Origin of the sequence: Alteraurantiacibacter buctensis, from assembly GCF_009827655.1 — a bacterium.
GTDB lineage: Bacteria > Pseudomonadota > Alphaproteobacteria > Sphingomonadales > Sphingomonadaceae > Alteraurantiacibacter > Alteraurantiacibacter buctensis.
This window is the reverse complement of the sequence record NZ_WTYV01000001.1, coordinates 1-56,336: the sequence shown is the minus strand read 5'-3', so window position 1 is coordinate 56,336 and position 56,336 is coordinate 1. Positions and strand designations below refer to the sequence as shown.

Below are 56,336 nucleotides of genomic sequence, written 5' to 3'. Positions count from 1 at the left end.
CAGCACGCGGAACTCGTTGGGCCGCAGCGGGATCAGACGGCCCTGCCAGCGCGCCTGCTCGCCTGCCAGGTTGATCGTCAGGCCACCAGCCTCCACCACCTGCCGCACGATCGGGCGGGTGGCGGCTGAGCACAGCGCCAGCACCCGGTCCAACATCCCCTGCCGGTCCAGCGGGCCAACGGCATAGTCATCCGCCCCCGCCTTCAGCGCGCGGCGGCGGTAATCCGGATCGTCCTCCTCCAGCACCATGGTCACATGGGCCTCGGCCGTGCGCGGATCGGCGCGCAGGCGGCGGCACATTTCCAGGCCGGAGAGATCGGGCATCACCCAGTCGACAAAGGCCCACACCTGGCCTTCCACCAGCCGCTGCGGCCCGTCGGGCGTCAGCAGGCCGAAGGCGAACTCGGTCTCGCCGTTGTGGAACCGGTCGAAGGTCGCCACACGCTCACTGGTGCCCAAAATGGAAACGCGCTGCATTACTGGCCGAAGTCCCCTGGCTGGAGCAGGCGGACTGCCACGGGGATGTGACTCTCATATGACGGAGACCGGTCCTTGAGGATGGACTTTGGGCCAGCACCGGAACCCGTGGCCCGTCCGCACGGTTGTGGCAGGACATGACCACTCCCCAATGGCTTTCGATCGCAACCCTGGCGGGGATGATGATCCTCTTCGTCTGGGGCCGCTTCCGGTATGACGTTACAGCGCTGATCGCCCTGCTGGCGGCGCTGGCGCTGGGCATCGTGGCGCCGGAGGATGCCTTCACCGGCTTTGCCGACGATATCGTGATCATCGTCGGCTCGGCCCTGGTGGTTTCCGCCGCCATCCAGCGATCGGGCGTGGTGGAATCCATGCTGGCCAGCGTGGCCCAGTTCACCCGCCGGCTGCCATCGCAACTGCTGCTGCTGACCACCACGGTGGGGGTGTTGTCGGGCATGATCAAGAACGTGGGCGCGCTGGCCATGCTGATGCCGGCCGCCTTCCAGATGGCCAAGCGAAGCGGCAACAGCCCGTCCCGCTACCTGATGCCGATGTCGTTCGCCTCGCTGCTGGGGGGCCTCACCACGCTGGTCGGCACATCGCCCAACATCATCGTCAGCCGCGTGCGCGAAGACATGACCGGCCAGCCGTTCGGCATGTTCGATTACCTTCCCACCGGCCTTGGCCTGCTGGTGGTGGGCCTGATTTTCCTTCGCTTCGGCTATCGCCTGCTGCCCTCCGATCGCGCGGCTGCCCCGCAACTGGGCGATGCGCTGGATATCTCAGCCTATGTCACCGAGGTGACGATCGCGGCGGGTTCCCCCGCCATCGGCGAGACGGTGGACGAGTTTTCCGCCCGGCACGAGGAAGAGGTGGCCATCACCGGCCTGCTGCGGGGCAACCTGCCGGGCCAGATCGGCCCCCACGTGCGCCTGCGGGAAGGCGACCGGCTGATCCTGGCGGGCGAGCCAGATGCGCTGGAGCGGGCCATCGCCTCCGGCCGCCTGGTGCTGGAAGGCGAGGGCAAGGATGGCGTGGACAGCGGTGACGGGGTGGGCGTGCTGGAAGCCGTGGTGAAGGCCGATTCTGCGCTGGTTGGCCGCACCGCCGGCCGCCTGCTGCTGCGCGACCGCTTCGGCATCAACCTGATTGCCGTGTCCCGCGCCGGCGAGCACCTGACCCGGCGCATCGGCCAGACAGTGCTGCAGGCGGGCGACGTGATCGTGCTGCAGGGGCCGATGAAGCTGTTGCCCGACCGGTTGACGAAGCTGGGCGCGCTGCCGCTGGCGCAGCGCCAGATCAGGCTGGGCTCGCCGCGCCACCGCTATCTGCCGGTGATCATCCTGGCCACGGCCATTGCGGCCACAGCCACGGGGCTGGTGCCGGTGGCTGTCGCCTTCTTTGCCGCCGCCGCGCTGATGCTGGCGAGCGGCGTGCTGCCGGTGGACGAGGCTTACGAGGCGGTCGACTGGCCGATTCTGATCATGCTGGGAGCGTTGATTCCGGTGAGCGCCTCGCTGGAATCGACCGGCGCGGCAGCGGTGATCGCCGATCTGCTCTCCACCTTCGCGGCCACGCTGCCGGCGTGGGGCGCGGTGGCGTTGATCCTGGTAGCGGCGATGGCGGTGACCCCGTTCCTGAACAATGCCGCCACGGTGCTGGTGATGGCCCCCATCGCCGTGGTCTTCGCGCAGGAGCTGGGCTATCGCCCCGAACCCTTCCTGATCGCCATTGCCGTGGGCGCGGGGTGCGATTTCCTGACCCCCATAGGCCACCAGTGCAACACGCTGGTGTTCGGTGCCGGTGGCTATCGCTTTTCCGACTACGCCCGCCTGGGCGCCCCGCTGTCGTTGCTGGTGATCGTGCTCGGCACGCCGCTGATCCTGTGGGTCTGGCCGCTGTAAGGGGCGGGGTGCGCGGCCGGCCGGCCTGTCAGAACGGGAGGAAGACCGGTATCGCCCCCGCCCCGGTCGCCCGCCTGCCTCTCGGCCATGCAACTCCTCAAATTGGGGCTCAACCCTCCTGGATGTTGGCAACTTCGCCTCGCAGCAGCTCAAGCAGCCAGCTTAACCCAGCATCCTTGCGCCGCAGCGGATGCCATTGCGCCATCTCGCTGATATGCGCACCCGGAACGGGCAAGGGGTGGACCACCAGCGGATAGAGGCGCTGGAAGAAGAGCGCATGGCGACGGTGCATCACGGCGAGGCGATCGGTGCCGCATACCGCACCCGGCAAGGCCGAAAAGCTGGGCACATGCACTGCCGCGTTGAGCGCCAGGCCTGCTTCAGCAAAATGCATGTCCGAGAGGGCGGTCCGCCGTGCCTCGCCGAACAGGGCCATGGCAAACTCGGCCTGGGCGAAGGCTGCCTCGTCCACCCCCTGGGCATAGCGGCCGCCAGACCAGCAGACCACGACATCGCAATCCGCGAACAGCTCCTCCGACGGATAGCCCGCCAGCATGAATTTCGGCACCGTGATCATCAGATCGATATCGCCGCGCTCGAACGACCTGGTGCCTTGCGGACCAATATTGCCGATTTCGAAAGTGATATGCGGTGCAACCTGTGCCGCCCGTGCCAGAGCATTGGCAAGCAGCACATCGAACAGGTAGTCTGACGCGAGGACACGGAACTTCCGGCGCGAGGTGCGGGGATCGAAGGCCTCGGCGTGAACGATACGGAAGCGGGCAATGTTCAGCAGTTCGGCGATGGCCGGGCCCAGTTCCTCGGCCAGCGGCGTTGGCACCATTTCCCGCCCCACGTTCACCAGCAGGTCATCGCCGAAATAGTCGCGCAGCCGGCCCAGTGCCGAACTGATTGTCGGCTGGCTGAGGTTCAGGCGCCGTGCTGTTTCGGTGGTGCTGCGACACTCAAGCAGGACATCCAGCGCCGCGAGAAGATTGAGATCCAGGCCTTTGAAACGCATATGCGCCCTCAATTGAGATTTCCAATGTGTGAAATTTGCTGAATTGATTTTTGAAATCAACTGGAGGCGCTCAAAAAGCTTCGCAGAACAGTTTTGCGAGAGGCTTATCAATGCGTCTGGATTCGCTTCATCACGTTATCTTCGGTGCCCGCGACCTGGATCTACAGGAGGCATTCTGCACCGACTTTGGTCTGTTGACTGCGGAGCGTACGGACGATCGCCTGGTCATGCGCACCCGGGGCGGGGATGAAGCCTGCTATGTGGCGATCAAGGCGGCTGCCGATGGCTTCATCGGCTTTGCCTTCGCGGTGGAAGACGCGGCCATGCTGGATGAAGCCGTGGTCGAGCTTGGTGCCGAGCGCCAGCCGGACCTTGATCTGCCGGGTGGCGGCCAATGCGTGGCGCTGACCGATCCCGATGGCAACCGTGTGCTGCTGGTCCACGGATCTGCGCGGCGCGAAGCTGGCGAGCGGTACGAGGACCTGCTGATCAACACCCCTTTTGAAAAGCACAGGTTCGGCCGCCAGCAGAGTGGCCGCGAGGTAGGCCCGGCGCGCCTGTGGCGGCTGGGACACCTGGGGCTTTTCGTCAGGAATTATGCCGCATCCGCAGCCTGGTACGGCCAGCACCTGGGGCTGATCGGCAGCGACGTGTACCACGTTCCGGGTGTCCCACAGGCGAAGATTGTCGGGTTCCACCGGCTGGATCGCGGGGAAGAATGGGTTGACCACCACACGCTGGCCCTGATGCAGGACGAGCGTGGCGGATGCCATCACGTCAGCTTCGAAGCGCACGACTACGAAGCCCAGCTGCGCACGCATCGCTACCTTGGTGGCAAGGATTACGAGCCGATCTGGGGCGTTGGTCGCCACCCGCACGGCAGCCACGTGTTCGATGTCTGGCGCAGTCCCGACGGCGCGCGCTTCGAGACATTTTCCGATACCGACCTGTTGCGCAAGTCTGATGGCACCAATGTTCACGACATCTCCGCCGTGGTGATGGACGTGTGGTCCGATGACGAGCCGAGCCGCTATTTCATCTAATCCGGAGATTTCACGATGACGACTTACAACGTGGCGACCGGCCTGGCGGAAGGTTCCTTCGGGATCGGCACCTATTGCGCGAATGGCGGCAAGCCGTTCCCCGGCCTGGTGCTGCCGGACGGCACTGTGCTGGACCTTTCGGCACACTGGTACGATACCCACGCCATCTTCGACGAGTGGGAGCGCGCCTTCGAGGCGCTGGTGGATCTCGCCGCGCGTCGTGAAGGGCCGCAGCACCAGTTTGCCGCTCTCCATTGCCTGCCCTGCGTCGCCCATCCCAACATGCTGTTTGCCGGGTCGAATTACCGCCAGCACGTGGCCGAGATGATGACCCACAACAAGTTCAACCAGGTCAACCGCAAGCCGGGCGAGAGCGATGAAGACTTCTTCCAGCGCAACCTGGCCGAAGTGGACCGTCGCGCAACCGAAGGGATGCCCTTTATCTGGACCGGCCTGCACTCGGCCCTGTGCGGCGCGAACGATGACGTGCCGCTGCCGCTGATCGGCGAACATCCCGACTGGGAGATGGAACTGGGTGTGATCGTGGGCAAGACCGGCCGCTACGTGAAGCCCGAGGAGGCAGGCGATCTGATCGCCGGCTATGTCGCTATCAACGACCTTGGTACCGTCGACGAGTTCCGTCGCACCGACGTGCGCTTTCAGTACGACTGGATGAGCAAGCACCAGCCCAATTTCAAGGTGCTGGGACCATTCATCGTCCCCAAGGAGTTCGTGAACCTTGCCGACCTGCGCATCGGGCTGAAGGTCAGTGGCCAGCAGATGCAGGACTGGCCGGTGACCGACATGATCTTCGGTCCCGAACAGATCCTGTCCTATGCCTCCGAGCGCGTCCGGCTGGTGCCGGGCGATCTGCTGGCCACCGGTTCACCGCCGGGCAATGGCGCTTTCCACGGCAACCGCTGGTTGCGCCCCGGCGATGTGATGGAGGGCGAGATCACCGGTCTTGGCCGCCAGACCAACACGATCGTGGCCGAGGAAACCGGCGGGCGGAACTGGACCTGGGGCCCGTTCCCGCTCAACGATCCCGCCTGACGAACGGAGGTTGACCGTGTATCCCTTCACCACCCCCACCGGCATCGTCCGCAACCGCTGGTACATTGCCGCTTTTTCGGACGAGATCACCCGCGATCCGATCGAGCGGACCCTGCTGGGCAAGCCGGTTGCGCTTTATCGCCGCGAAAACGGCGATCCGGTGGCGATGTACGGACTGTGCCCGCATCGTTACTATCCGCTGGCCAGGGGCAAGGTTCGCGGCGATGCGCTGGTTTGCGGCTACCATGGCTTCGCCTTCGAGGCCGATGGCAAGTGCAGCAGCGTGCCTTCCCAGGGCACGGGCGCAGGTTTCTGTCAGCCGACCTATCCGGTAATCGAGAAGGGCCCGCTGTGCTGGATCTGGATGGGGGATGCGGACAAGTGCGATCCGGCACTGATCCCGCCCTATGCGGACTTCGAACTGGGCACGCCGGGCTGGCGCTATTCGTCGCCCAACTATTTCCGTGTGCAGGGCCGCGCGCAGCTTCTGGTCGATAACCTGATGGACCTGACGCATCTGCCTTACGTCCACCATCACATTTCCGGCGGCGAGGCGATGGCCGATCCCAAAATGCGTGAGGAACGGCGCCCAAGCAGTTACCGCGTGGTGCGCATGGGCAAGCTGCCGTGGACGCACTTCAACGCCCTCGTCTGGCTGCCGGAGAATGCCTACGAGGGGCTGGCGGACTTCGACCAGTTGACCGATTTCTATGGTCCCGAATTCATCCGCACCGGCTTTCCGATCTACACCAGGGTACCGGGGCACGAAACCGTGCCGCCAGCCTTGGGCGCGATGCACATCATGCACGGCATCACCCCGGAAACGGAGACGAGCTGCCACTACTTCGGCTTCTCAACCCGCAACTTCCGGACGGAGAGCGAGGAACTTGATGCCTTCCAGCTCGCTTCGGACATCAGGATTCGCCAGCAGGATGCCGACGCTATCGAGGCTGTAGAGGCGCGACTGGAGGAAGGGGCCGCTCGCCAGCGGGAGCTGCTGGTCAAGGCCGATGGCCCGGCGGTCAAAGTGCGCCGCATGATCCAGTCAATGCTCGACGCCGAAAGGGTCTGAGCGCCGTGCCGTTCCTCTTTAATGCCTGGTATGCGGCAGGGTGGAGCAAGGACATTGCCGACAAGGCCGTCGCCCGGACCATCTTGGGCGAGCCCGTGGTGTTGTTCCGTCAGGCAGACGGCAGCACATCGGCATTGCGCGATGCCTGCCCCCACCGGTTTGCTCCGCTAAGCCTTGGCCGGCTGACCGGTAGCGGAGTGATCTGCCCCTATCACGGGCTTGTGTTCGACGGCTCCGGCAAGTGTGTGCGCAACCCCCACGGAGCGATCACCGGCACCCTTGCGGTGAAGAGTTTCCCCACCTGCGAACGCTATGGCATGGTATGGATCTGGATGGGCGATACCGCCCAGGCCGATCCTGCCAGCTTGCCGCCGCTGCACCGCATGGAACGCGAGGACCTGTCATGGATCCACGGGCAGCTTCACGTCGATGCCAACTATGAGCTGGTGATCGACAACCTGCTCGATCTGTCGCACGTGGAATTTCTTCACCCACTGCTGGCATCGCCGGGGAATTCCGCGCGCACCACTTTCCGGGCAGAGCAGAAGGATGGTGTGGTCAGCGCCTATTACGATGTGCGCGACGAGCCGATCACCGGCCTGTTCCAGATCCTGTGGACCGATCCGGCCCCGACCGCGACGCTGCACGCCTATATGCACTGGCACGCCCCGGCCAACCTTGACCTGGATACCGGGATGATCAGCGGAGAGGCCGATGGCGGGCCGAAAATCCCCACGGTCCACTTGCTGACCCCGGAGACGGAGCACTCCACCCATTATTTCTGGGCGGCAGGCCGCAATCGCGAGCACGACAACCGGCAGGTCTCCGGCATGCTGCAATTCGGTACGCAGAATGCCTTCGAGAATGAGGACGAGCCGATGATCCGGGCGGTTCGCTCGCGAATGACGTCCAACGACCTTTTCTCCCACAAGCCCGCGCTGTTACCGATCGACAAGGCGGCGGTCATGGCGCGCCGCATCCTGCAAGCGCGCATTCGGGCAGAAAACCGATGCTGAAACCGAAAAGAGAAGAAGCGGTGACCGCACAGGCTTCAGCAGCTTCGAGAGGAAAATAGGCGATGACCAGATCCGCTGGCGCGCGCCACGGTATCGTGTTGCTGCTTGCATCCGTCTTGCCGGTGATGGCGATCAATTCGCTGGTTCCGGTGTTGCCAATGCTGCTTCAGGAATTCGGCGATGTGCCGGGCAGCAGCCTCCTCGTGCCGATGGCCCTGACCATTCCGGCCCTGTGCGTTGCGCTGTTTTCGCCTTTGGCCGGCTGGTTGAGCGACCGGATCGGGCGCAAGAGGCTGCTGGTTGCAGCCTTGCTGTTGTATGCGCTGGCCGGTGTCGTTCCGTTGCTGCTGGCCGATCTTGTGGAAATCATGGTCGCGCGCGTCTTTCTGGGAATTGCCGAAGCCGCCATCATGACGGTCGCCACCGCCCTCATTGCCGACTATTTCCTGGGCGAGCAGCGCGACAAGTGGTTCGCCCTGCAGGTCGGCTTCGTCAGCATTGCCGCCATTGTCCTGGTTGCCCTGGGAGGGCTGCTGGGCGAGGGATTTGGTTCACGCGGTCCTTTTCTGATGTATTTCGTGGCAATTCCGATCGCCGTCGCCGCCGCACTGATCCTGTTCGAACCCGGGGAACTGTCGCATCAGGCCGATACCGATACCGGCGGGTTTCCCGTCGGCAAAGTCCTACCCCTCATCGCTGTAACCTTTGGCGTGGGCCTGTTGTTCTATACCATCATCGTGCAACTGGGTCAGATCCTGCAGCTGGCCGGTCCCGCATCGCCCGCCCGGATCGGCATGGCCGGTGCTGGTGCCAACCTGGGCATGGTACTGGGAAGCTATCTGTTCCGGCGAGCGAACGCCACGGCTGGGGCAGCTCTGTTGGCGACAGGGCTCGCCCTGTGCGCGATCGGTTACGCTGGCCTGTGGCTTGCGCCCGGCTTCTGGTCCCTGGCAGTCGCAGCCTTCGTCGCGTGTGCAGGGTGCGGCCTACTGCTGCCGAACATGCTCACCTGGACCGTCAGCCTGCTGCCTGGCCGTCAGTCCTCACAAAGCCCCGTTCTCTCGCGCCGCATTCCAAGCGTGGATTAAATCGATGCAGCGGTCCGTTTCCCTTTCGAGATCGCGCAGCAGCGATCCGGTTCATGAAGGGAGTTACGACGATGAAGATGCTGCTTGCTTGTGCCTTGGGACTGGCCTGCCTGACAACCGCAGCCGGTGCCGTCGATACATTGCCTGAGGAAACGGCGGCCCGCGCCGAAGAGGCATTGATCCTTGCCAGCCCCATCGCCGGCATCGAGAACCGCCTGTGGTTCGACTACCGCATCAACGTGACGGAGGCGCAGAAAGAGCTGACGTCGGATCTGCGGCGCGCCAGCGATATCGAGGATCGTCGCGACGCCTGGGAGGAATACGCGGTGGAACTGCGCCACGAGCGCCGCCACTATATCAAGGAAATGGCTGAGCGCGGCTATCGCGGGACCGTGACGATCGAGGGCTGACGCGAACCTTCCCGTGCGCAATCAGGAATTCAGGGGGTCGGTATCCGTCGGCCCCCTTTCCTCGTAAGGCACGCGAGCACGGCGCTAGTCGTGCCAGCCGCGCTCCTGCGCCGCCCGTTCGGCTTCGGCATCCAGCGCGCCCCCGACTGCCATGTCCTGCGCACGGGCAAGGACATCGGCCACCGACGATCCGGCCTGCTGGTATTCGCCCTGGCTGCCGGTCGCGCCGCCTGCCTGCTCGACCAGGGCCCAGCCGGACCCGTCGTTGCAGGCGATGCCGCTCTGTCGGTCCGAAGCGTAAGCACGGCAATAGTCACCATCGTCGCGGACGAACGACAGCAGCACGCGGGTCTGCGCGTCAGGGTTCTGGTTAGCGACGAGCTGGCTGGTGAGCACGGTGGCCAGTTGGGTGTCGGCATAGACTGCGGACGAATTGCCGCCGCTGCCGGGGACCAGCACCGCAATCAGCAGCGATGCGGCGAGCGCGGGACCGGCAACCCAAGTCCAGCGCGGCAGGCGTGTCCGCTGGCTGCGCTCCTCGCGCGCGGCGGCAAGGTCCGCCACCGCGGGTCGTGGACGTAGCAGGGCGGTCAGCCGCTCTGGCGGGTCCTCGGCCATGATCGGCGCAAAATGCCCGGCCAGCCGGTCCTTCACCAGCCGATGGGCGGCCAGCCGGCGCGCCAGTTCTGGGTCGGCCGCCACCGCCTGCTCGACCCGGGCGGCGTCGGCAGAAGTAAGCTCACCGTCGGCAAAAGCGGCCAGCTCGTTTTCGCTGATGGTCATGCTGATTGCTCCAGTATGGCGAGCAGCGCATCGCGCCCGCGCACCAGTCGGGAATTGAGGGTGCCGACCGGACAGTTCACGATCTCCGCCGCCTCGCGATAGGAAAAGCCCTCGACCATCACCAACAGCACGGCCTCGCGCTGTTCGGGCGGCAGCATAGCCAGCGCCCGATCGACATTGGCCAATTCCACCTGAGCTTCCTGTGCGCCGTCGGTCCCGACTAGCAGGCCCGCCTCGTCCACCACGAAGGTCTGATTGCGCCGGTTGCGCGCCCTTTGCTCGTCAATCCAGATATTGCGCATGATCCGGTACATCCAGCTATCGATCCGCGTGCCCGCCTGGAACTTGTCCCGGTTGGCCAGCGCCCGTTCAATCGTCATCTGGCACAGGTCATCGCCATCCGCCGGGTGACCGGCCAACCCTGCGGCAAAGCGCCGCAGCCGGGGCAATGCATCGAGTGCCTGCTGTTCGAAAGTGGGGTGCAGAGTTCGGTCCTTTCCCGGCTTTCAGGGATTAAACGACTGGCCAGCTTCGTTCCATCCATGTCTAATGCAAAAAGATCGGATCCCACGAAGAATGCGCGTCCTTCTAGCCATTGTCCTCTCGGCAGCCTTGGGTTCGGCGGCAGGGCCAGCCGGGGCGCAGCTGGCCTTGCCGCGTGTTGACTTGCCGGGCGCGGGCCACGTGCTCGATCCACTGGAAGGCGTGACAGGCGCGATTGATGAGGTGACGGCGGACAGCGTCCGCGATCTGCTGCGCCTGCAGCAGCGGACCCTTGCCCGGTTCGTTCGCCAGAACCGGCAGAGCGTGGAACTCGACCGCTCCGGCCAGCCTGCCCGGCGGGGGGAACTGCTGCTGATGGACCTGGACGATGCTTCGGCGGCGGCGCTGGCATCGGAAGGATTGCGGCTTCTCGGCCGGGAAGAAATCGAGGGGCTGGACATCGCGGTCACGCGGTTGGCCCTGCCATCCGGCATGAGCCTGCCTGATGCGCAGGAGCTTGCCGCGCGGTTGGCTCCCGCAGCCGTGGTGGCACCCGATAACCTGCACTTCCAGAGCGGGTCCGCGCCCATCGCCGTCCTGCAGCGCGCCGCCGCCGCACGGGCGCAGCCCGGACCGGCCGTGGGCATGATCGATGGTGCGCCGGCCGACAGCCAAGGCACCTTCGTTTCGCGCGGCTTCGCCACTGGCGCGCCGACTCCCAGCAACCATGGCTCGGCAATCGTCCACCTGCTGCAACAGGCAGGCGTGCGCGATATTCGCGTGGCCGATGTCTACGGCACCGACCCGGCAGGGGGCGGGGCGCTCGCGATCGCACGCGCGCTCGGCTGGCTGGTCGCCGGCGGCAGCCGGGTAGTCACGATCAGCCTGGTGGGCCCGCGCAACCCGGTGCTGGAGCGGGCTGTCACAGCAGCGGGAAGGCGCGGCGTGGTAGTGGTGGCAGCCGTGGGCAACAATGGCCCGGCGGCACCCCCGGCCTATCCGGCATCCTATCCGGGAGTGGTCGCCGTGACGGGGGTCGATGGGCGCAACCGCGCGCTGCTGGAGGCAGGCCGGGCCCTACACCTCGACTATGCTGCGCCCGGTGCAGACCTTTTCGGGCGCGATGCGCGGGGCCGGCGGGTGCGGTTGCGCGGCACCTCCTATGCGACCCCGCTCGTGGCTGCGCGGATCGCGGCGGCGCTGCGCCAGTCGGCCAACTGGCGCCGCACTGTGGACGAAGAGGCCCGCGACCTTGGCGCTCCGGGCCCTGACGCAAGCTTCGGGCGGGGGCTGGTATGCGGGACCTGCGGCCGCTCCTGACAAAAAATTGCCGGGCGATGAATTAAGCAGACGAGCCGATCCGTTTTCCTGATGTGCGGTCCAACGATGGCCGTTCAGTCAGGAAAGGATCACGAGATGAAAAAGCTTCTTATCGCCGCATCGGCCATAGCCCTGTTCGCGGTTCCTGCGCAGGCCCAGTTGCTCGGCGGCTCGGGCGGTCTTGGCGGCATGGTTGGCGGAACGCTGGGCGGCGGGTTCGGTTCGATGGGCGGCACGCTCGACAGCGTGAGCAGCAGCATCGGTAGCACGCTGGATGCCAGCGGCTCGACCTCGGGTGACCAGCAGGTCGATCGCCGTTCGGGCCGGGTGCAGGCCAACCGCCGGGCCGATGCCAACACCTCGGCCAGCGTGGCCCCGCTGGTTGACAACCCGGTCGCTCCGCTGAGCGGCGAGGCGAGCGGATCCGGCAGCGCCGCTGGCCAAGGCAGCGCCGATGCGCAGCTAATCGGCACCGATGCGGTGGCGGGCTTGGCAGGCCAGACCAATGGACAGGTGCTGGACGCAGCTTCGAGCGGGCAGGCGGTTGCTGCCGGTCTGGTCGCGAGCGCGCAGGGAACTGCTGGCCAGGCAACCGGGACGGCGGTTCCGCTCGCCGGTTCGGCAACGGGTTCAGCTACCGGCACGGGTAATGCGGCCGGCTCGATCGGCACTGGCTTGGGCAATTCCGCGCTGGCGGTGGCTGGCAGCGGTGCGGCAAACGGCACCGGCGCCTTTGCCGTAGCACCTGGCATGGACGTGTTCGGGGCCGGTGGCGAAAAGATAGGCGAAGTCCGGCAGGTGGTTGCCAACTCCCAGGGAACGGTGAGCGAGGTCGTGGTGCGGCAGGATGGTCAGAACGTCACCTATCCTGCCGCCGCGCTGCACGGCAGCGGCTCGGCGTTGTACGCTGGCGAAGGCGATGCCGCGGTGAACTAGACGAAAGCGTTGCGGGGGGTGCGAGCAAGCGCCTCCCGCGATTTCGGAACGTCCGGATTTCCGGACCTTGAATTTGAAAGCAGAAGGTCGGCAACCCTCCCAATTGCAGACTTAGCTCGGGGAGCACGGCAGCGACTGCTTTCAGGATATCACTGGAAGACGGTTAACGTCTGCAGTTAGGGTGGAAAGCGAAAGCCGTGGTGCCTAACCTGCAGGGATTTCTGATCAGCCGCCCTATCGCATCGGGCGAATTGATCCGGTTTTTGGTCCGCTCCGATCAGATGGAAAACGCGTAACCATGGCGGTGGACGAAACGAGACCGTGCCGCCTGCTTTATACTAGTAAGGCCGCAGGGCGCGCTACTGTCGGCAGTCAGGCCGATCCGGCGGTAATTGCTGCACAATCTGCCAACAAAAACTCAATACAGGGCATTACCGGCAGTTTGCTCCTGATAGTTCGGTGTTACATCCAGATCTTGGAGGGGCCAACGGCCAATGTCGAAGAAACGTTCGAGAGAATTTGCCGAGACTTCCGGCATCGCGAACTTCAACTGGTCGACATGGTGAATGTGAAGGAGCGACTCTTCCCGGAGTGGAGCATGGCCTGTATCGGAGGAAGCGAGCAAGCTCGACTGGCGATGCGCGAGGAGCTTGAGGAAATCAGATTTTTGACCGGGGTGAATGCGACTCATGCTGCCGAACAAATGAGGACGTTGCTTGATCGCGGGGTTAGCTAGCCTTGGTTAGTCACCCTTACCGTGAACCTAACAGGTCTTTCCATCAGACTGGACAGGTATCTGCAGCTAGATATCTAGGATAAGCGATAGTGGTGAGGCAGGATGCGGCTTTAGGAACTATCGTGAGACGGATTTAGGTTATCCCATCTGTCGGCCTGCCGCAATGTCGAGAGAGATGGAATTATCGGGCTACAGCGCTAACCAACCCGGCGGCGGGGGTAGACGCCGCTTGGCGGAATTGGGCAGGGACGCCCAGATGTCCCGACACTTGCGAAGCGCGTCCTGCTCCATCGCGGCTTCGCGGCTGCGAGTCTCGAAGTCGGCCCCCACCGACGGCCTGAAGGAAATATATTGATGCAGCGCATCCAGATAATCGGTTACAGAAGTCATGGCTTCGTTCGACCGAAGCTACCCGATTGCGACACGACATCGTCGATCAAGATGTCGCACTCCAAACCGAGTGGTAGGTAACGGAGATCGACTCCCTTGATGCCTTCCTGTTTAGTTAGCAGCCGCGTGCCCATCCCCACCCGGGAGGGGGCATGGACCGGCGGCCCCTCATGCTCTTGCCAGGTAATCTTCAAAGTGCCGTTCCGGGCGAGCGTCCAAGATATTGAAACACGTCCAGATGGCGTCGAGAGCGCGCCATGCTTAGTCGCGTTGGTGCACAACTCGTGCAGGCACAGCGTCAATGGTACGCAACTCTCTGGAGGCACGAGCACTCCCGGCCCATACAGTGTAAGATTACCCCCATCGAAGAACGGTGCACAGGCTTCGGATACCAGATCGCGCAGGTTGCAGCGATTTTCAGACGAAAGGCCCATCAGCCTGTTGGCCCGCCCCAGTGCCCGAAGCCGACCACCGAAAGCGACCGGGAAATCGTTTGCCCCCGCATGCCGCAACGTCTGCGAAGCGATAGCCTGGACCACGGCGAGCGTATTACCCACCCGGTGCTGGAGTTCCTGGTTCAAGTAATCTGCTGAGGTCTTGGCAACTTCGAGATCCCGAACAGTCCGGCGCAGGGTGTCCGCCGTTGCCACCACGATCACGGCGGAGAAATAGAACGCCAGCAGCCCGGCAAGGCTGCGCGGGCTTGTCAGTGGCTGGGGGGGTTCGGGTAGGAAATAGGCTCCGATCACTCCCGCCATAATTGTCGCCGGCAAACCCCACCGCCAGCCCAGCAACAGGGAGATGATGAGCACGGCAGGGAAATATCCGACAAAGACCAGATGCGGGATCACCTGCCAGGTGAGCCAGCGGAATAGCGTCGCGGCTCCGATCATGCCGGCGGCTATGGCGATGGATGTCTGGGCGTTCCTGTCAGCGATGATCGCACGGCGGATGGCGGGAAACCGAGTCAATGCGACCCCTCTCAGGTTGTCCCGACCATTCCCCGGTGCAATTTATAAGAACCCCAATTTGCATTTGTCCAGCAGCACGGGCGGGGCCTGATACCGTGTCATACTCGACGATGCCCCTTCGGGTTGCTGTGCTGGTCCCTCACCGAAATGAGGAGCGTGGCGTGCCATGGCATCCGCAAGAGGCCCACGAAACGATCGACACGTAATGCTGGCTCGCCAGTTGGCGACCGAGGCGGATGATGCCCGGATGATCGCGCTCCTGCGGCACCTGCAAGATTCGATCCCGCTAGCGGACGAGCGCGGCGGCGTCGATTAGCCCGGACCCCAGCGGAACGGCCTGACACCGCAGCGCTTGCATTTCGTTCGCGACACCGCGTTGTCGATCAGGTGCCCGCCGCCGCGCGTCAGGCTAGCGTCCAGAACCTTCGTGGTTCGAGCAGCACCACGCGGTTGCAAGCGTGCTCCACCCGCAGTTGATGGCCCGCGCGGATCAGCTGAGTTAACGACTCGTGGTGCTTGGTTGACATGTTCGCGTAAGAACCGACGCGGATCTATTGATCAAGGGGGCCCGCTTACTGCCTGCAGCGCCCGTGGTTGACGATATAGTCTAGCCATAGCCACGACATTGGCGGCCCACGGCTAGGTTCCGGACAGCAGCGTTTCGGCTATGGGTTCAGGCAGCCAATCGCGCCCCATTACGGCCATGATGCTTCACGCTGTACAGAGCCATATCAGCCGCGTCGAAGAGAGCTTGACGGTTACCTTCAGGGGGCATCGTTGCCACTCCGCAGCTGATCGTGACGTTCATCAAACGCCGATCCGTTGCAAATATCTGTGTCTCCTCCACGCATTTGCAAATGCGTTCGCAGGCGGCCAAAGCGATAGCTGGTTCTGTACGGAATAGGATGGCAAACTCGTCTCCACCAATTCGGCCCACCACGTCTTCCTTGCGGGTGTGCGCGCCGATAATGTCCGCGATCACCGCCAAAGCCTCGTCGCCGGAAGAATGCCCGAACGTATCGTTGATGCTCTTGAATGAGTCCAAATCAATCAGCGCCAGACTGAGCGGGCCGGAAGTTTGGAGCAAATGTTCAAACTGTCTCTCAAATCCAGCCCGGTTCAGGACTTGGGTGAGTTCGTCCGTAAAAGCGCGCCGCTGGAGGTCCTCGGCCCTCACGCGCTGCATCGTGACGTCACGGAAGGTAACCACCGAGCTACTAAGGCAACCATCAAGGATGATCGGCGCGATGCTAACCTCGACCCATGTGCGCCGGGCGCGTGCTAACTGAAATTCTTGTGCGTAGGGTGCGGAACGCGCCGCGCACTCGCTGGCATCCACCACCGCAAAGGGGATGCCCAGGCGTTGCGCCAGTTCGACCAGCGTGCACCCGACAATGTCGTCGGAAGCCAAGCCTAGCAACGACTTGGCGGGACCGACACAGAACTTGCAACGCCCCTCCGCGTCCAGGCTGAGAATGACTTCCTTGCCGTGCTTGAGAAGCTGGCTCAGCATGTGTTCCCGCTCGGCCAGTTTCGCCATCGCATCGCCACGTGAAGTTACGATCGCCGCGACGAGCAGTCCCGTTGCCAGCAGCAGGCCCAGATAAATCTGGAAAAAGGTTGCCTTGCGAAAATCATCGACTGCCAGGAGATCCAGCGGGCCATAGTCGCTCATCATGGTCGCGGTTGCGACTAACGCCACGATCATAATGGCGACAGTGACGCCGACCCTGCCAAGCCAAACCGCCACCATCACCAAGGCGCAGACCGGTAAGAAAAGCAAAGGCACGCGTTGCCACGAGAAAGCGGTGTAAACGATAAGAGTAAATACTGCGAGAAGCCCCGCCATATTCTGACGCTGGGTAGCGTTGAGCTGGCTGAAGGAAATCCTCAGGCTTCCATCGAAGAGACCTCTGAATAGAGGGGTGCCGACCAGAAATCCCAGGGAATTGCTGGCGAACCAACGGATCATCGATGTGTCATAAGGTTGCTGGTAAAGCCACCAGGACACGAGCGAACCCACCGCTGCCCCGCAAAGGGGTGCGACTAGCCCGGCCCAAAGAAAGAACCGGCTCAGCGAGCCCGCACTTGCGAGCGGGTTTGCACCGCGCGACCTGACGAGTGTCCCGGCCAAAAGCACCTGTCCGGCATTGGCCATGCCATAAAGGATGTGTCCCCACTCGAACCCACGCGTGATGTCGTTCGCCAGATGGTTGGCGATCACGATCGCGATGATCACAAAAGGCCAGTCGCGGCGCGGCAACGTCAATAGCGCTGCCAAGCCGACTGCGTCAGCTAGCCAGATGGCCGCATGATTGTGCCCGTTGCTTGATACGAAAATTGTAGCGATGGCGATGGGCGCATAAAGAACGCCCACCCCCAAGGCGATCTGCATCGTTCTTATTGGTTCTGACAGGTTTTTGCCAAACTTCCCCATAGCGATTGGATTGTGGTGGAAGCTGGTTAATATCAGGTTCCACTGCGCTATCCGTTGGCAGTCAATCAAGCCGGCTCGGGATCTTGCATGTCTCGGCTTCGGATAAACAATGCCCCGTGCGATCCGATTCAGAGACGCAGCCTCTGTTACGACCTTTCGCGCCGCGATGGCGATGCACAGATGGTTTCAATTTGCGCAGTCGGTGGTCAACCAGATAACGGTCGATCAGGGTGTGAAAACTTCGGGACCCTCAGCCGAATGTGCACCCTCTTCGACGAAGGTTTCATCGAACGGAAAACTTCCCGTCACCCAGGCTCCCAAGATTCCCACCGCGCAAACACAAATTGCTATCAATAAAAGCCATCGCTTCATAACATCAGGTTAGCGATCCTCAAAAAGTTTCGCAATATGTTGAAGTGCACCCCCTTTTAAGGTGCTGAACGATACATCATCGCAATCACGTAATCGGCTTTTCGCGTCTTCAGGGGGTCATCATATTCAATGGAAACGGAATCCTGATGTGGAGCGTCGCCCGAAGTTGAAGCAACTTCTGATGGTGGTCGCGATGATCTGTGTGGCGCTGCTCACCGAGTCTTTGGTGCTTCCCTAGCTTGAGCTGCCCTATCGGGGCAGGCTCCACTTGCCGCTGTCGCGGAACACGTCCTGCCGGCATCGAACACACCGCGTCAGGCACGCGCCGTCAAAGCGCACGCGGTGCGGTTCGATCCGGTGGCCCAGCAAACGACAAGTGAGCTGTCCCGCCATTCTATGCCTTCGCCCGCATGTCGAGGTGCCAACCCTCAATATCCCGGACGAAGGGCTGGTGGCAGCGCGCGCAAGATGTCTTGAAGGAATCACCATCATGCTTCACCCGCCAGCGATTGATCCGATGTCCGATAAGGCGGCAGATCAGCTTGGACACCATGGAACCCCCTAAAGGTCGCTGAGATAGCAAGTTCTATCAAAAACCTGTTTACGTCAAATGGCTTACCTCAAACCGTAGAACAACTAACCAAGCAATGAGATAGCCATTTGTAGGGGTCAGACTAGACGCAGGTTGCGACCTTATCTGGTCGCTTGTATAAGCCTTCCCGCTGCGGCGGGCGTGGTAACCCCTGCGTCCCACTGCCCGTGGGTGAGAAGGTATCCCCCAAACGATGCGTCTTCCCGCCGCAGCACAAGGCTTGAGGGTTTGCCTAAGTGCCGCTGTGTGCTTTGCGTTGACACAGTCTTTTCATTACCTGTTTGGACCCAATGGGGCTTTCTGGATCTCCTTTTGTGGGATCGGGGAGAACGCGCACGAAGTGACCTATCCTGCACCCTCAAAGGCAGCGGTCTGTTAATATTTGCCGGCAAAGCCAGACGATGGCGAACTGAGCGATGTGGGGAGTAAGCGTGCGCCCCCCTTTGTTTCCCTTTCCTATTGCCCACCAAACCCTTTGCGGGTCATTGCGCCCCAAGATTGCTGCTTGCGCAAGTACTGCCACCAGCCTTGCAACCGCCAAAAATTGGATAGCTGCCGGTAGCCGAAGTTCTCTGCTACAGCGACCAGCCCAAGAACCGCAAGTTCATAAGCGCGGGGGAAGCGGTGAAGCTGTATTTCCTCTAATATCAAAGTGGCAGCACTAATAAATATGCCGAAGGTGAAGGTGATCGCCAGGAATGCCAGCAGCCATGGTAGGGCCAACAATCCCACTGTATAGAGAAGTGGGATCAGAAGGTAGCCAACTACTTCGATAAGCGGGCCAAGGACATCCACCAGCAAGATCTGGCCAAATCCAATCAGACCGATCCGGCCGTACTTCGGGTTAAAGAGCATGTCCCGATGCTTAAAAAAGCACTCCAGAGAGCCGCGTTGCCACCGACTGCGCTGACGACCCAGGACCTGCAGCGTGTCCGGGCATTCGGTCCAGCAGACCGGTTCGGCGATGAAGTCGACCCTATAGGGCTGCCCGGAGTCGCGCATGTAGCGATGAAGCTTCAGTACGAGCTCCATATCCTCTCCAACGGTTCCATGACTATATCCCCCAACAGCGACGACCTGAGCCCGGCGGAACAGGCCGAACGCTCCGGAGATGACTGTGAGGGCCTGCATTTTACCAAGAGCCAAGCGGGCCATCAAAAACGCTCGGAGGTATTCGACGATCTGCACGAGCGCCAGAAAGTTGGTGGGCAGGCCGATGAACGCGATGCGGCCGGAATCGACCCGGCACCCGTTGGCGATGCGAATTGTCCCGCCTGCGGCCACGGTAAGGTGCGGAAAGTCCACGAACGGACGCACCACGCGGAGCAGCGCGTCGGACTCCAGGATTGAATCGGCGTCGATGGCACAAAACAGGGCGCTACGGCTCACATTGATGCCAGCATTCAGCGCATCGGACTTGCCGCCGTTTTCCTTATCCACGACCAGCAGCCGGGGGAGGGTAGGCGATGCGTAGAAAGCCCTGATAGGGGCATGAGTGACCGCGTCGTCGCTATAGCGCTCCACCTTTTGCAAGCCGAATTCAGATATCACTTTGGCCAAGGTTCCATCGCGCGAGCCATCGTTGATCACGATCACTTCGAAGTCGGGATAGTGCAGCGCCAGCAGCGAGCGGACGCTTTCGACGATTGTCAGCTCTTCATTGAAAGCGGGCGCAAGGACCGAGATTGTGGGGGCCTGATCCGAATAGCGTCGCCACAGAGTGGCCCCTCGCGGAATGGGAGGCCGATCCGACAAAGCAACGCCGGCATACGTGAGAAGCACAATGTATAGGGCCGTCTGCAGGAGCCCGGTGACGATTACTACCGAGGCGATCGCGCTTGCCGAGACGATCATCCACTCGCTGGCCCAAGCCGGAAAGACGTGGTTCACAGCAACTGTCTTTCGGCTAGGATCGCATTGGCGGCATGGCGAGCGGTCGCCGGGCCGGATGCAGCAGCCCGCACCAGCTGGTCGCGCCCGGCCGCACCGCTTGCTGCGAGCGCTTCGCCAGCGCGGAGCCGTACCCACCAATAGTCGTCGTCAAGCAGATCGGACAGGCGGCCAAGAAGGTCCGTCAGGCCGATCTTACCCGCTGCGTCGGCGGCTGCGGCGCGCACCTCCCACGAAGGGCTGGAAAGGCCGGCAGCGACAGCGTCACGGGCACCGGGGTGGCCCATCTGTCCAAGGGCGCGGTAGATGCGCGGTTGAAGTGCTGGATCCCCACTCAGCGCCTCGGCGATCCAGGTGACCAGCGGCGTCGTTTCCACTAGACGGCCCAGTCCCAGCGCCTCGGTCGCGGCGACCTTGGTCTCGCCAGCTATGCCGGGAAGTGTCAGGAGTGCCTGAACGGCGTTCGCGTCCGCCTCGGCCAGGTCACGCATTAGGGACACGACTAGTAGCGATCGTTCCGTGGTGCCGATACCCAGCTTCTGCGCCAGAAATGCGGGGGAGGGCGCAGCATTGTTTTGCGCTAATGCCAATGCCGCGCCCAGTCTGACATCACGATTGGGATCGTCCAGGGCAGTCGCGGCGAGCGCCTGGCCTTCTCCATCGAACATGGCCAGCGCTTCGGCTGCCGTCAGTCGATCCTGAGCCACGCGGGAGTGTAGCCGCCTGCCCAGAACGGCGATCACGCCCATGGCCGCGGCACGTTCTAGCAGGTGCATGCGGTCAGAGCCGCGCATGAGTTCCGCCAATTCGATGGTAAGATCGCCGGCTATCTCGCTTTGCGCCCTGGTAAGCTTGCGGGTCGGCGCATGTCCGGCAAGCAGGTGCGCAGTCAATTCCGAGCGCATGGTCCGATCGCGCCCCAACCGGCGGGCTTCGTGTATCCGTGCCAGAAGAAGCAAGGTAAGCGCGAACAGCGCCATGCCCGAAAGTGTGAGCGACACGTTCCATAGGGCCAGCAGGCTGGTCATAGCTCCACCTTGAAGCCGATCCGGAAATCGGTGCGGTCTGCACCTGCTTCCCTCCACTCCTGCGCTGCTGATAGCATCAGCGAAAGGGTTTCACCGATGGGCAGTTCAGCGCCTCCAAAAACGTTGCTGACATTGGAGACCACTCCCAGTTCCGTATCGGCACCGCGCGCGAAGCCCCCGAAAAGCCGGTATCTTTCAACAGGGGCGTAGTCGACCCGGCCCAGCCACCCCAGTCGCAGATGATTGTCGCCCTCGGCAATCAAACCGGATACGCGTGCGGTCACCCACACTCGCCCATCCGCTAGATACTGCACAATACTCGGGCTGACGGTCGTGACGGCTTGGGTCGGAAATTCCTGATGTCTGACGTCGGCGGTTACGACGGTCGCGTTATTGCTCTGAGCCAGGCGCCAGTCCGCCCCCACGCTGACAAACGCCTCGGGCCTGAAGCTGGCGTTTGGGGTGGCACCAGCCTCCATCCGCAGCCATGTATCCCGACCGAATTGGCGGGTCAGACCACCGCCCAGTTCCACGTCTTCCAAGCCAAACCGGCGATAATAGGTTCCGCTGCCGGAAATCGTTGTCCTCGGATCGATCGACGTCGCGAAGAGCACACCTGCGTCCTGCCAGTTGGTCGCCGGCCCCTCGACTAAGCTGATGCCGCCATCAATCGACACCTGGCTGCGCAGGCTCGGCAGATCACTGCGTCGCGCAGCGATTTGCGCAATGCCCTCGCGGGCATCAGCATAATCGGGGGCGATTGTAAGGACGGCGGCAAACTGACTTTCGGCCTCATCCAGCCGGCCAAGTGCAAGAAGGGCCAGCCCCAGTTGTAACATGGCATCAACATCGCCGGGATGGCTCGCCAACCAGCGATCGAGTAGCCGGATAGCTTCTGCTGGCTCGCCGGCAAGGCGAGCGTCTCTCGCCTGCATGTAAAGGTCTGGCTCCTGCCCACTCGCCGGCAAGGGGGCGGCCAACACCAAGGATAGTAAGAACAATTTGGTGCTTCTCGCCGTCATTTCACCAACCGTCCTAGGCGCGCCAAGAGCTCTTCGGGGATGAACGGTTTCACCAAATATTCGTTCGCGCCGAGTTCCAGCGCTCCCACAACGTCCTTTTCGCTGCGTCGTGCGGTCAGCATGATGACTGGTATATCTGCAATATCTGGATTGGCGCGGATCCGGCGCAGGACTTCAAATCCGTCGTGGATGGGCATCATGGCGTCCAGCACGACGGCAGCGGGTCGTTGAACTTGAATACTCGCGAGTGCTTCGCGCCCGTCTTGTGCCACCGCGACACGGTAACCGCGTCCCGTAAGGCGGAACTGCAGCAGTTCAATTAGCAAAGGCTCATCGTCTGCGATCAGGATGAGCGGCCCATCAGTCATCTTTGCCCTCCGGCTGGTGGATGGAGCCGAGTTCGAACAGTTCTTTGGCGAGCCGGCGGCCTTCCGCCGCCAAATCCGCTGATGAGACCTGTCGATCGGCCAGATCCTCCACCTGCGCCGCGCGCTCGCCCAGATCAGGAAAGCCGACCATGCCAGCAATCCCGGCGATCTTGTGCGCGACATCTACAAGTGCGGACCGATCGCCCTCGATTAGCGCCCTTTCTAAACGCAATGCCCGGTCCTTTGCCTGACGAGCAAATGATTCTCGCATCCGCAAAAGAGCCTCGTCAAACGGCGTCATTCGAGAAAAGAACGCACGGTAGTCGCCAGCGTCATCGGGTCGAACGGCTTTTTCAAAATTCCCGCCGCGCCGCGCCGCATGAAATCGGCCGTTTCGCTGGCGTGAACCCGCGCGGTTATAAACACCACGGGAATGTGCCCCAAGCAGGGATCGGTCTTCATAAGTCGAAGGGTCGAGGGACCGTCGAGTCCCGGCATCATCACATCCAGGAGGACAATATGTGGAAGCCATTCGCGTGCGGTTTCCAGCCCATCGCGGCCCGATGCGCAGCAGCGCACGTCAAAGTCGGGGTCGATCTCCAGTGCCATGCAAGCGACCTCCCGAATATCAGGTTCGTCATCGACATAAAGCACGCGAATCATGAATTTTCCTCTGCGGAATGCGGCTTCTGGCCTAACAATCCGTCGATTGCTGCAACCAGTCCGTCGAGACTTGCTCTCGACTTTATGAACACGCCTTCGACTTCCGCCGTAACCGACTGATCGGTGTCCTGTGCTGTAAATACGAGGATATGCGCACCCTGCCGGCGCAAGAGTGGCAGTAGCTCATGTCCCGAGCCATCTGGCAGCGCAAAATCCACGATCGCTACATCGAATCTGAAATGCTCGAGGATACCGCGCGCTTCCTCGAGCGTCTTTGCCGACTGCAGGCTGTAGCGACCGGCCAGCGCGTTTTCTATCAAATCAAGTACATCCGGATCATCTTCGACGTGCAGCACGCTGAAGTCTGACTGATCCGAAATGCTGATGCGCCCCACGTGAGCATGGCGCGGCAGATCGACGTGGAACGTGGTCCCCTGATCCTCCACGCTATCAAAACTGACTTCTCCACCTATGCGATTAAGGATTTCGCGAACTATCGACAGGCCAAGACCGGTGCCGCCCTTTTTTCTGCTGTCGGTAGCCTCGGCCTGCGCGAATTTGCCGAAGATGCGTGTGGCAAATTCGCCCGGGATGCCGGGCCCCCGATCGGTCACATCGATACGCCAGCGCCGGTCTAGCGAAGTTACCGAGATATCTACCGGTTCTCCGGGGAGGGAAAACTTGGCGGCGTTGGAAAGTATGTTGGTCATAACCTGCATCAACAGGTCCGGATCGGCCATTACGAATGCATCATCCGTTACCGGCCCAAGTTCTAGGGTGACGCCGAATTGCTGCGCATATCCAATGTTCGCCTGGACGGCCTGCGGTAGGAAGCTCCGCAAAGACACGGGCTGGAGCTTGATTTCCATCCGACCCGATTCAAGCTTCTCGAGGTCCAGGATATCGTTAATGAGGCGAACCAGTCGGTCGCAATTGTCGCGCGCAATCTGGATCAGGCGGGCGGCCTTTTCGGGGATTTCACCTGCAGCGCCGCCGGCTACCAAGCCCAGGGAACCGGCAATGGATGTCAGCGGCGTGCGCAGTTCGTGACTGACAGTGGAGACGAATTCGCTCTTCATCTGTTCGACTCGCTTCCGCTCTGTCGTATCGCGCACGATGGCGACAAATGTCGTTCCGGTTTCCAGCTGCACCGGGCTGACACCCACTTCGCAAGGGAAAAGGGTGCCGTCTTTACGTCTACCTAGCAACTCGAAGGTGCGCTCGGTGCTTTCCGATCGCCTTAGGAAGCGACGCAAAAAGCTTTCCTTGAATCCTTTGTCCGGAGCGATCTCGAAAAGAATGCCGATATCGCGTCTGATAAGTTCGTCGGTCCGATATCCGGTCATCTGGCGGATAGCCGGGTTAAGGGACTCTATTGAGCCACTTGTATTGATAGTGACGACGCCTTCGTAGGCACTTTCAAGTATGGCAACCTGCCGCGCGCTAATCTCGCGATATTTGCTCGCGGCTTCACTCCGCAGGCGCATAGCCCGTGCGGTGATAGCGATTGCCAGTAACAGGATGCAACTCAGCGCTACGAAGATCGCCGAGACGATCGTTTCGACACCGTCGCGCGAGCTCCGGAACGCAATTATGCGATCGTTCAGGCGGTCCTGTTCACTCTCTTGCAGCCGATCGATGGATGTCCTTATTTGGTCCATCAAATGCTTTCCGCGTCCTTCGCGGATCAATGCGATTGCGTCGTCGCTGCGGCCTTCCAACGTCATGGCGATGGTGCGGTCGACAAAGTCCAGTTTTTGGTGAGAGAGGTAGGCCAGTCTCTGAAACTCGGGCGATCGGCTTAAAATTGTGGCGATCCTTGCTAGACTGTCGTCCAATCTGGGACGGGCTGTTTCATAGGGCACCAGGAATTCCCGGTCCTGCGTTATGATCAAGCCGCGTTGGCCTATCTCCAAATCTTGATGAAGCGCCAACAGATCGGTTAACTCGGCCCTTATGCGATGGGAGTTTTCTACCTGCGCCGCTATTTCGTCTCCTTGACGAAACTCTCGCATTACTAGAAAAAGAGACAGCGCCAAGGCGCATGGTGCAACCAGAACGAGCGCGAAACGAAACGCGCTAGCCTTTGACATTTGTCTTACGACCCGCGCAGATTGGAGGGGAACACGTTGCATCGCGCGGACCATAAACGATTATTTTTTCTGGCCAACTTGGACATGTCGCAATCGCAAATTTGCGGCAAAAAGCTCAGCGCGTCTGAAAGCATTTCCCCTTGGTGGGCCGCTTTGCCTGAAGGGCTCTGTCAGAGCAACGTGGCACCTTGCGTCGAGCCCAGTTAGCCGGAACTGATGTCGCGCAAATCTCGAGCCCTGCCGCCAAGCCCGTTTCGCCGTTTCAACTCGTCAACCGAGGTGATCCGCCTGGTGGCGATGATGTACGGGCGAGGCTTTGTCAGACCAAATGCACCACTAGCGTTTTAAGCCGGCGAGGGTAGGGCGCTGCGATGCCCCGACCCCGCAAACCAGCCAGCCCGTTTCGGTACTTCAACTCGTCGCCCGAGGTAATCCGCTTGGTCGTGATGATGTACGTCCGCTTCCCGCTGAGCTTGCGCAACGTTGAGGACCTGCTGGCCGAGCGCGGCATCGACATCTGCCACGAGACCGTGCGCCATTGGTGGAACCGGTTCGGCCCGCTGTTCGCAGCCGATGTCCGTCGCCAGCGGGTGAGCCGGATGAGAGGCTTCCGCCAGTGGAAGTGGCACCTCGACGAGGTCTATGTGAAGATCAACGGCGAGATGCATTACCTGTGGCGAGCGGTCGACCAGGAGGGCGAGGTGCTCGAAAGCTTCGTCACCAAGACCCGCGACAAGAAGGCAGCGCTGGCCTTCATGAAGAAGGCGCTGAAGCGCCACGGCTCACCGGCGGAGATTACCACCGATGGCCTGCGTTCGTACAAGGCGGCAATGACCGAGCTCGGCAACACCGAGAAGCAGGAGGTCGGACGCTGGGCCAACAATCGGGTGGAGAACAGCCACCTGCCATTCCGACGACGAGAGCGGGCGATGCTCAGGTTCCGACAGATGAAAAGCTTACAAAAGTTCGCCTCGGTCCACGCCAACGTCCACAACCACTTCAACCTTGAACGCCACCTCGTCGACAGAACGACCTACAAGATACGCCGCTCGGCCGCCCTGGCCGAGTGGCAATTGCTCATGGCCTGAATCGACGCTGGGGTAGGGCAAACTCCGCACATCGGAGACGAGTTGCGGTTAGACTGACAGCACCACTCCAACGCCTTAGCCGTCACGATATCACGCTGGCGCAGTTCAGCCATGAACTCGGCCACCTGCTTGAACGGCAGTGCCGGATGGTGCTTGACCCCCACCTTCGAGCGCTTGGGCAGCAGCAAGTCGAGGTGGCCACGGCCACGCGCAGGATTCTCGCCGTGGCGCAGGCCCTTCACTCTGGCGGCATCCAGCACGCGCTCTATCCGACCACGCACCCGTGAAGCGGTCTCGCGCTTCTCCAACCAGATCGGCTGCAGCACTTCCAGGATGTGCTCGGTTTTTACCTCCTCGATCGGCAGATCAAACATCGGCTTGGCGTAGGTAATCAGCGTGTTCCGCCACTGCTGGCGATGCTTCGGGTTCTTGAAGCCATCCTCGATGCTGTCGAGGTGATCGAGCGCAAATGCCCCGAACAAGACCTTTGGCTTCGCGGCAGCCTTGGCCTTCGCCTTTTCGATTCGTGGGTCGATGCCTTCAAGGATCAGAGCACGAACCTCTGCTGCTTTGTCACGCGCTTTGGCCAGCGTCACATCCAACGCCGAACCAAGGCCGATCTCGATGCGCTTCCCATTGAGGGTGCCGATGTAAAACCACGAACGGCCCGACTCCCGAACACGCAGGTACAGCCCGCCGCCATCGGACAATACACCAGGCCCGGCGTAGGCTGCCACCTGCTTTACGTTCAGTTTCGCTCGCGCGCGCGTAGCCATGATTTCGCGACTTTAACCGACACCTCGTAGCATTCAAGCCATAAGATAGGCCATAAATATGGCGGCGGTCTGACGTGAACTGATGCGATCCATCGCGGTCAAATTTTCATGAAAAAGCGCAGCCTAACAAGCGATTAGCTTGTTCTCAGTGGTTCGCTGCGGTTCGTGGAAATCCGGGATCTGGCGGAGACGGAGGTTGCAAGCGAAAAGCTCTAATGAATTGAATAAGCTAACGAAAAGAGGCGGTTCAAATGCCTCGCTCCCACAGTCTCTACCACACTCCCATGCTGCTCACAATTTGGGACACGATAATGGCGTTGTTCCTGCGGGGGGACCGTCCAAATTCTGCACCCGAGAAATCCGGTGGGAGTTGTGAAATGCCGATCGCGCCCATCCAAACGGGGATCGGGGGCGCTTGCATCGAAATCTCAATATTGTTGTGCTCGACGACATGCAAATCGAGGGCACCCTTAGTGAGGTCACCTGTGCGAAGGATATATTCCGAAATGCTGCTAGCTCACGATTGACGCCAATGCCGCAGCACATTGCGAACATAAGCAGGAGTCTCTCGATTGCGTGGGATGCCGCGAGCCCGTTCCACGGCTCCGGGGCCGGCATTGTACGCTGCAAGAGCAAGGTGAACTTGGCCGAACTTGTTTAGCATCTGACGCAGATAGTTGGCGGCGCCGTTCAAATTGGCCACTGGATCAAACCTGTTGGCCACACCCAGATCACGAGCCGTGCCCGGCATAAGCTGTCCAAGGCCTGCGGCACCAGCCTTGCTGACCGCAACTGGATTGTAGCGCGATTCAGTCCAGACCAATGCATCTAGGAGCCCGGGCGGCAAGGCATATCGCATTTCTGCGGCCTGAACGTGTGGCAGGTAGGTTGCACGACGAAACCCAGAAGGCCCGCCGTGGCTGATCGGCGGGTAATGATAGGGGAGGAGAACCCGACCGCCTTCGCTTTTCGAGGGGACAGGAGACGTAGCGTCTGGCGGTCGCTGCCAGGTGCCGTGTTCGAGCAACCGAAATCCGCTCGACCCTTCCGCTGCCGCTGGCTCACGCGCTTCGCCCGTGCCGCTTTCGAGGGCGGGCGGCGACTGCGCAAATGCCGGTGCTGCTACCCAGAGCACGGCCGCAATTCCTACGATCAGGCTGGTTTTCAGTGTCATATCTCGATCCTTTGCTAGTCAAATCGCGATGGAACATATATAGAACATTTACTGTAGGAAATGCGATTGATGACGGCGCAGAGCGGAGGCTGCGCTGGGGAGGGCATCCCAACCGGAGTAGATGCATGCCCCAGACTTTTGGAACTGAGCCACTCGAACGCCGCGCCCGAGAAATCGTCGAAAGCCTTCGCGGAACCTGGCGCCGAGGCAAGGGCATGTGCTGTTGCCCGGCGCATGACGACCGAACACCCTCGCTCAGTGTCAGCTTGGGTCGCAAAGCGATCCTGCTGCATTGCTTCGCCGGATGCACCAACGACGAAATCATCACCGCGCTGCGTCGGCACGGGGTTGGTGCCCGCGAGCTGTTCAGTGGGGCAGGCGCACCGCTGGTAGCACGCGAAGCGCCGGATCGTTCGGGCGGAAATGCACGCCGCTTGTGGCAGGCGGCTTGCCCCCTGGTTGGCACGCCCGCCGAGGACCACCTTGCCCAACGGGGAATCCACCACCATTCAGACCAATTGCGCTTCCTCGCCCGGACACCGCTCGGACCTCGCGAGCAGGTTCAATTCCTACCGGCCATGCTGGCGGCAGTTTGCGTCGATGTCGGCATCGTTGCCGTGCACCGCACCTTCTTCGATCCGACGAAGCGCAAGCTGGCGAGCTTCGAGCGACCACGGCGCGCCTTGGGAAGTCTTGGAACTGGCGCGGTCAGGCTTGCTCCTGCCGTGGATGGCCACCTGGGCCTGGCCGAAGGCATTGAGACTGCCCTGTCGGCCACGGCACTCTTCGGCATACCGTGTTGGGCGACGCTTGGTAACGAACGTTTCGGCCTGGTCTCGATCCCTGAGAGTGTACGCGAGCTCCACGTGTTTCTCGATCACGATGCGGGCGGCCAACTGGCCGAGAAGCGAGCGCGTCGTGCCTATGCTCAAGGGGACCGGCGCATTGTCATCCATGTGCCAGCGTCCGCGGGGTTTGACTGGAATGACGAGCTACTCGCCCGCCACGCGGAGAAGCCTTGACCACCGCGACAGAGGAAAGTGGGCGCTGGGCCAGATGAGGTCGGTGGACATGCCATCGCCTCGTCAGGAGGTTTGCCATGTCCACTTCATCGCCTGCGTTCTCGTTTGACGAACCCGTCCCGCCGATCGTCGTTTCCGCTGCGCGCTCCATTGCCGCAACGCTTTCATCCGGCACTGCGGTGTCGCGTGCCCATATTACCCACACTCTATGCCAATACTTTGGTGGCAGCGATGCTGAAGGGCGCTGGTCGGTCCGAGATGCCCATGCCGCGCTCGAACTGGCGCAGGTCTTATACCTGCAAGAGGTCGACGCGTTCGGCCTTACTGCGCTCGCAGCCAAGGCTGATGCCCTGTTCGCCTCGCTCGAAGCTCTTGTCCCCGGCCAAGCCAACCGCAGTGAAGAGCAGATCGCATGGCAGCAGTTTGCCACACCGCCGCGTTTTGCCTGGCTCGCGGCACGTGCCTGCGCCTTCTCGAATGGCGATCACGTCCTTGAGCCTTCGGCCGGAACGGGGATGCTGGCACTCTGGGCCGAGAAGGCAGGCGCAATCCTCGCGCTCAACGAGATCTCGCCGCTGCGGCGCGATTGCCTCGCTGCCGTGTTCCCGCAATCCCAGCTGACCGGACACGACGCGGAATTGATCGACGAGTTACTCGATGCCGCCGTTGCCCCGAGCCTGGTCCTGATGAACCCACCCTATTCGCACGGGATCGAGCGCGGCCACGATGGTCGGACGGGCGCGCGCCATCTGCGATCGGCATGGAACCGGCTCGCTGACGGCGGTCGGCTCGTGGCGATCATGCCCGAATGGTTCGATACTCCCAGCTTTCTCGCAACCATCAATGGACCTGTCGCGCTGAAGCTCAACGTTGTCATCGAGCGTGCTTTCGTCAGCCAGGGCACCGGCATTACAGCCCGCTTGCTGGTCCTCGACAAGACCAAGGCAACGACCCAACCGGTCATTGCCAGGTCGAATGACTTCCTCGAAATCACGGCACTGATCGATGCCTTACCGGCCCGCGCCGCAGCAAAGTCCAGGCATGAGCCTTCGCGCATCCCGATGCGCGCACCATTCCGATTGGTCGCGACCGCAAATCGTCCGCTTCCTGCTCCAATCAAAACTGCGACGGCACCGCAAGCCATCATGCCGCTGGCTTACCAGCGCCTCGAGACCCCCGCGCCCATCGAGGCGCAGGTGGGGCACTACCTGCCCTACCGGCCAAGCCGAATCGTTATCCCAGATGCGGCAGAGCATCCGACGCCGCTGGTCGAGTCCGTGGCCATGGGATCGATCGCAGCTCCCGTACCCCATACCATTCCTCAGCTTCCCGAAGGACTTCTCTCCAAGCGCCTGCTGTCTGCCGCCCAGGCCGAAACGCTGATCTATGCTGCAAATGCCCACGAGCGGGATCTTCCCGGGCGCTATGAAGTCGAAGACAAGGGGTGCTCGCTCAAGGCATCGGCCGAGGGGCGGGTCTACCGGCAGGGGTACTTCCTTGGCGACGGTACGGGCGCGGGCAAAGGGCGCCAGGTTGCGAGTGTGATCCTCGATCGCTGGGTGCGCCGCGAACGCCGCCATATCTGGATCTCGAAGAACGAGGCGCTCTTGGAGGATGCCCGGCGCGACTGGTCCGCGCTTGGTGGCCTGCCAATCGATGTGCAGCCGCTCGCGAGCTGGAGGCTCGGAACGCCCATTACCATGCGCGACGGCATCCTGTTCGTCACCTACCCAACACTGCGGTCAGGACGGGGCGACGCGACCCGTCTCGAACAGATCCTCGCCTGGGCAAGCGAGGACTTTGACGGCGTCATCGTGTTCGACGAGGCCCATGCCATGGCAAATGCGGCGGGCGGCGAAGGATCGCGCGGTAAGGTGAAGGGTTCGGAGCAGGGCGTGGCCGGCGTGCGGTTGCAGAACCTGCTGCCACGTGCCCGTGTGCTTTATGCCTCGGCGACAGGGGCGTCCGACGTCAATAATTTAGCTTATGCCACACGGCTCGGCCTCTGGGGTCCCGAGACTGCTTTTGCCAATCGCGAGGCCTTTGTCGCTGACATTCGTGACGGCGGCATCGCAGCAATGGAACTGGTCGCCCGTGACCTCAAATCGCTCGGGCTCTACACCGCCCGGGCTCTGTCCTTCGCCGGGGTCGAGTACGAGATCCTCGAGCATTGCCTTACTGGGCCCCAAGTCGCGGTCTACGATGCCTATGCGGAAGCTTGGTCAATCATTCATGGCAACTTGCACGAAGCACTCGAAGCCACCCGGATCGTCGATGCCGACAGCGGCGCCACGCTCAACTCCGGCGCCAAGGCGGCCGCCTTGTCGGTGTTCGAGGGGACCAAGCAGCGATTCTTTGCCCAACTGCTGTTGTCGATGAAGCTGCCAAGCCTTTTGCCCGCTATCGACGCTGCGATTGCCGATGGTAACGCAGTGGTCGTCCAGCTTGTTTCAACTGGCGAAGCCATGCTTGATCGTCGCCTGGCCGACTTGTCGGCTGACGAGCGCGAGGCGCTCGAGATCGACCTGTCCCCGCGAGAATATGTCATCGACTATCTCGTGAGAAGCTTTCCGGTCCGCCTGATGGCTGTCTTTACCGACGAGAACGGTAATGCCCGCTCCGAACCCATGAGCGATGAACACGGCGCACCCGTGCTGTGCCGCTCGGCATTGGCAGCGCGTGACCGGATGATCGAACAGCTCTGCGCCTTGCCGCCGATCGCGATCGCGCTTGATGCGATCATCGAACGCTTCGGTGTCGATCAGGTGGCCGAGGTCACAGGTAGGACCCGTCGCCTGATCATCGGACGTGACGGGCACCAAAAGCTGCATACGCGTTCTGCCCGCGCGAATCTGGCAGAGACGCAAGCGTTTATGGATGGGGCCAAGCGCATTCTGGTGTTCTCCGATGCGGGCGGAACAGGCCGTAGCTACCATGCTGACCTCGCAGCGAAGAACCAGGCGCGCCGGGTTCACTTCCTGCTCGAACCGGGCTGGCGGGCCGATGCCGCGATCCAGGGGCTGGGCCGGACCAATCGCACGAACCAGGCCTCGGCGCCGTTGTTCCGGCCGGTGACCACCGATGTGCGCGGCGAGCGGCGGTTCATCTCGACCATTGCCAGACGATTGGACAGCCTCGGGGCACTTACGCGCGGTCAGCGGCAGACCGGTGGCCAGAACCTGTTCGATCCAGCTGACAACCTCGAGAGCATCTATGCCAAGGAGGCGCTCACTCGCTGGTTTCGACTGCTGTTCACCGGCAAGCTCGAAGCTGTCGGCCTTGCGCGCTTCCAGGAACTGTCGGGTCTCGCAATCGAGGCGCCCGATGGTTCGATGGTCGATGACCTGCCGACGATCCAGCGGTGGCTCAACCGCATCCTGGCGCTGCCCATCGACCTGCAAAACGCCATCTTCGACGAATACCTGGGGTTGGTCGAGGCACGGGTTGATGCGGCACGGCAGGCGGGGACACTCGACCTTGGCCTCGAAACCCTTGCGGTCGAGGACTTCAACGTGCTGTCGGACACGCTACTGCGTACCGACGCAATGTCCGGGGCTACGACGCATCTGCTTGAGATTGAAATTGCGCGTGCGCTGAAGCCGCTGACCTTCGAGCGCCTCGAGGAGCTTCATGGCATCGGTGGCCAGCACCAGCGGCCCATGCGCAACAGCCGGTCAGGCCGCGTTGTCCTGTTGGTCCCTGCGCGCAGCCTGTTGGCCGACGATGGCACGCGTATCGCCCGGTTCGAACTTTTGCGCCCATTGAAACGTAGCCATATCACTGCGGATCAATTGGCGGAGAGCAATTGGGAACCCATACGCATCGACGCCTTCCGCCAAGCGTGGATCGCTGAGGTCGATGAGGCGCGAAACAGCCACAAGCGTGAACGGCTCTATCTCGCGACAGGCCTACTGCTTCCCGTTTGGGACAAGCTTCCTTCCGATTTCGTACGGGTAAGCCGAATATCGGCGAGCGATGGACGCTCGTTGCTCGGTCGCGAACTGCCCGCCCATTGCGTGCCGGAGCTGTGCAAGGCCCTCGGACTTGAACGCGAGCAGACGCTGTCGGCTGACGACATTGTTCAGTCGGTTCTCGCGACCGGGCGGGCGATGGAACTCGGCTCGCGCGAGCCGATGATGGTGAAACGCAGCCTGGTCAACGGCAGCCAGCGCCTCGAACTCACCGGATGGAGCGCGGCCCGCCTCGACTGGTACAAGGCGCAAGGCTGCTTCACCGAGATCATCCGTTACCAGACGCGCCTGTTCGTGCCGATCAACACTGCGGTGGACACGTTGGCGAAGCTGTGCCGGCCATGACCAAGCCTTGCTCTAAGAATTTTGCGAATAATTCGTATGTTGCGTTTATTGCGAATATATACTAGATAATGGTTCTGACACGGAGAGCCCAAACATGACGATTCCAGCCTTTGCCGAGGAGCTCGGCGGTCGCCTTCCGTCCGCGCTGGAGCGGGCGGCTGCCAACCAGTTGCGCCAGATTCTCGCATCGCACGCGTCGTGCGAGACCACGCTGCGCATTCTCGATGAAGAGACCAGGATCCCTTCCGAGATCACCTTGACCCCTGGCCTGTCGAAGCTCTTGACCGAACTGTTGCGTCACGTCGGCAGCGGCAATGCGGTGACGCTTGTCCCCGTCAGTCAGATGCTGTCGACACAGCAGGCGGCCGATATTCTCAATGTCTCGCGACCCTTCCTGATTTCTCTGCTCGACAAGGGAGAGATCGAGCACGAACTGGTCGGGCGGCATCGCCGGATCAAGGCTGAAACACTGTTCGCCTACAAGCGTGCGCGCAACGCCAAGCGTAGCAAGGCTTTGGACGAGCTGGCAACGCTTGATGGAGAAATCAGGCGGCAACCGCCAGTCGGACCCCGAGCGCCTTCATGACGCGCAGCAACGTGTCGAGCGTCGGATTGCCGTTGTCGCTGAACGCCCGGTAGAGTGCCTCGCGGCTGATACCGGTCTCGCGCGCCAGCGCGGACATGCCGCGCGAGCGTGCAATGGTGTTTAGCGCGCCAAGCAACTCTTCGGGGGTGCCGTCCTCGAGATAGGCATCGAGATAGGCGGCAATATCGGTCGGCGTCTGGAGGACATCGGCCGCATCCCATGGCTTCGTCTCGATAGTCATTGTCAAACCTCCTCGGCCAATGCCTTGGCCCGCTCGATATCTTGCACCTGCGATCCCTTGTCTCCGCCGCATAACAGGATCACCACCACGTCGCCGCGCCTCGTATAATAGACTCGGTATCCGGGTCCGAACGTGAAGCGCAACTCATGCACGCCGCCGCCAATAGCTTTGGCATCGCCGAAATTGCCTTGGGCTATCCGGTCGATCCGTTTGGCGATCCGCGCACGGGCCTGCACGTCACGCAAATGCTGGAGCCAAACGATAAATTCGGCGGTGCGCCTGACTTCCAACATGCCAAGTTTAATGCACACTTAGATGACGGCTGTCAACTATAGATCACAGTTCGGTCGGTTGCGGAATACCCACCATGCAAGCACGAATGAGAGGGGAGGGGGCTTTGCCCTGATTGAGCCAGCTGGACATCGAAGGTCGATGCACCGGGCTCGCAATCAGGAGTTAAGTCCCATGATCAAGTCGATCCCGCTGAACAAGCTTGTTCAATCTCCCCGCAACGTGCGCCGTCACAGCGATCCCGTGGCCGATGCCGAATTGAAGGCCAGCATTGCCGCCCACGGCCTGTTGCAGAACCTTATCGTCCGCCCCGCAGCTAAGGGCAGGTTCGAGGTCGAGGCCGGCGAACGCCGTCGTTGTGCCATGCTGGCGCTGGCGGACGACAAGGTCCTTTCCCGCGATCACCAGGTCACCTGCCTCGTGCTCGAGGACAGTGCCGAAGCCGCCGTCGAGACCAGCCTTGCCGAGAACTTTCACCGATTGGCGATGAACCCGGCTGATGAAGCCACTGCCTTCGCCGCGCTGGTCGATGGCGGTGCCACGGTCGAGGATGTCGCGCGCCGCTTTGGCCTCACTGTCCGCTTCGTCGAGGGCCGCTTGCGTCTGGCAACGCTTGCACCTGTGGTGTTCGAGGCGCTCGCCTCGGGCGAGATCACGCTCGACATTGCCAAGGCCTTCGGCGCAACCTCGGATCAGGAAATCCAGGCCCGCGTGTTCGAGCAGGTCACCTCGGGTTACTATGCACCGCATCCGGATTCGATCCGGCGAATGGTGCTCTCGGGCACGGTGCGTGGCAGTGATCCCCGCGCCCGGCTTGTTGGCCGCGAAGCCTATCTCGTCGCAGGGGGCCGGATCGAACGCGAGTTGTTCGATGACGAGGCCAGCGAGAGTTGGGTTGATGTCGCCCTGCTCGAAAATCTCGCGATGGCAAGGATGGAAGAGAAGGCGAGCCAGATCGCTGCCGAGCAAGGCCTTGCGTGGGTCAAGCCGACGCTTGATCCCTATGCCAGCCATGACCTTGTCGAAGGATTGGTCCGGCTTCCGGCCGAACCGGCCCCGCTGACCGAAGAAGAACTCGCCCGGCTCGACGCGCTCGATGCGAGCTACGACGAGCATGCCGCCATCCTCGAGGACGAGGACAGCGCAGAGGAGGCAGTTGCTGCGGCGGAGAAGTCTATCGCGGCGATCGAACGCGAATGCCAAGATATCCGTGCCCGGCCGCCCGTACTCGCGCCCGAGCTGAAAGCGGAGGCTGGTATGATCCTCGTGCTTGCGCGCGACGGCACGCCTACCTTGCAGCCAGTCTTCTACGGCGAGCGCCCGACCGATCCTGGGAGTCCCGAAGAGGGCGACATGATCGAGGTCGCTCCAGGCATTGGCGCCGACGGCAAACGCCGCTCGGCGCTTTCCAAGCGCCTGGCTGACGAACTAGCGATGCAGCGCCGCGATGTTCTTGCGCTGCATGTGGCCTCCGATCCTTGCCTCGCGCTCGACCTCATGGTCTTCACGCTGGCCGATGCCGATACCCATGACTGGCGTGCGCGCTCGGCAACCACGCTGCGCGGACCGGTTCCAGCCGGGCCCATCATAGGGTTCGAGGCCAAGGATGCGCCTGTAAGCAGCGCCCTTGCCGAGCTGCGCTCAGGCCTCGACGAAAGCTGGCGTTGCGGTGATGGTGTGGCATCGCGTTTCGACCTGTTCCGTGCGCTGGGCGATGATACACGCGCCGCGTGGCTGGGCCATGTCGTTGCCCGCTCGCTCGAAGCCGGCCTCAACATGGCGGGCGAGCGGCAGATTGCCTTCCAGGATCACCTTGGCAGCCTGATCGGGATCGACATGGCGGCCTGGTGGCGGCCTACGGCAGCGAATTACTTCGACCGGGTGTCGAAGCAGGTGATCCTCGATGCCATGACTGATGTCGGCGGCCTCGACCTGTCCTCGCGCTTCGCTGCGGTCAAGAAGGGCGATCTCGCGATGAGTGCCGAACGCGTCTTTGCCGGCACCTATATCACCGAGGTCGAGGTGCGCGAGAAAGCGCAGGCCTGGGTGCCCGAGGTCATGCGGTTTGTGCAAGGCACGCCGGACGGCGTCGATGCGGAAACGAGCAACGCCGATCCCGTGGTTGGTGCCAACGATCACGACCCGTCCCCCAGCGAGCTGGCCGCCTGACCTCCTCCTGACAGGATCGGTCACTCGCACCCCTGAGAAGCGGTCCTTCGGCTAACGCCGAGGGGCCGCTTCTCTTCATGAGATGAGAGGGGAGGGAGCCCGGTGATTGGCGGCACATCGGGGCGAATACCCTGCCTTCGAAGATCCTGTGCCCAATCAGGAGACACCACATGGCCTATCGCAAGGGACAAGGCGGCGCACTCTCGCCCGCCACCCGCATCACTCAGGAAATCATCGCCCGCCTGGAATCCGGGACTAGGCCATGGATCAAGCCATGGCGGGGCGTGCCGGTCTCGCGGCCTATGCGCGCATGTGGCATTCCCTATCGGGGAATGAACGTGTTCTGGCTGTGGATGGTCGCCGACATGTGCGGTTACGCCTCGCCGTTCTGGATGACCTACAACCAGGCCAAGGAACTTGGCGCACAGGTGCGCAAGGGCGAGAAATCGACCATTGCCATTTTCTACAAGAGCTACACCAAGGAGATCGAGGCTCCCGATTCCGGCGAAAAGAGCGACGAAGCGCGCCGGGTGTTGAAGGCCTATCCAGTGTTCAATGCCGACCAGGTCGAGGGATTGCCCGAGCGGTTTCATCCGGCCGCCACGCTCGAGTTGACTGAACCGGAGGGGCGCGAACAAGCGCTCGACGCATTCTTCGCGGCCATTCCGGCCACGCTGCGCCATCAAGGCGACGAGGCTTATTACGAGCCCTTGGCCGACCGCGTGACCATGCCGCCTGCGCACCTGTTCTCAGGCTTCAATCATTACTATGCGACATTGGCGCACGAGCTGTCGCACTGGACTGGGCATTCCAGCCGTCTGGCACGCGACCTCAAGAACCGCTTCGGCACGGCGGCCTATGCCGCCGAGGAGCTTGTCGCGGAATTATCGAGCGCGATGCTCGGGGCCGAACTCGGGCTGCCGGTTGCCCATCTCGACAACCATGCCAGCTATATCGGCAATTGGTTGAAGCTCTTGAAGGAGGATGACCGCGCCATCCTCACCGCCGCCGCCAAGGCCGAGGAAGCCTCGAGCCTGCTCCTGAAACTCGGCGGCCGAGGTGTAGCCGATGCAACCGATGAGGCGGCGCATGACGCCGCGCTTGCGGCCTGAGGGAGGACGTCATGGGCCGATCGGTCAGCTATCCCAGCGGCGCCATCGTCGCTTTCACCATTCTCGAAGTTGAGAACCAGTGGCCTTCCGGGGATCTGCGCGAGCTTCAAGCTCTGCAGGAGCGAATAGGCGCTTTTGTTGATAACTGCGATACCGAGTTCGTGGGCGGCCCACCCGCGACTGCACGATCCTCAAGTGCTCGCTGCAAGTCTGAGTGCGTGTCGAGCGTGCGCATGACAGAGGCCGTGCAAGAGGCTCAGGATACGACGAGCGCCTTGGTGGGCCGCCCAGTGCATTGGGCAAACAGCGCAATGGCCTTGTCGCAAACTTTGCAGTGCCCCTCGCAACAATCGTGCATGAGGAACGCAACCAGATCGGACAGCGCGGGAAAGGTCGCGCTGTATATGATCGATCGACCCTCACGGCGGCTCTCGATTAGCCCTGCCTGTTCGAGTTGACGGAGATGGAACGACACGCGTGACGGCGCCGCGGCATCGAGCTCGCGTGCGATGACGCCTGCCTGCCGGCCATCGGCGCCGGCCAACACCAACAGTCGAATAATGCGAAGCCGAGTCTGATTGGAGATTGCGGCGAACGCAACGAGAGCTTGATTTTCTTCCATCATCCGCTCAATATTTCAAATGTACTTGAAGTATACCTGCCCGATCCGGGCAATGCAAACAGGGTGATCGGATGAGCAGTAACCGCAACGCCACGCGCGGGCCAGCGATAGGGCGCGTTTCGTGGCTAATCAGGGCGCAGTGTGTTTTCAACATGCTAATGCGGCGCATTCGCGAATCATCGCGGCCGAAGTTGTGGCTGATCGCGGTCGCGATGGCATGCATGGGCATGAGCACGCCAGCAGTCGCGCAGACCGCGCCCGCGCAAACCATCTGGCGCCTGCTCGACTATATCGCCGTCGATTATCGCGAAGCGGTCGAGAACGGGAAGATCGTGAACCAGACCGAGTTCGACGAGATGACCGAGTTCTCTGCCACCGCCAGCAGGCTGATCGCCGAGCTGCCAGCGTCGTCAGCGAAGGCCCAGCTCTTGCGGCAGACAGCCCGTCTCGAACGGAATATCGCCGCCAAGTCGCCTGCCCCGGCAATCGCCACTGCTGCGCGCAGTCTTGCCGCCGATCTCATCAAATCCTATCCGGTGCCGCTCGCCCCGACCATCATGCCGGACTTCGCGCGCGGTCAAGTGCTCTATGCCGAGCATTGCGCCAGCTGCCACGGCGCGACCGGCGATGGCCGTGGTTCTCAATCGGTCGGGCTTGATCCGCCGCCCATCGCCTTCACCGATGAAGCGCGGGCACGCGAGCGCAGCATCTTCGCGCTCTATCAGGTGATCGAACAGGGTCTGGACGGAACCAGCATGGTGAGCTTCGCCGACCTGCCGGCGCAGGATCGCTGGGCGCTCGCCTTCTATGCCGGGTCGCTCGCCTACCCTGAAAGCTCTGCGGCAAGTGGCGAGGCGACGTGGGAGGGCGACGCCGATCTTCGTCGACGCCTCGATCTCGAAGGACTGGTCGGCACCACTCCGGCGGCGCTCGCCGCCCAGGTCGGGGAAGACAGAGCGCAGCAGCTCATGTCCTACTTACGTCGCCATCCCGAAGCGGCTGGTGCCGCGCAGGCGAGTGGCACGCTGACGCTTGCGAGAGCGAAGCTGGATGAGGCGCTGGCGGCTTACCAGCGCGGGGACCGCAAGTCCGCCACCGATCTTGCGTTGTCGGCGTATCTTGACGGCTTCGAGCCGGTCGAGGCGGTTTTGGCATCGCGCGACAATGCGCTGATGGTCCGGATTGAAGGCGCAATGGCGGATCTGCGCGCGGCCATCGCCCGCGGTGAGCCGATCGCGACTGTGAGCGAGCGCGTCACCACGCTCGACAGCCTGTTCGAGCAGGCCGAAACCGCCCTCGCTCCCAGCGAGGCGTCCGCGACTTCCGCCTTTGTTGCCGCCTTTACCATTCTCGTGCGCGAAGGAATGGAAGCCATACTGATCGTTATCGCGATGATCGCCTTCCTGACCAAAGCCGATCGGCGCGATGTCCTGACTTATGTGCACGGCGGCTGGGTCGCCGCATTGGTCGCGGGAGCGGCTACATGGGCGGCGGCGACCTGGTTCATCACCATCAGCGGTGCGAGCCGCGAGCTGACCGAGGGGTTCGGCGGCGTCTTTGCCGCGCTAGTGCTGCTGTGGGTCGGGATATGGATGCACGGCAAGAGCAATGCCGACGCCTGGCAGCGGTATATTCGCGAGAAGCTCGGACGCGCCCTCAACCGCCGCTCCGCCTGGTTCCTGTTCGCGCTCACCTTCATCGTGGTCTATCGCGAGGTGTTCGAGACGATCCTGTTCTACGCGGCGATTTGGAGCCAGGGGAATGGCGGCGCCGTCGTGGCAGGCGCGCTTGTCGCGATCGCGGTGCTGGCGATCATCGCCTTCGTGATGATGCGCTACAGCCGGACGCTACCGATCGGCAAGTTTTTCGCCTACAGCTCGGCGCTGATCGCGGTTCTGGCCGTGGTGCTGATCGGCAAGGGAAGCGCGGCCCTTCAGGAGGCGGGTTATCTGCCTATCGCACCCTGGCCCGGTTTTCCGCGCAACGAGTTCCTTGGCCTCTATCCTACGCGCGAGACCATCCTGGCACAGCTCGCGATGATCGTGCTGCTGGCGCTAGGCTTCTTCTGGAACCGGCGCTCGGCGCGGGCACAAGCCGAATGATGGAAAAAGCGCGAGAGTCGCTGGAGACACGCCAGGTCGTTATCTACTTTGTGGCCGTCTGCATGGCCGCGATAGCCGCCATTGCGCTCAGCGGCACCGAGCGGTTCGAGCCGGCGATAAACCCCGCGCTCGCGCTGATGCTGTTCGTCACCCTCCTGCAAGTTCCGCTCGCCTCGCTTCGGGACGCGTTCCGCCAAGGCCGGTTCTTTGGGGCCCTGCTCGTGGTCAATTTCCTCGCGGTGCCGGTGCTGGTTGCCATCCTCCTCCAGTTTGCACCGTTGGACCCGCTCGTTCGCCTAGGCTTCCTGATCGTGCTGCTCTGCCCATGCATCGACTATGTGGTCACCTTCTCGCACCTGGGTCGCGCCGATGCCCGGCTGCTACTGGCTGCAACGCCGGCGCTCCTCATCGTGCAGATGCTCCTGCTGCCGCTTTGGCTGAGCTTGTTTCTCGGCGACGAAGCTGCTGAGCTCGTGCAAATGGGACCGTTTCTCCACGCCTTCCTGTCGCTGATCGCCATACCGCTGGGCCTTGCGGCACTCTGCCAGCTTTGGGCGTCCCGAAGCGCAGCCGGCGCGCGGGTCAACGTGGCGCTTGGGCTCCTACCGGTGCCCGCAACGGCGCTGGTCTTGTTCATCGTCATTGCTGCCGTGGTTCCACAACTCGGCCCGGCGTTGACCAGCGTTTTGGCAGTTGCACCGCTCTACATCGCCTTCGCGCTTATCACGCCGCTGATGGCCTGGGGCATAGCGCGGATCGCGAGGCTGGACGCACCAGCAGGCCGCGCCATCGCGTTTAGCGGGGCAACGCGCAATTCAATTGTCGTGCTGCCGCTAGCGCTAGCCGTGCCAGGGGCAATACCACTCGTGCCAGCCGTCATTGTCGCCCAAACGCTCGTCGAACTTGCCGCTTCGCTCCTCTACATCAAGATGATGCCGCGCCTTGGCGCATGATGTTCACAACGGTTAGCGCGAGCTTCGCTGGGCTTGGGTTTATATATGCAGCTGACGCGGTGGAGCTGATGTGTGGCTCGCCTCCATGCGGGTCATTGGTTGTCCACGATACATGGCGGGGGCGCGAGGACCGGATCCTTATGCGCAATGCCTTTGCCGACTTCGGTATCTCGACCTACGGCAGCCTGGTCGCAGTCTGGATCGCCGAGCGTGACGACCCTGCCTATTGGGACGCTGACTGGCGTACAGCCCGCTCGCCGCGAGCACGGCACTGGCTTGCGCAGATATCTGCTCGTTTCGATGCGCTGTTTGGCGACTACGACTGCCTCGGCCACATGTCGAACGGAGAGGGCATTTTTGCCAGGCGCGCGGCCTGAGTTAAGCCGGCGCATGCTCGCCATGCCCGGAGCACTTCCGTTGTCCTTGCCTGCGGTGTCTCGACCGCCCTTGGCCACTGCCCGAGCGAGAGAGGCCCTGGGCCAGCCGTCGGCCCTGCGCAACCCGCTTGGGCGAGGCCCGTGTTGGCCGCCCCCTTCGGGGTCTGTGCCTGCCCGCGCCAGCCTGCCCAAGCAGGTTTCCCCTGACGGGTGCGCAAGTCCGCCTCACCGCTGGCCCTGACGGGCTCTCGCTGGCGCAGCCAAGAGCGGGTGCGTTAGCCTCACGTCAGCCAGGAGGACATCATCATGCACACGTCATTTGCCGCCCAACTCGCCGGACTCGATCTGTCCGGTTTCGCTATTGGACCTGCCCCCGTCACTGCTACCGATTTTCCGTGCGAGGAGGCCGTCGTCCAAACGCTTGCAGCGGTCTGGTCCGACCTTTTCGCGCTGGTCTCGGGGACCGCGCTTGAAGCCGATGCCGAGGACCTTGGTTGGGCCTTCGTCAACATCTTCCACCGCTCGGCGGAGCGCAAATCCACTGCCGTCGACCGTGCAACCGACGAGGTCCGCGCACTTGTTGCCACAGCCGATGGGTCCGAAATCCATACCCATGAGCTGGAGACCCAGGTCGAGCGCGCGCAATGCGCTGAAGGTGCCATGCTCGCACTTGAAGAAATGCGCGAAGTGGCAGCCAGCCTCTATCTCAACGAGTTCGGCTCCTCGTGGAAGCCCGTCTCGAGTTCGCGCTTTAATCACGGAGCTATGCTGACTTCCGCGCTCGTCGAGGGCCGCGATTTCCTGCGTGCACGGGGTGAGGCAAAGCGCCGTGCAGCAATGCCCGAAGGCACACCGGTGGTATTCGCCGGAGGGCGCAGCCGCCATCCAACCGACGAGGAGGCACTGACCTTTGCCAACAATGTTTGGGCTACGCTGGACAAGGTTCACGCGCGTGTTGCCGATATGGTTCTGATCCACGGCGGTGACACCAAGGGCGTTGATCGCCTGGCTTCTTCCTGGGCCGAGCGGCGCAAGGTGCCTCAGGTTACCTTCTCCCTGGATACACGGGTGCACGTGCTTCGGAGATTGCGACCTTGCGCTGGCGCTACGTCCAGATTCCTCGACTTGCGCTACCCGACAGCAAGACCGGCCCGAAGACCATTTATCTCAACCCGCAAGCGATCGAAATTCTGAGTGGCCTCGACCGCCGGGCCGACGACCAGCTTGTCTTTCCGGCGTTGCATCGGGAGGGACCAATCAATCTTGGAGAACACTGGATCAGGATCAGGCGCAAGGCCGCTCTTCCCGATGTCCGGCTCCACGATCTTCGCCACAGCTTTGCCTCAGCGGCCATTGCCAAGGGCATTCCACTCGCGACCATCGGCAAGCTGTTGGGGCACGCGCTTCCCGAGACGACCGCGCGCTATGCGCATCTTGCAGACGACATCATCTCGGAGAGCGCCGACCGGATTTGTTCGAGCCTCGCCGGTGCGCTGGGCATCGCGGCGTGACCGGATACGATCTGAAGCATATCCTGGCCGAGGAACTCGCGCGCGTTGTTCCGGGAGAGGCTGGGAAGCGCCGGACGAGGTTTGACTACGTGCTTCCGGGCTTTGGCGAGCGCATCCGAGACTTTGCCGATGATTGGAAGCCTCCTTGGCCACAGGCAGGTTTCGACAACAGCTCGGTATGCACACTTGGATGATACCTCCCTCCTTGAGGCTGCGACCGAAATTGGTGATGAAATCGCGTGCAGACTGGCGCTATCCGAAGCCCCCTGGCGTCAGTGAGATTTCGCGCTCCAGAGATTCGAATTCAATGTCGTGGGGTCTAATTCGCTTGGCAGCAATGCGCCCTAATAGCGGCCATAAAGTCAGGCGAGGACAAGCCTGAAAGCTGCCGTTCCATAGTTTCGTCTGATTGAGGAAAATAAGCCTTCAATCGCAATAGGTCGAAAAATTTTTTTCGCGATGCGTCTTGGTCGCTGAAGTGCGGCGTATGAAATCCTCATTAAGTTCGGCTTTGCCGTAACGTGACCGTGCACGAATTAAGTTGCTCCTTCATTATGATTTTCGGATGAGCACCACCCCAGCAATCACAAGCGCGCCGCCAGCCAGAAGCCAGGATTGATCGACAAGCAATGCGCTAGCCACGATCAATGCGGCAGCTAGAGGGCCTTTCAAGGACTGCCGCTCATTGCGAAGTCCAGCGAGCTGCTCGATACTGAGCGGATCGAGCTGAACCGGCACATATCCTGACTTTGCGATCGAGTTCGCAGTGGCAAGTATGTCGGGCAAGGACGCCGACAACCCCAGCAGCTGACCGCGAAGTTTCTTCAAACCCGACCGAGCGCTGCCGAGCGAGAACCGCTCGGCGAGAAGCTCCGTCATGATCGGCCGGGTCTCTTCGGCGATGTTGTAGTCCGGTGCCAGCGATCGGACGAAGCCCTCTGCAGTCAACAAGGTACGCAGAAGAATGGCCAGATCAGGTGGCAGAACCAGTCGATAATCCCGCAACAGGTCGAAAACGCGGGAAAAAATCTGCGAGAACTCGATGCCAGATAGCACGGTTCCCCTGAACTCTCCGATCAACTGATCCAGATCCACCGCGAGCGCATCGCGATCCACCTTCGGCTCCCCCGCCCATGCGAGCAGGACATTCGCGACATCGCTGGTTTTCTCACCAGCAATCGCAAGCACGAGGCGGACGATCTCGTCGCGCCTGGCCTTGGTGAGCGTCCCGACTGATCCGAAGTCGATGAAGCCGACATCCTGCTCGCCGATCAGGAAGACGTTACCCGGATGGGGGTCGCCGTGAAATTCGCCGTTCAGGATGATCATCCGCAGGACAGCGTTGGCATAGCTTTTAGCGAAAGCCGCCACCCGCGGGTCGCCCGATGGGCTGCCCAGCGAAGACGCGGGCCTGCCGTACAGGCGTTCCTGAACGTTCACCCGCAGCCCGGTCAGTTCCCAATGGATGGCCGGGGTCCTGACGCCGATGGTATCGAGATATGCGCCGATCCGCTCGCAGGCTCGGGATTCCGCAGCGAGGTCCATCTCCCAGGCAAGATTGCGGCCGAAGGTCCGCAGAAACTCGACTGGCCGGTAACGCGCGATGTCAGGAGAGCGTGCTTCTGCGATCTCGGCAAGACGCACAAGCAGACGCACATCGGCTTCCATCCGCGCGGCGGTGCCCGGGCGTCGAACCTTCACGATGACCTTGCTACCGTCCCTTAGCTCGGCGGAATAGGTCTGTGCAATCGAGGCGGACGCCAAAGGCTTTTCGTCGAACTGCGCAAAGTCGTTCCGCCAGTCCTCACCCCAGCTTGAAGCAAGTACGGGCTCGATATCTGCGAAGCGCACTGGCGACACCTGATCGTGCAGGGTTGAGAATGCCGTGATCCAGTGTTCGGTGAACAGATCGCTTCGGGTGGCGAGGAGCTGCCCCAGTTTTATGCCGACTGGCCCGATGTCACGGAGGAACGCGACAACTGCGGCCGGGCGAAATTCGCGAGGGTCGATGACATTGTTCGAAGAGGGAATAAACCCGAGGGCTCCGGCGAGATTCTTCGCTCCGTGCCTCATTAGGATTCGGCCAATCTCCGCGGCGCGAGCGATGCTGCCGATAGGCTTTTCCGGGGGCGATGCCATGATTTTATTCAGCCTCGGCACGGTGTTGGTCCAGATTTTCCGATACCCTTTCAAGAATCTGCTGCAGCGTTCGCTTCTCGTCGGCGGCAATGTCGCGCCAAAGCAGATCATGAAGCCTATCCGCGGAGCCTCTCAGTTCGGGCAGCAGATCGTCAAGCTGCTCCGTGAGGATGAGCTGCCACGCTCGCCGATCCGTCTCAGCTCGAAGCCTTTTCATCAGCCCGCGTGCGCAAAGACCTGCAACCGCCTGGCCGATGGTCGCCGATTCCAGTTCCAGTTTCTTGGCGATTTCAGCCTGCGTAAGGGCAGGATCGCGAAGAAGTTGTCCGATGATCCTCCACTGTGTCTGATTGAGACCGATCCTGGCGACCCTCGCATCGTACACTCTGCGCGCGCCGCGACTGATCTCGTCCATAAGATAGAGAATGCGGTCATTATCGGTGATGACCTTCTGCCGACGCTGAGACCGTGACATGGTATCTGGTTTTTCATCCATAGCGCTGTGTAGTCGGATAGCCTCGGATGCCCAAATGCAAACTGCTAAATGCCTTTACTATTTGACTCACGGCTCATAGGGCGCGAGACGCGTTCACCTTTTACTGAGGCTGCCGAAAGAGTCAGATGACCGATAACTCCAACCAACCGGAGCAGGAGGGCACAACCCCAACGAAACCGCAATCGCGGCGTGGCTTGCGCATCGTGCTAATCATCGTTGGTCTTGCCGTGCTGCTTGGCGGGATCTGGTGGTACTACCGGCACGTAACCTACGGACAGTACATGCAGTCGACCGATAACGCCGATGTCGCTGCCGACAGCGTCGTTATCTCTTCCAAGGTAGCGGGATACGTCGAAGAGGTCTTCGTGGGGGAGAACGAGCAGGTTGCTCGCGGCGGAGCCCTCGTACAACTGGATTTGCGGGATTATCAGGCGCAAGCGCAACAGGCGCGCGCGCAGATCGCTGCGACCCTGGCCGGTGCCGACACAATCCGTTCTCAGGTAGCCGAACAGGATGCAGCCATTCGCCAGGCGCGGGCCCAACTCGCCGCCGCGCGCGCAGCACTGGACCTCGCGAACGACCAGGTGGCGCGATATCGGCCCCTTGCCGCGACAGGAGCCGAACCGCGGGAAAAGCTAGACCAGTATGAGGCGCAGGCGCGGCAGGCGCGGGCCGAACTCGCCGCTGCGCAGGCGGCGGTGGCTGCCGCGACCGCTCGCCGGGGGACCCTGTTCGAGCAGATCAGCCAGACCCAGGCGCAGGCGGACGCTGCCCGCGCTCAGCTGGAAACAGCCGACCTTACGGTTGAATCGACCTTGCTGCGCGCCAGCAAGGCCGGCCGCGTCGGCGATCTCTCGGTGAGGGTGGGCCAGTTCGTGCAACCGGGTCAACGTTTGATGACGGTGGTTCCGGTGAGCGCGATCTACGTGACCGCGAACTTCAAAGAAACGCAGGTCGGCCTCATCCGGGCCGGCCAGAGCGTCAGGCTCGAAGTTGACGCCCTGCCAGGCCTTGAGATCGCGGGACGAGTGGTCAGCATATCGCCGGGAACGGGCGCGGAATTTTCCATCCTCCCCCCCGAAAATGCCACCGGCAACTTTACCAAGATCGTTCAACGGATACCCGTCCGCATCGCTATCGATGCTCCCCCTGAAGTGCGGCGTCTGCTCGTTCCCGGCATGTCGGTAGTGGCTACGGTCGACACCCGGAATGCTGCCGGCGAATTGGAAGAGATCTCGAGTCGGACTCAATGACCGAGATACTGGCAGCGCAGGACACTTCGATCGGGCCGGCCGGGAGCCGAAAGAACGCAGACGTGACTGCCTGGGTCGCTGTGGCCGCGGGCGCGCTCGGCGCCATGCTCGCGACGCTGGACATATCAATCGTCAATTCCGCACTCCCCGTCATTCAGGGCGAGATCGGTGCCACAGGCGCCGAAGGCACCTGGATTGCTACGTCATTTCTCGTTGCTGAAATCGTCGTCATTCCGCTGAGCGCTTGGCTGGAACGGCTGTTCGGTCTGCGAACCCTCCTCATCATCGCTGTCAGCGCGTTCACCGCATTTTCGGTGCTATGCGGTGTAGCCACCGACCTTACGACCATGATCATCGGCCGAACGGGCCAGGGCTTCATGGGCGGAGTCCTCATTCCGACCGCAATGACTATTGTGGCTAAACGATTGCCGCCGCACCAACAGCCCATCGGAATGGCCCTGTTCGGCATGACTGTGGTTCTTGGCCCCGTGATGGGGCCATTGATCGGCGGCTGGCTGACCGAGAACCTGAGCTGGCACTATGCCTTTTTCGTCAATGTGCCAGTCTGCGCAATCCTGCTGCTCCTGCTGTTTATCGGGCTGCCTCACGAGAAGCCCAAGTGGGAATATCTCACGGACGCCGATTGGGCTGGCATTCTCGGGCTGATCCTCGGACTGGGCGGTCTGACTGTTGTACTCGAGGAAGGGCACCGTGAAGAATGGTTCGAGTCCTCACTCATTCGCTGGCTAACGGTGGTGACCATTATCGGCTTTGCCTGTTTGATTTACGGACAAGTGAAAGCACGCAAGCCGGTCTTGAAGTTGCAGCTCCTGTTCAATCGACAGTTCGCCAGCGTCGCGATCATGGCTCTCGCCCTGGGCATGGTGATGTATGGTTCAACCTACGTTATCCCCCAGTTCCTCGCGATCATCTCTGACTATAATGCTTTTCAGACGGGACTGGTCATCTTCTGGATGGGTGTCCCGGCCTTTCTCCTGATGCCGGTTCTGCCCCTGATGATCCGCAAGGTGGACATCCGCATTGCCGTCGGCACCGGAATGCTGCTGATGGCGATCAGCTGCTTTGTCAGCACGAGTCTGACCGCGGAATCCGGCGGCGCAGTCTTCACTGAAAGTCAGCTTATCCGCGGGGCCGGAATGATACTTGCGATGATGTTCCTGAATCAGGCAACGGTTGCGTCGGTGGCCAAGGAAGACGCGGGCGATGCCTCGGGCATTTTCAACGCGGCCCGCAATCTCGGTGGCTCTTTCGCTCTTTCGGCTCTGGCATCGTTCCAGGACCAGCGGATCTGGCATCATAGCCGGCGGATGGAAGAGACCCTGAATGCGAACAGCGTTTCGCTACAGGCCTATCTCGAAGGGCTGGCGCGAAACTTCGGCGGCATGGAGGGGGCGATGGCCGTCCTGAGCCGCACCCTCCAACGCGAGGCGTTCATAATGACCTACAATGATGTGTTCCTGGTTATGGGGATTCTGACCCTCGCGACGGTTCCGCTGGTCCTCTTCCTGAGGCCGCTTCCAAAAAATGTCTCCCTTTCGATGCACTGAGCCCTACACGATGCGCCACTTGCTACCTCCGCTTGTCACTATCGCCTTGCTAGCTGGATGCACGGCAGGGCCCGATTATGCAGGCCCCCCGGAAGTTATGTCAGCAGACACGGGCACTCGCTTTGTGCGCGCTGGCAGTGATGTGAGCGCATCTGATCCGGTTGTCGCTCGATGGTGGCTGCTGCTCGGCGATCCCGAGTTGACGCGGCTGGTGGAGGCTGCGCTGAACGTGCCGTTGTCGGCCACATGACCATCCTGCGGTCGCTCGAGACGACCCGTAGCCAATGTCGCGCCACCATCGCTCAGCAGAGTCCATGTCCCGTGTCCCTCATAACGATGACCGCCAGTTGTGCCCTCGGGGTTTCTGTCCAGCCAAATGAGATGGAACCTGCCATTTGGCGAGGCGGTGTGAGGACCAAAAAAGTCGAGCGCCGGGATCCTGACCAAGCCATGTGAGAAGGGTTTGATTTCCAGCGGACTGGCGAACTCTGGCTGCGCAGGCGACTTGTCGCTCGGGCCATCGCCACCGAACAAGCGCTGGAGGATCCCCTTCATGCGGCCACGTTTAAAGAATATTGCAATTCGGCAATCGCCTCGACGACCGCATCAAAGGGTGGCGGCTCGCCGAAGATCATGGTGCTCATGGCGCGATAGTCCTGGCGCAAGGCATCCGTCATCCCTCCCTCCGGGCACAAGGCAAATGTCGGGGCCTGCGCGGTGGCCAGATCGAAGTCCGGGCGATTGAAGAACATGCGGGCATGGGCGACGCAGTCTTCACCAAGCGCGCGGTTTGCCAGGGCCGCTTGGCCGATCTCCGATTGGAGCAGGCGGAACAGGTCGTAATAGTGGCGAGAAATACGCTGACCGTCGCCGCGCAGCTGCCCTCGGATTTCGAACCAACGCCTCAGGCCATGCAGGATGACGACCTTGTCCCAGAAGGTTCGTTCGGCATCGACCACAGTAACGCCCGGCACAGCGAGGTCGAGATCGACGGCGTCAGCGTCGACATAGGGCACAATTGTTCGCACCGAATTGGGATCAAGCGCCGACTTTGCGCCTGATTCGATCTTCACCGACTTGGCGATGTAAGCATCCTCGGGGGTGATGCTGGGATATACCAAGAGCAAGGTTTGGCCATCCCGAGCGTCGGCCTCGACCCGAATTGACTGCGCTTCGAGGCCTGCGCGCGCGCAGGTATCGGCGCAGATTTGCGCGAGGCGCGCTTTCAATGGTCCGTTGATATGTGCTTCGCAGGCGGCCTTGATTGAATCAAGCGCAGCGTCGCGCTTCTTGCGGCTCAGTGCAGCCAATTCCGCGATGGTCGCGGGCACTCCGAGATCATCGCGGAAGACCGTCACGTCGATGTCTTCGGAGAACCGCTCGATCAACCCGAACCCCTTCGACAGCGAAGTTCCGCCCTTGAACAGCAGGCGGGGTCCGTCCTCGATCCCGTTGAACAGGGCATCAAGGGTCCAGCAGACCCAGAAATCCTTCTCGACGTTCTGCGGGGTCGTGCCGAGCCGCTGCGCAGTCGCGGTATAGAGGCCCGTGCGGGTGGGCGTGTCTGCACGCAGAACTTCATCGAAGGCGGAGTTCATTCGCTGTGCACTTCCGAGACGAACGGACGCAGCAGGTCCTGCATCCAGGCCGGGAGCGTTGGCAGCCCCTCGGCAAGATCAGCGCGCAAAGCTGCGCCGTGGGTGGGGTTGCCGAGAAGGGTGGCAAGTCGCTCACGCCATTGTCCCGTGTCGTCCGTCGACATTGTATCGCGCAGCCAGTGCAGCGCTTGGACGATCCTCATGGCCGGGCGTCCCGCCCAATAGAGTTTGCTTGCCGCGGTCGTTTTGAACTCGATGGTGAGGTTGCCGAGCTTGATCGACTTGGGCCGCGCTTCGCTGTGCACGACGATCTTCGCCGGTACGGCATTGGTAAAGCCGAGATCGTTTGCAGCAGTCATTCCGTCGACCAGGACACGGATCTGATCACGCCGTGCGACGGCGTCGATGACCGCTCGCGGATCGGGGGCATTGTCCTGCCGGGTCAGGCTGTTGAACTGCGGTTTGTCATAGAGGCCGCGATCGATCCGGCGGAGCTCGCCCCATTTGACCAAACGCTGGAGGGTCTTGTCGACCGCATCGCGGCCGGCAAGGTCGAGGAAGTCGGCCGGTGTCCAGACAGTGTTCGCCGTCGCTCGGCTTACACGATCGAGAATTTGCGCTTTCAGTCCGGGCGGGATTTTGTCCATGTCCGAAATATGTAGCATAACTTCGGACACAATCAAAATCGCCATTGTCCGAAAAATGTAGACGGATTTCGGACGGGGGTGGTGACGAAAACCGACTACCCCGGCCCAAGCAGATCAAACAGCTTATGGATGAAAGGGAACGTAAGGCTCGGACTTCTCATTGAAGAACCGGGACGCCACCGCTGGCCCATTCGCAAGGGCCAGTTCCTTCGCCACATTTGGCAGCTCTGCCTTCGCACGCTTCACGTCGTCCAAACCGATCGGACCATCGGGCAGCAGTGGCGCATTCAAGCGAATGAGCCGATCGCGGCCAATGAGTAGCCCAGCTTGCCCCAGCGCATTCTGGCTGGAGAGATGCATCGCTGACGAAACGATATCGCGCCAATGCCACAAGCCTCCGCGCAGGACCTGTGCATCCGAAATCGTCATTTCGGCGTCACCGCATCCCAGCGACAGGATATCGATCTGATCGCGATCGAGGTCGTTGCAACTGAGCGCATCGACCAGTGCGACCATCACCGGATTGTTTGCCCACACGCCTCCGTCTGCGAACCGTCGCTGCCCATCCCTATAGATCGAGAAATAGGTAGGAGCAGCAGATGTCGCGAGCGCGACTGTGACCATTTCTTCGCGCCAATCGAGCTTGAAATCGGGATGATGCGGCGTCTTGAATATGTTGACCTCGGTGAAGCCGTCGAAAGAAGGAATGCAAAGTCGACGCTGGGCATCTCCAAACGGGCGCGCGCCAAAAATCCGGCGCAGTTCACGTTCAAGCGGCTCTCGGTCATACTGGTAATATGCCAGCGATCGAACCTTGGCCCAAAGTCGCTTGAGCCCTTCCAGGGGCGGCCTGGCCGATGGAAAAATCTCTTCGCCGTGATCAAAATAGACCTGGAGAATGTCGGAAGCAGGCAGCCCGATCGAAAGCCCGAGGGCGATTATTCCCCCCGTGGATGTACCGGCGATCAGATCGAAATAGTCACCAACGGAGTGTCCGCCCAGATACTGCCGTTCGAACTCCGCCAGAATCGACGCGGGCAAAATTCCCCGAATGCCGCCGCCATCGATGGACAGGATCCGAAATCGCTTGCCCTCCGGCCACGGCAATTGTCGCCGCCGCTCACCAAGCGTTCCATCAGACCGCCGCAATGGCCTTTGGTCGCTGGGTTCCATCCAACTCCTCCTGTGTCGGGTGCCGGCCACCGCCTGACCATTTTCCGGTCAGCAACCAGCCTTCATAGAAGTAGAGATACCGTGCGGCCCAGGGCACAGTCGTTTCGGCCAACAGGTCCGATGGCGTCCACTCGCCGTTGAACGGATCGAACAGGCACAAGTAAGGCAAGGATTGCTCCGCACGGTTTACATAGACGTGCGGGATCGGGCCTTCTTCATATTCAGGATGGCGTTCAAGACGTGGCGACAGCACCTGGACCCGCGGTTGCGCGTTGAGAATGGAGAAGTTTTCGATCGCAAGCGGGACTTCGTAACCGATCCGCACACGGTAGCGCTTGCAAACCGGGTCGAGCGTTCCTTCCCAGACCGCTCGGCGCCCGATCCTTTGCACAAGCGCAAAGTCCGGCCAGCGTTGCTCCATCGCCGCGATCTGGGTCTCGATCGGGATCAGTCCAGGAACCATTCGCCGCCCATGTTGGTGCTTGCCCGAGCCGGGGTGCAATTGGTTGCGATAGCAGCGGCAGTCACGCCTGCATGGACCCGGCCGCTGGGACCGAACCGCATCGCGCCCTTCTCCATGGCGACACGGCTACGTTCCATGTGTTCCTTGATCGCGTACTTGGCCGCCGTCTCTCCGAACAGATCGTCGAGAATCGTGTTCGTTTCAGTGAGCGAGATGTTTTCCGTCCGCAGGCGAACCAATTGCCGGACCAGATACTCCAGATCACGCACATACTCGTCCTGGTCAGACAACGCGCCGGGCCAACGATCGGTAAAGACATCCGGGATGTAAGCGGGGTTGCGGACGTCGATACAAAGATTGTGTGCACTCTGCTCCTGCAGGCGCTGTGCAATGTGCCGCGAAATCGAGACGACCTCCTCCAGCAAGCCCGCGCCGACAGGTGCCACTTCCAGCGCCAGTGCTGCCAAAACCACAGAGGGCGGCTTGCGCTTCGAACGGTTGCGAAACCGCACATCGCGATTGCGCTTGATCAGCTGCAGCGCGACGACGCGCGCGGCCTTTTTAGACAACGGGACGCGGTCGGGCAACGGATCGACGTCGGCCTTCGCGACCGTTCGTCCGTCAGCCAGAGCTCGAGATTCAAAGATTGCAGCAAAAACCGGATCGTATGCCGTCTGGGCGTTGAAGTGGTCGGCAAAGCCCCAAGGATTGACAGGCTTGTGGTAGCTCTCAAGCGGCTGCTGCTTGAAATGGAAAAGATGCCCCGCCTTCTCGGGTGCCGCCGTCAGCCGCGAAATGGGCATCAAATCGACGCGGACACCATCGTCGTATTCGACGGTCACGCACCGCGAATTTCGCGTCACCCGCCCGTGATAACGGGAGCCCGGCTGCGCGTTGATGGCTTCGAAAAGCAGGTCAAGAATCCGCTTGGGATCGCTGTTGGTCGGAACATCAAGTTCCATGACGACATCGACGTCATGCTGATCCTTCGAAACGCTTGAGGCAATCGCTGTACCGGTCGCGAAGCTGCCCCCTGGGTAGCAGGCGATCACCTTGTCCTGCAGCGGGCTTTCAGGACGATCAACATAGCCGCAAAGCGCCTCGAAATGCTGTTGCGCCTCGTCGTGCTTCGTAGGCGACAACTGGACCCGGCGAGCCACGTCCATAAGCATCGCGTCGGCGAAGCTCGGGGTCGGCAGGCGCTCGGGGCGCGGACGGAACGGATCGAAAACAGTCATTATGCCCCCTATTTGGCGCAGGTGGCAAAGCCCAATATCGGCAGACTTCGCCTTACAGGATCGTAAGATACACCGAACGCGCGGCGCAGTCAACCAATCTGCCGCAAATGTTCGATTGACCGAACGACGCAGCTTTCCTACAGGCGCACGGGTGTGTTACTCTTAGGGGGCTGGGAGAGTGCCATGTCGCTCGCGATGAAATTGCAAAAGCTGCGGACAGAGCGGGGTCAATCCCTTCAGGTGGTTGCCGATGCAGTAGGGGCTTCGAAGGCGCACATTTGGGAACTGGAAAAGGGGACGACAAAGAACCCCTCGATCGAACTACTGAAGAATCTGGCAGAGCATTTTGGGGTGACGATTGCTTCGCTGGTTGGCGAAGACCCCTCTGATGCGGAAGATGAACAAATGGTCGTCATGTACCGTGATCTGCAAAAGCTGAACATTGAAGATCGACAGTTCATCGAGGCGATGATCGAGACCATGAAAAAACGCGGGGGCAAGGCAACAGATGCAGATTGATCGGGTCGAGCTTGCTGACTGCACCTCCCCCGAACGTATCATCGCAGAGATCCTGCGACAGGTCCCTGATCTGCCGACTCCGGTTCCGATCGAAGAACTTGCGACGGCCGTTGGCATCACTGCCATCCATCGAATGACGACCGACAACTTCGAAGGCGGGTTGATTACGCAGCCAGAGCGCCGGGACGGTGTCATCCTGGTCAACGGCAAAGCCAATCGACTGAGACAGCGCTATACGATCGGTCACGAACTCGGACACTATCTCATCTCGGCGCACCAGCCTGGTGACTCAGGGCAATTTGCCTGTTCAAAATCGGACATGAACATTCGCAAGGCCGACCGCGACAACCGCAGCCAGCGAATGGAAGCGGAAGCGAACCGGTTCAGCGCTGGGATCCTGATGCCGGTGATAAAATTCAAGACCGACATGCGCGCACAAGGTGGTCCTGACCTTCGTCATGTTGTCGATCTGGCGGCGAAATACGACGTCAGCAAGGAAGCAACGGCGATCCACTATTCGACCTACCACCACGATCTGTGCGCCATTTTGCTCTCGCAGAATGGGACCTTGCGCCGCATCTACAAGCCCACCCGCTTTCCTTTTGTCGAAGCCCGGATCGGAACGCCGCTTCCCCACAATTCACTGTCTGCTCGCCATCAAACCGATGGGGTCGAATCCGACGACGTTGACAGGGGTGTGTGGCTGGCCAACCTTCACCGCCCATCATCGATCAGGGAACAGGCTTTGAATCTGGCGAATGGGTGGAAAATGACGCTGCTGGTCGTCGATGACAGCGACGATGACGGCGAAGACGAGTTGCGCGACACCTTTGATGTCTGGGAAAATCCGCGCTTCCCCGGGAAGAGCCGACGCCGGTAGCCGGATTGGCCGAGCCGCAGGATTAAACGAGCATTTGGGGCGCCGCCCTTCGGGCGACCTACCTATTGTGCAACGCGAACTAAGCTATAGGTTTTGACACACAAGGGCAGGGATCGGGGACTTCTCGCGAGAGAATCTAGGCTGAATGTACAGCCGCTTTCGGGGTGCGTATTTAGTGTTCGGCACGTCCGAAAAGTCAGCGGCTGCTGCCACCCTTCTTCGGTACTGAAAATGTCAGCATTCCGAAGTTACCATCTGAGACCGGACTGGCAGAAGACGGCCCAGTCCCAGACCCTCTCGGTGTAAACGAGAGCGCCTACTGTTAGCGTTCGCTTTTGCGCCAATCTGCCAAATACCCGTCATTCCGCATTCGGCCCAATCCATGCCGTACTAGGACTTATTGAATCTGCCCCTTCGCCGCTTGCAACTCTTCCCAGCACCGCTGCACTTCACGCCACAGCGCAACGCCGTCGATCTCGCCCGCGGCCAGCCATCGGTCCTGCTCCATGGCAATGTGCATCCAGCCATTTTCGCCGTGCGTGCGCTCAACCCATAGCGCCATACCCCATACCTCCTGGTCGCGCGTAAGATCGAGGCGTCTTGGGCCGCTGGTCATCAGGTATTTCTTAAGCCTGTGCGGCATTACTGCACAATAGACGGCTAATCTGTCATTTTACCGTTCGAGCCAAACATGAGGTGCAACCATGGCGCGCCGTCGCAAAGACCCTGTGCCGATCAAACTTGGCAAGGTTTACCGCGCCAAGGCACGGAAGCGCGTGATCGGCCCCCACCGAGTGGTCCGTGTTGATTGTTAGTGCAAGATTGCCTCCGCCGCCATGGCTGGCCGCAGGTGG

50 protein-coding genes and 1 pseudogene (1 of these 51 running past the window's edge) are annotated in these 56,336 nt (G+C 61.5%); 25 read left to right on the top strand and 26 right to left on the bottom strand.

The genetic code is table 11. The features are described from left to right. A protein-coding gene (locus tag GRI99_RS00255) for a response regulator transcription factor (RefSeq protein WP_160770023.1) crosses the window boundary here: on the bottom strand, nt 1–477 show its 5' portion. Its footprint begins 198 nt before the window's first position; the window shows 477 of its 675 coding nt (coding positions 1–477); it begins with the start codon at nt 475–477; its stop codon lies beyond the left edge, outside the window. Nucleotides 478–614: 137 nt separating this feature from the next. Here GRI99_RS00255 and GRI99_RS00250 point away from each other — a divergent pair, with 137 nt between their 5' ends. Continuing rightward, nucleotides 615–2,381, top strand: a complete 1,767-nt coding sequence (locus GRI99_RS00250) for an SLC13 family permease (protein WP_160770022.1) — start codon at nt 615–617, stop codon at nt 2,379–2,381. A 109-nt stretch (nt 2,382–2,490) separates the two neighbouring features. On the opposite strand, the gene GRI99_RS00245 is transcribed toward GRI99_RS00250, so the two are convergent. Beyond that, nucleotides 2,491–3,462, bottom strand: coding sequence for a LysR family transcriptional regulator (locus GRI99_RS00245; protein ID WP_237438045.1), 972 nt, complete (start codon nt 3,460–3,462; stop codon nt 2,491–2,493). A gap of 134 nt (nt 3,463–3,596) precedes the next feature. On the opposite strand from GRI99_RS00245, the gene GRI99_RS00240 reads away from it, so the two are divergent. The 6 genes from GRI99_RS00240 (at nt 3,597) to GRI99_RS00215 (ending at nt 9,084) form a co-directional block, all read left to right on the top strand. Beyond that, entirely contained in the window at nt 3,597–4,445 is an 849-nt protein-coding gene (locus tag GRI99_RS00240; protein ID WP_237438044.1) for a VOC family protein, read from the top strand. Between the two features lie 15 nt (nt 4,446–4,460). Continuing rightward, nucleotides 4,461–5,498 (top strand): fumarylacetoacetate hydrolase family protein, encoded by a 1,038-nt coding sequence (locus tag GRI99_RS00235; RefSeq protein WP_160770019.1) that lies wholly within the window; start codon nt 4,461–4,463, stop codon nt 5,496–5,498. Between the two features lie 16 nt (nt 5,499–5,514). Further along, nucleotides 5,515–6,570, top strand: a complete 1,056-nt coding sequence (locus tag GRI99_RS00230) for a Rieske 2Fe-2S domain-containing protein (RefSeq protein WP_160770788.1) — start codon at nt 5,515–5,517, stop codon at nt 6,568–6,570. A gap of 5 nt (nt 6,571–6,575) precedes the next feature. Next, nucleotides 6,576–7,586, top strand: a complete 1,011-nt coding sequence (locus GRI99_RS00225) for a Rieske 2Fe-2S domain-containing protein (RefSeq protein WP_160770018.1) — start codon at nt 6,576–6,578, stop codon at nt 7,584–7,586. Between the two features lie 62 nt (nt 7,587–7,648). Beyond that, on the top strand, nt 7,649–8,674 hold the full coding sequence (locus GRI99_RS00220; RefSeq protein ID WP_160770017.1) for an MFS transporter: 1,026 nt from the start codon (nt 7,649–7,651) through the stop codon (nt 8,672–8,674). A 71-nt stretch (nt 8,675–8,745) separates the two neighbouring features. Next, nucleotides 8,746–9,084 (top strand): hypothetical protein, encoded by a 339-nt coding sequence (locus GRI99_RS00215; protein ID WP_237438043.1) that lies wholly within the window; start codon nt 8,746–8,748, stop codon nt 9,082–9,084. Between the two features lie 84 nt (nt 9,085–9,168). Here the strand turns inward: GRI99_RS00215 and GRI99_RS00210 are convergent, their stop codons facing one another. Then, nucleotides 9,169–9,867 carry an anti-sigma factor family protein gene (locus GRI99_RS00210; protein ID WP_160770015.1) on the bottom strand — a complete coding sequence of 233 codons (699 nt, stop codon included), beginning with the start codon at nt 9,865–9,867 and terminating at the stop codon, nt 9,169–9,171. Further along, nucleotides 9,864–10,352 (bottom strand): sigma-70 family RNA polymerase sigma factor, encoded by a 489-nt coding sequence (locus GRI99_RS00205; protein ID WP_160770787.1) that lies wholly within the window; start codon nt 10,350–10,352, stop codon nt 9,864–9,866. Before GRI99_RS00205 ends, GRI99_RS00210 begins: the two co-directional genes overlap by 4 nt. A gap of 199 nt (nt 10,353–10,551) precedes the next feature. Here GRI99_RS00205 and GRI99_RS00200 point away from each other — a divergent pair, with 199 nt between their 5' ends. The 3 genes from GRI99_RS00200 to GRI99_RS00190 all read left to right on the top strand — a co-directional run bounded on the left by GRI99_RS00200 (nt 10,552) and on the right by GRI99_RS00190 (nt 13,342). Beyond that, entirely contained in the window at nt 10,552–11,670 is a 1,119-nt protein-coding gene (locus GRI99_RS00200) for a S8 family serine peptidase (protein WP_337192816.1), read from the top strand. 96 nt (nt 11,671–11,766) lie between these two features. Next, nucleotides 11,767–12,606 carry a hypothetical protein gene (locus GRI99_RS00195; RefSeq protein WP_160770013.1) on the top strand — a complete coding sequence of 280 codons (840 nt, stop codon included), beginning with the start codon at nt 11,767–11,769 and terminating at the stop codon, nt 12,604–12,606. 298 nt (nt 12,607–12,904) lie between these two features. Continuing rightward, nucleotides 12,905–13,342, top strand: coding sequence for a BLUF domain-containing protein (locus GRI99_RS00190; RefSeq protein ID WP_160770012.1), 438 nt, complete (start codon nt 12,905–12,907; stop codon nt 13,340–13,342). A gap of 386 nt (nt 13,343–13,728) precedes the next feature. On the opposite strand, the gene GRI99_RS00185 is transcribed toward GRI99_RS00190, so the two are convergent. The 9 genes from GRI99_RS00185 to GRI99_RS00145 all read right to left on the bottom strand — a co-directional run bounded on the left by GRI99_RS00185 (nt 13,729) and on the right by GRI99_RS00145 (nt 25,090). Then, complete coding sequence (locus GRI99_RS00185; protein ID WP_160770011.1) at nt 13,729–14,703, bottom strand: sensor histidine kinase; 975 nt, start codon at nt 14,701–14,703, stop codon at nt 13,729–13,731. Between the two features lie 673 nt (nt 14,704–15,376). Further along, nucleotides 15,377–17,098, bottom strand: a complete 1,722-nt coding sequence (locus tag GRI99_RS00180) for a sensor domain-containing diguanylate cyclase (RefSeq protein ID WP_160770010.1) — start codon at nt 17,096–17,098, stop codon at nt 15,377–15,379. Nucleotides 17,099–18,560: 1,462 nt separating this feature from the next. Continuing rightward, nucleotides 18,561–19,994: a glycosyltransferase gene (locus GRI99_RS00175; RefSeq protein WP_202392875.1), complete on the bottom strand. Its 1,434-nt coding sequence runs from the start codon at nt 19,992–19,994 to the stop codon at nt 18,561–18,563. Further along, nucleotides 19,991–21,022 carry a HEAT repeat domain-containing protein gene (locus GRI99_RS00170; protein ID WP_160770009.1) on the bottom strand — a complete coding sequence of 344 codons (1,032 nt, stop codon included), beginning with the start codon at nt 21,020–21,022 and terminating at the stop codon, nt 19,991–19,993. The genes GRI99_RS00175 and GRI99_RS00170 overlap by 4 nt, the downstream gene beginning before the upstream one ends. Next, nucleotides 21,019–21,957: a YaiO family outer membrane beta-barrel protein gene (locus tag GRI99_RS00165; protein ID WP_160770008.1), complete on the bottom strand. Its 939-nt coding sequence runs from the start codon at nt 21,955–21,957 to the stop codon at nt 21,019–21,021. Before GRI99_RS00165 ends, GRI99_RS00170 begins: the two co-directional genes overlap by 4 nt. Nucleotides 21,958–22,040: 83 nt before the next feature. Further along, nucleotides 22,041–22,412, bottom strand: coding sequence for a response regulator transcription factor (locus GRI99_RS00160; RefSeq protein ID WP_160770007.1), 372 nt, complete (start codon nt 22,410–22,412; stop codon nt 22,041–22,043). Beyond that, nucleotides 22,405–22,713 (bottom strand): Hpt domain-containing protein, encoded by a 309-nt coding sequence (locus GRI99_RS00155; protein ID WP_160770006.1) that lies wholly within the window; start codon nt 22,711–22,713, stop codon nt 22,405–22,407. Before GRI99_RS00155 ends, GRI99_RS00160 begins: the two co-directional genes overlap by 8 nt. Then, nucleotides 22,710–23,075 carry a response regulator gene (locus GRI99_RS00150; RefSeq protein WP_160770005.1) on the bottom strand — a complete coding sequence of 122 codons (366 nt, stop codon included), beginning with the start codon at nt 23,073–23,075 and terminating at the stop codon, nt 22,710–22,712. The genes GRI99_RS00155 and GRI99_RS00150 overlap by 4 nt, the downstream gene beginning before the upstream one ends. Then, complete coding sequence (locus GRI99_RS00145) at nt 23,072–25,090, bottom strand: ATP-binding protein (protein ID WP_160770004.1); 2,019 nt, start codon at nt 25,088–25,090, stop codon at nt 23,072–23,074. Before GRI99_RS00145 ends, GRI99_RS00150 begins: the two co-directional genes overlap by 4 nt. Nucleotides 25,091–25,539: 449 nt before the next feature. Here GRI99_RS00145 and GRI99_RS00140 point away from each other — a divergent pair, with 449 nt between their 5' ends. Next, the gene (locus GRI99_RS00140) at nt 25,540–26,256 is read left to right on the top strand and encodes an IS6 family transposase (RefSeq protein WP_160770003.1); all 717 of its coding nucleotides are present in this window, start codon (nt 25,540–25,542) and stop codon (nt 26,254–26,256) included. On the opposite strand, the gene GRI99_RS00135 is transcribed toward GRI99_RS00140, so the two are convergent. Both GRI99_RS00135 and GRI99_RS00130 read right to left on the bottom strand, forming a co-directional pair. Further along, nucleotides 26,202–27,032: a tyrosine-type recombinase/integrase gene (locus GRI99_RS00135; RefSeq protein WP_160770002.1), complete on the bottom strand. Its 831-nt coding sequence runs from the start codon at nt 27,030–27,032 to the stop codon at nt 26,202–26,204. The genes GRI99_RS00140 and GRI99_RS00135 overlap by 55 nt on opposite strands. A 517-nt stretch (nt 27,033–27,549) precedes the next feature. Continuing rightward, the gene (locus GRI99_RS00130) at nt 27,550–28,206 is read right to left on the bottom strand and encodes a lytic transglycosylase domain-containing protein (RefSeq protein ID WP_160770001.1); all 657 of its coding nucleotides are present in this window, start codon (nt 28,204–28,206) and stop codon (nt 27,550–27,552) included. 125 nt (nt 28,207–28,331) lie between these two features. On the opposite strand from GRI99_RS00130, the gene GRI99_RS00125 reads away from it, so the two are divergent. The 3 genes from GRI99_RS00125 to GRI99_RS00115 all read left to right on the top strand — a co-directional run bounded on the left by GRI99_RS00125 (nt 28,332) and on the right by GRI99_RS00115 (nt 34,130). Then, complete coding sequence (locus GRI99_RS00125) at nt 28,332–29,228, top strand: DUF7146 domain-containing protein (protein ID WP_237438042.1); 897 nt, start codon at nt 28,332–28,334, stop codon at nt 29,226–29,228. Between the two features lie 77 nt (nt 29,229–29,305). After that, the gene (locus GRI99_RS00120; RefSeq protein ID WP_160770000.1) at nt 29,306–33,544 is read left to right on the top strand and encodes a strawberry notch family protein; all 4,239 of its coding nucleotides are present in this window, start codon (nt 29,306–29,308) and stop codon (nt 33,542–33,544) included. 94 nt (nt 33,545–33,638) lie between these two features. Continuing rightward, a complete protein-coding gene (locus GRI99_RS00115) occupies nt 33,639–34,130 on the top strand; it encodes an excisionase family DNA-binding protein (RefSeq protein ID WP_160769999.1) in 492 nt (163 codons plus the stop codon). Here GRI99_RS00115 and GRI99_RS00110 read toward each other — a convergent pair. Together GRI99_RS00110 and GRI99_RS00105 are read right to left on the bottom strand one after the other, a co-directional pair. Beyond that, on the bottom strand, nt 34,090–34,371 hold the full coding sequence (locus tag GRI99_RS00110) for an addiction module antidote protein (RefSeq protein ID WP_160769998.1): 282 nt from the start codon (nt 34,369–34,371) through the stop codon (nt 34,090–34,092). The genes GRI99_RS00115 and GRI99_RS00110 overlap by 41 nt on opposite strands. Nucleotides 34,372–34,373: 2 nt before the next feature. Further along, entirely contained in the window at nt 34,374–34,664 is a 291-nt protein-coding gene (locus GRI99_RS00105; RefSeq protein ID WP_160769997.1) for a type II toxin-antitoxin system RelE/ParE family toxin, read from the bottom strand. A gap of 172 nt (nt 34,665–34,836) precedes the next feature. Between GRI99_RS00105 and GRI99_RS00100 the strand changes: the two genes are divergently transcribed. Together GRI99_RS00100 and GRI99_RS00095 are read left to right on the top strand one after the other, a co-directional pair. Next, nucleotides 34,837–36,831: a ParB/RepB/Spo0J family partition protein gene (locus GRI99_RS00100; RefSeq protein WP_160769996.1), complete on the top strand. Its 1,995-nt coding sequence runs from the start codon at nt 34,837–34,839 to the stop codon at nt 36,829–36,831. Between the two features lie 170 nt (nt 36,832–37,001). Beyond that, entirely contained in the window at nt 37,002–37,943 is a 942-nt protein-coding gene (locus tag GRI99_RS00095) for an ArdC family protein (protein ID WP_160769995.1), read from the top strand. 256 nt (nt 37,944–38,199) lie between these two features. Here GRI99_RS00095 and GRI99_RS00090 read toward each other — a convergent pair whose 3' ends face one another. Next, complete coding sequence (locus GRI99_RS00090) at nt 38,200–38,568, bottom strand: ArsR/SmtB family transcription factor (RefSeq protein WP_337192814.1); 369 nt, start codon at nt 38,566–38,568, stop codon at nt 38,200–38,202. Nucleotides 38,569–38,723: 155 nt separating this feature from the next. On the opposite strand from GRI99_RS00090, the gene GRI99_RS00085 reads away from it, so the two are divergent. The 5 genes and pseudogenes from GRI99_RS00085 (at nt 38,724) to GRI99_RS00065 (ending at nt 43,508) form a co-directional block, all read left to right on the top strand. Beyond that, a complete protein-coding gene (locus tag GRI99_RS00085) occupies nt 38,724–40,667 on the top strand; it encodes an FTR1 family protein (protein WP_237438041.1) in 1,944 nt (647 codons plus the stop codon). Beyond that, nucleotides 40,664–41,620: an arsenic resistance protein gene (locus tag GRI99_RS00080; RefSeq protein ID WP_202392874.1), complete on the top strand. Its 957-nt coding sequence runs from the start codon at nt 40,664–40,666 to the stop codon at nt 41,618–41,620. The genes GRI99_RS00085 and GRI99_RS00080 overlap by 4 nt, the downstream gene beginning before the upstream one ends. Nucleotides 41,621–41,712: 92 nt before the next feature. Beyond that, nucleotides 41,713–41,997 (top strand): annotated as a pseudogene (locus GRI99_RS00075) (hypothetical protein); the annotation flags it as partial. Nucleotides 41,998–42,303: 306 nt separating this feature from the next. Then, nucleotides 42,304–43,191 carry a DUF2493 domain-containing protein gene (locus tag GRI99_RS00070; protein ID WP_160769993.1) on the top strand — a complete coding sequence of 296 codons (888 nt, stop codon included), beginning with the start codon at nt 42,304–42,306 and terminating at the stop codon, nt 43,189–43,191. Further along, nucleotides 43,092–43,508, top strand: coding sequence for a site-specific integrase (locus GRI99_RS00065; RefSeq protein ID WP_160769992.1), 417 nt, complete (start codon nt 43,092–43,094; stop codon nt 43,506–43,508). The genes GRI99_RS00070 and GRI99_RS00065 overlap by 100 nt, the downstream gene beginning before the upstream one ends. A 552-nt stretch (nt 43,509–44,060) precedes the next feature. Here the strand turns inward: GRI99_RS00065 and GRI99_RS00060 are convergent. Beyond that, nucleotides 44,061–45,701 (bottom strand): ABC1 kinase family protein, encoded by a 1,641-nt coding sequence (locus GRI99_RS00060; RefSeq protein WP_237438040.1) that lies wholly within the window; start codon nt 45,699–45,701, stop codon nt 44,061–44,063. After that, on the bottom strand, nt 45,652–46,143 hold the full coding sequence (locus GRI99_RS00055; protein WP_054523095.1) for a MarR family winged helix-turn-helix transcriptional regulator: 492 nt from the start codon (nt 46,141–46,143) through the stop codon (nt 45,652–45,654). The genes GRI99_RS00060 and GRI99_RS00055 overlap by 50 nt, the downstream gene beginning before the upstream one ends. 125 nt (nt 46,144–46,268) lie before the next feature. Here GRI99_RS00055 and GRI99_RS00050 point away from each other — a divergent pair, with 125 nt between their 5' ends. After that, on the top strand, nt 46,269–47,396 hold the full coding sequence (locus GRI99_RS00050) for an HlyD family secretion protein (RefSeq protein ID WP_160769991.1): 1,128 nt from the start codon (nt 46,269–46,271) through the stop codon (nt 47,394–47,396). Next, nucleotides 47,393–48,964 (top strand): MDR family MFS transporter, encoded by a 1,572-nt coding sequence (locus GRI99_RS00045; protein ID WP_054522877.1) that lies wholly within the window; start codon nt 47,393–47,395, stop codon nt 48,962–48,964. The genes GRI99_RS00050 and GRI99_RS00045 overlap by 4 nt, the downstream gene beginning before the upstream one ends. Nucleotides 48,965–49,515: 551 nt before the next feature. Here GRI99_RS00045 and GRI99_RS00040 read toward each other — a convergent pair. The 5 genes from GRI99_RS00040 to GRI99_RS00020 all read right to left on the bottom strand — a co-directional run bounded on the left by GRI99_RS00040 (nt 49,516) and on the right by GRI99_RS00020 (nt 54,083). Next, nucleotides 49,516–50,562: a nucleotidyl transferase AbiEii/AbiGii toxin family protein gene (locus GRI99_RS00040; RefSeq protein ID WP_160769990.1), complete on the bottom strand. Its 1,047-nt coding sequence runs from the start codon at nt 50,560–50,562 to the stop codon at nt 49,516–49,518. After that, nucleotides 50,559–51,209: a DUF6088 family protein gene (locus GRI99_RS00035; RefSeq protein WP_237438039.1), complete on the bottom strand. Its 651-nt coding sequence runs from the start codon at nt 51,207–51,209 to the stop codon at nt 50,559–50,561. Before GRI99_RS00035 ends, GRI99_RS00040 begins: the two co-directional genes overlap by 4 nt. Nucleotides 51,210–51,332: 123 nt before the next feature. Beyond that, on the bottom strand, nt 51,333–52,382 hold the full coding sequence (locus GRI99_RS00030; RefSeq protein WP_160769989.1) for a CBASS cGAMP-activated phospholipase: 1,050 nt from the start codon (nt 52,380–52,382) through the stop codon (nt 51,333–51,335). Continuing rightward, nucleotides 52,345–52,845, bottom strand: coding sequence for a type II CBASS E2 protein (locus tag GRI99_RS00025; protein ID WP_202392872.1), 501 nt, complete (start codon nt 52,843–52,845; stop codon nt 52,345–52,347). Before GRI99_RS00025 ends, GRI99_RS00030 begins: the two co-directional genes overlap by 38 nt. Then, nucleotides 52,830–54,083, bottom strand: a complete 1,254-nt coding sequence (locus GRI99_RS00020) for a nucleotidyltransferase domain-containing protein (protein ID WP_160769988.1) — start codon at nt 54,081–54,083, stop codon at nt 52,830–52,832. The genes GRI99_RS00025 and GRI99_RS00020 overlap by 16 nt, the downstream gene beginning before the upstream one ends. Nucleotides 54,084–54,266: 183 nt before the next feature. Here GRI99_RS00020 and GRI99_RS00015 point away from each other — a divergent pair, with 183 nt between their 5' ends. Both GRI99_RS00015 and GRI99_RS00010 read left to right on the top strand, forming a co-directional pair. Next, the gene (locus tag GRI99_RS00015; protein ID WP_160769987.1) at nt 54,267–54,602 is read left to right on the top strand and encodes a helix-turn-helix domain-containing protein; all 336 of its coding nucleotides are present in this window, start codon (nt 54,267–54,269) and stop codon (nt 54,600–54,602) included. Further along, complete coding sequence (locus GRI99_RS00010; protein ID WP_160769986.1) at nt 54,592–55,482, top strand: ImmA/IrrE family metallo-endopeptidase; 891 nt, start codon at nt 54,592–54,594, stop codon at nt 55,480–55,482. The genes GRI99_RS00015 and GRI99_RS00010 overlap by 11 nt, the downstream gene beginning before the upstream one ends. Nucleotides 55,483–55,879: 397 nt before the next feature. Here the strand turns inward: GRI99_RS00010 and GRI99_RS00005 are convergent, their stop codons facing one another. Beyond that, nucleotides 55,880–56,098, bottom strand: coding sequence for a DUF6961 family protein (locus tag GRI99_RS00005; RefSeq protein ID WP_160769985.1), 219 nt, complete (start codon nt 56,096–56,098; stop codon nt 55,880–55,882). Nucleotides 56,099–56,336 lie beyond the last annotated feature (238 nt).

What these genes read in the sequence shown, in the direction of transcription:
- GRI99_RS00250 (WP_160770022.1), top strand. Translation starts at nt 615, where the DNA reads ATGACCACTCCCCAATGGCTTTCGATCGCAACCCTGGCGGGGATGATG.
- GRI99_RS00235 (WP_160770019.1), top strand. Translation starts at nt 4,461, where the DNA reads ATGACGACTTACAACGTGGCGACCGGCCTGGCGGAAGGTTCCTTCGGG.
- GRI99_RS00220 (WP_160770017.1), top strand. Translation starts at nt 7,649, where the DNA reads ATGACCAGATCCGCTGGCGCGCGCCACGGTATCGTGTTGCTGCTTGCA.
- GRI99_RS00215 (WP_237438043.1), top strand. Translation starts at nt 8,746, where the DNA reads ATGAAGATGCTGCTTGCTTGTGCCTTGGGACTGGCCTGCCTGACAACC.
- GRI99_RS00210 (WP_160770015.1), bottom strand. Translation starts at nt 9,867, where the DNA reads ATGACCATCAGCGAAAACGAGCTGGCCGCTTTTGCCGACGGTGAGCTT.
- GRI99_RS00195 (WP_160770013.1), top strand. Translation starts at nt 11,767, where the DNA reads ATGAAAAAGCTTCTTATCGCCGCATCGGCCATAGCCCTGTTCGCGGTT.
- GRI99_RS00190 (WP_160770012.1), top strand. Translation starts at nt 12,905, where the DNA reads ATGGCGGTGGACGAAACGAGACCGTGCCGCCTGCTTTATACTAGTAAG.
- GRI99_RS00180 (WP_160770010.1), bottom strand. Translation starts at nt 17,098, where the DNA reads ATGCAGATCGCCTTGGGGGTGGGCGTTCTTTATGCGCCCATCGCCATC.
- GRI99_RS00170 (WP_160770009.1), bottom strand. Translation starts at nt 21,022, where the DNA reads ATGACCAGCCTGCTGGCCCTATGGAACGTGTCGCTCACACTTTCGGGC.
- GRI99_RS00165 (WP_160770008.1), bottom strand. Translation starts at nt 21,957, where the DNA reads ATGCAGGCGAGAGACGCTCGCCTTGCCGGCGAGCCAGCAGAAGCTATC.
- GRI99_RS00160 (WP_160770007.1), bottom strand. Translation starts at nt 22,412, where the DNA reads ATGACTGATGGGCCGCTCATCCTGATCGCAGACGATGAGCCTTTGCTA.
- GRI99_RS00155 (WP_160770006.1), bottom strand. Translation starts at nt 22,713, where the DNA reads ATGACGCCGTTTGACGAGGCTCTTTTGCGGATGCGAGAATCATTTGCT.
- GRI99_RS00150 (WP_160770005.1), bottom strand. Translation starts at nt 23,075, where the DNA reads ATGATTCGCGTGCTTTATGTCGATGACGAACCTGATATTCGGGAGGTC.
- GRI99_RS00145 (WP_160770004.1), bottom strand. Translation starts at nt 25,090, where the DNA reads ATGCGAGAGTTTCGTCAAGGAGACGAAATAGCGGCGCAGGTAGAAAAC.
- GRI99_RS00140 (WP_160770003.1), top strand. Translation starts at nt 25,540, where the DNA reads ATGCCCCGACCCCGCAAACCAGCCAGCCCGTTTCGGTACTTCAACTCG.
- GRI99_RS00135 (WP_160770002.1), bottom strand. Translation starts at nt 27,032, where the DNA reads ATGGCTACGCGCGCGCGAGCGAAACTGAACGTAAAGCAGGTGGCAGCC.
- GRI99_RS00130 (WP_160770001.1), bottom strand. Translation starts at nt 28,206, where the DNA reads ATGACACTGAAAACCAGCCTGATCGTAGGAATTGCGGCCGTGCTCTGG.
- GRI99_RS00125 (WP_237438042.1), top strand. Translation starts at nt 28,332, where the DNA reads ATGCCCCAGACTTTTGGAACTGAGCCACTCGAACGCCGCGCCCGAGAA.
- GRI99_RS00120 (WP_160770000.1), top strand. Translation starts at nt 29,306, where the DNA reads ATGTCCACTTCATCGCCTGCGTTCTCGTTTGACGAACCCGTCCCGCCG.
- GRI99_RS00115 (WP_160769999.1), top strand. Translation starts at nt 33,639, where the DNA reads ATGACGATTCCAGCCTTTGCCGAGGAGCTCGGCGGTCGCCTTCCGTCC.
- GRI99_RS00110 (WP_160769998.1), bottom strand. Translation starts at nt 34,371, where the DNA reads ATGACTATCGAGACGAAGCCATGGGATGCGGCCGATGTCCTCCAGACG.
- GRI99_RS00105 (WP_160769997.1), bottom strand. Translation starts at nt 34,664, where the DNA reads ATGTTGGAAGTCAGGCGCACCGCCGAATTTATCGTTTGGCTCCAGCAT.
- GRI99_RS00100 (WP_160769996.1), top strand. Translation starts at nt 34,837, where the DNA reads ATGATCAAGTCGATCCCGCTGAACAAGCTTGTTCAATCTCCCCGCAAC.
- GRI99_RS00095 (WP_160769995.1), top strand. Translation starts at nt 37,002, where the DNA reads ATGGCCTATCGCAAGGGACAAGGCGGCGCACTCTCGCCCGCCACCCGC.
- GRI99_RS00090 (WP_337192814.1), bottom strand. Translation starts at nt 38,568, where the DNA reads ATGATGGAAGAAAATCAAGCTCTCGTTGCGTTCGCCGCAATCTCCAAT.
- GRI99_RS00085 (WP_237438041.1), top strand. Translation starts at nt 38,724, where the DNA reads ATGCGGCGCATTCGCGAATCATCGCGGCCGAAGTTGTGGCTGATCGCG.
- GRI99_RS00080 (WP_202392874.1), top strand. Translation starts at nt 40,664, where the DNA reads ATGATGGAAAAAGCGCGAGAGTCGCTGGAGACACGCCAGGTCGTTATC.
- GRI99_RS00070 (WP_160769993.1), top strand. Translation starts at nt 42,304, where the DNA reads ATGCACACGTCATTTGCCGCCCAACTCGCCGGACTCGATCTGTCCGGT.
- GRI99_RS00055 (WP_054523095.1), bottom strand. Translation starts at nt 46,143, where the DNA reads ATGGATGAAAAACCAGATACCATGTCACGGTCTCAGCGTCGGCAGAAG.
- GRI99_RS00050 (WP_160769991.1), top strand. Translation starts at nt 46,269, where the DNA reads ATGACCGATAACTCCAACCAACCGGAGCAGGAGGGCACAACCCCAACG.
- GRI99_RS00045 (WP_054522877.1), top strand. Translation starts at nt 47,393, where the DNA reads ATGACCGAGATACTGGCAGCGCAGGACACTTCGATCGGGCCGGCCGGG.
- GRI99_RS00040 (WP_160769990.1), bottom strand. Translation starts at nt 50,562, where the DNA reads ATGAACTCCGCCTTCGATGAAGTTCTGCGTGCAGACACGCCCACCCGC.
- GRI99_RS00035 (WP_237438039.1), bottom strand. Translation starts at nt 51,209, where the DNA reads ATGGACAAAATCCCGCCCGGACTGAAAGCGCAAATTCTCGATCGTGTA.
- GRI99_RS00030 (WP_160769989.1), bottom strand. Translation starts at nt 52,382, where the DNA reads ATGGAACCCAGCGACCAAAGGCCATTGCGGCGGTCTGATGGAACGCTT.
- GRI99_RS00025 (WP_202392872.1), bottom strand. Translation starts at nt 52,845, where the DNA reads ATGGTTCCTGGACTGATCCCGATCGAGACCCAGATCGCGGCGATGGAG.
- GRI99_RS00020 (WP_160769988.1), bottom strand. Translation starts at nt 54,083, where the DNA reads ATGACTGTTTTCGATCCGTTCCGTCCGCGCCCCGAGCGCCTGCCGACC.
- GRI99_RS00015 (WP_160769987.1), top strand. Translation starts at nt 54,267, where the DNA reads ATGTCGCTCGCGATGAAATTGCAAAAGCTGCGGACAGAGCGGGGTCAA.
- GRI99_RS00010 (WP_160769986.1), top strand. Translation starts at nt 54,592, where the DNA reads ATGCAGATTGATCGGGTCGAGCTTGCTGACTGCACCTCCCCCGAACGT.
- GRI99_RS00005 (WP_160769985.1), bottom strand. Translation starts at nt 56,098, where the DNA reads ATGACCAGCGGCCCAAGACGCCTCGATCTTACGCGCGACCAGGAGGTA.